The organism is Vibrio sp. 2033, from assembly GCF_033339735.1.
Genome location: NZ_JAWOVC010000002.1, coordinates 203,081 through 260,751, shown reverse-complemented (window position 1 = coordinate 260,751; position 57,671 = coordinate 203,081). Strand labels below are relative to the sequence as shown.

The 57,671-nt window shown below is 44.8% G+C and carries 49 protein-coding genes and 1 pseudogene (1 of these 50 cut by a window edge); 36 read left to right on the top strand and 14 right to left on the bottom strand.

From position 1 onward, the window contains the following. Positions 1 to 695 carry the 3' end of a DEAD/DEAH box helicase gene (locus R7P74_RS04460; protein ID WP_005375680.1) on the top strand. Its footprint begins 1,237 nt before the window's first position, so only the last 695 of its 1,932 coding nucleotides appear in the window; its start codon lies off the left edge, out of view; the stop codon is at positions 693 to 695. 72 nt (positions 696 to 767) lie between these two features. On the opposite strand, the gene R7P74_RS04455 is transcribed toward R7P74_RS04460, so the two are convergent. Beyond that, a complete protein-coding gene (locus R7P74_RS04455) occupies positions 768 to 2,306 on the bottom strand; it encodes a putative bifunctional diguanylate cyclase/phosphodiesterase (RefSeq protein WP_031781023.1) in 1,539 nt (512 codons plus the stop codon). A gap of 363 nt (positions 2,307 to 2,669) precedes the next feature. Here R7P74_RS04455 and R7P74_RS04450 point away from each other — a divergent pair, with 363 nt between their 5' ends. Further along, positions 2,670 to 3,863: an acetate/propionate family kinase gene (locus R7P74_RS04450; protein WP_005386205.1), complete on the top strand. Its 1,194-nt coding sequence runs from the start codon at positions 2,670 to 2,672 to the stop codon at positions 3,861 to 3,863. A gap of 68 nt (positions 3,864 to 3,931) precedes the next feature. Here R7P74_RS04450 and R7P74_RS04445 read toward each other — a convergent pair whose 3' ends face one another. Beyond that, on the bottom strand, positions 3,932 to 4,861 hold the full coding sequence (locus R7P74_RS04445; protein ID WP_213968325.1) for a LysR family transcriptional regulator: 930 nt from the start codon (positions 4,859 to 4,861) through the stop codon (positions 3,932 to 3,934). A gap of 128 nt (positions 4,862 to 4,989) precedes the next feature. Between R7P74_RS04445 and R7P74_RS04440 the strand changes: the two genes are divergently transcribed. From R7P74_RS04440 to R7P74_RS04420, 5 genes are all read left to right on the top strand, one after another. Beyond that, complete coding sequence (locus R7P74_RS04440) at positions 4,990 to 5,904, top strand: alpha/beta hydrolase (RefSeq protein ID WP_017821078.1); 915 nt, start codon at positions 4,990 to 4,992, stop codon at positions 5,902 to 5,904. A 72-nt stretch (positions 5,905 to 5,976) separates the two neighbouring features. Then, the gene (locus tag R7P74_RS04435) at positions 5,977 to 6,915 is read left to right on the top strand and encodes an alpha/beta hydrolase (protein WP_318122708.1); all 939 of its coding nucleotides are present in this window, start codon (positions 5,977 to 5,979) and stop codon (positions 6,913 to 6,915) included. 205 nt (positions 6,916 to 7,120) lie between these two features. After that, entirely contained in the window at positions 7,121 to 7,423 is a 303-nt protein-coding gene (locus R7P74_RS04430; RefSeq protein WP_031781024.1) for a hypothetical protein, read from the top strand. A 355-nt stretch (positions 7,424 to 7,778) separates the two neighbouring features. Continuing rightward, the gene (locus R7P74_RS04425) at positions 7,779 to 10,067 is read left to right on the top strand and encodes a LysM peptidoglycan-binding domain-containing protein (RefSeq protein ID WP_262635722.1); all 2,289 of its coding nucleotides are present in this window, start codon (positions 7,779 to 7,781) and stop codon (positions 10,065 to 10,067) included. Then, on the top strand, positions 10,064 to 10,453 hold the full coding sequence (locus R7P74_RS04420; RefSeq protein WP_225473287.1) for a hypothetical protein: 390 nt from the start codon (positions 10,064 to 10,066) through the stop codon (positions 10,451 to 10,453). Before R7P74_RS04425 ends, R7P74_RS04420 begins: the two co-directional genes overlap by 4 nt. 961 nt (positions 10,454 to 11,414) lie before the next feature. Here R7P74_RS04420 and R7P74_RS04415 read toward each other — a convergent pair. Beyond that, positions 11,415 to 12,266, bottom strand: coding sequence for a hypothetical protein (locus R7P74_RS04415; protein ID WP_025541420.1), 852 nt, complete (start codon positions 12,264 to 12,266; stop codon positions 11,415 to 11,417). A 798-nt stretch (positions 12,267 to 13,064) separates the two neighbouring features. Here R7P74_RS04415 and R7P74_RS29915 point away from each other — a divergent pair. From R7P74_RS29915 to R7P74_RS04405, 3 genes and pseudogenes are all read left to right on the top strand, one after another. Continuing rightward, positions 13,065 to 13,844 (top strand): annotated as a pseudogene (locus R7P74_RS29915) (PAS domain-containing protein); the annotation flags it as partial. Beyond that, entirely contained in the window at positions 13,842 to 14,378 is a 537-nt protein-coding gene (locus tag R7P74_RS29910) for a methyl-accepting chemotaxis protein (RefSeq protein ID WP_411977634.1), read from the top strand. The pseudogene R7P74_RS29915 and the gene R7P74_RS29910, both read left to right, overlap by 3 nt. Positions 14,379 to 14,769: 391 nt before the next feature. Further along, on the top strand, positions 14,770 to 15,648 hold the full coding sequence (locus R7P74_RS04405; RefSeq protein ID WP_318122707.1) for a DMT family transporter: 879 nt from the start codon (positions 14,770 to 14,772) through the stop codon (positions 15,646 to 15,648). Between the two features lie 46 nt (positions 15,649 to 15,694). Here the strand turns inward: R7P74_RS04405 and R7P74_RS04400 are convergent, their stop codons facing one another. The 5 genes from R7P74_RS04400 to R7P74_RS04380 all read right to left on the bottom strand — a co-directional run bounded on the left by R7P74_RS04400 (position 15,695) and on the right by R7P74_RS04380 (position 20,712). Beyond that, positions 15,695 to 16,603, bottom strand: coding sequence for a hydroxymethylglutaryl-CoA lyase (locus R7P74_RS04400; protein ID WP_047100920.1), 909 nt, complete (start codon positions 16,601 to 16,603; stop codon positions 15,695 to 15,697). After that, a complete protein-coding gene (locus R7P74_RS04395; protein WP_318122706.1) occupies positions 16,603 to 17,442 on the bottom strand; it encodes an enoyl-CoA hydratase-related protein in 840 nt (279 codons plus the stop codon). The genes R7P74_RS04400 and R7P74_RS04395 overlap by 1 nt, the downstream gene beginning before the upstream one ends. A 29-nt stretch (positions 17,443 to 17,471) precedes the next feature. Further along, positions 17,472 to 19,076, bottom strand: coding sequence for a carboxyl transferase domain-containing protein (locus tag R7P74_RS04390; protein WP_213873970.1), 1,605 nt, complete (start codon positions 19,074 to 19,076; stop codon positions 17,472 to 17,474). A gap of 25 nt (positions 19,077 to 19,101) precedes the next feature. Beyond that, on the bottom strand, positions 19,102 to 20,271 hold the full coding sequence (locus tag R7P74_RS04385) for an isovaleryl-CoA dehydrogenase (protein ID WP_318122705.1): 1,170 nt from the start codon (positions 20,269 to 20,271) through the stop codon (positions 19,102 to 19,104). A gap of 66 nt (positions 20,272 to 20,337) precedes the next feature. Further along, complete coding sequence (locus R7P74_RS04380) at positions 20,338 to 20,712, bottom strand: MerR family transcriptional regulator (protein WP_017821195.1); 375 nt, start codon at positions 20,710 to 20,712, stop codon at positions 20,338 to 20,340. 275 nt (positions 20,713 to 20,987) lie between these two features. On the opposite strand from R7P74_RS04380, the gene R7P74_RS04375 reads away from it, so the two are divergent. The 13 genes from R7P74_RS04375 (at position 20,988) to R7P74_RS04315 (ending at position 35,926) form a co-directional block, all read left to right on the top strand. Continuing rightward, the gene (locus tag R7P74_RS04375) at positions 20,988 to 22,199 is read left to right on the top strand and encodes an acetyl-CoA C-acyltransferase (protein ID WP_213873974.1); all 1,212 of its coding nucleotides are present in this window, start codon (positions 20,988 to 20,990) and stop codon (positions 22,197 to 22,199) included. 23 nt (positions 22,200 to 22,222) lie between these two features. Then, the gene (locus R7P74_RS04370; RefSeq protein WP_318122735.1) at positions 22,223 to 23,716 is read left to right on the top strand and encodes a CoA-acylating methylmalonate-semialdehyde dehydrogenase; all 1,494 of its coding nucleotides are present in this window, start codon (positions 22,223 to 22,225) and stop codon (positions 23,714 to 23,716) included. A 19-nt stretch (positions 23,717 to 23,735) separates the two neighbouring features. After that, positions 23,736 to 24,890, top strand: a complete 1,155-nt coding sequence (locus R7P74_RS04365) for an acyl-CoA dehydrogenase family protein (RefSeq protein WP_171344093.1) — start codon at positions 23,736 to 23,738, stop codon at positions 24,888 to 24,890. Positions 24,891 to 24,928: 38 nt separating this feature from the next. Continuing rightward, the gene (locus R7P74_RS04360) at positions 24,929 to 25,714 is read left to right on the top strand and encodes an enoyl-CoA hydratase (protein ID WP_161444588.1); all 786 of its coding nucleotides are present in this window, start codon (positions 24,929 to 24,931) and stop codon (positions 25,712 to 25,714) included. A gap of 8 nt (positions 25,715 to 25,722) precedes the next feature. Beyond that, positions 25,723 to 26,862: an enoyl-CoA hydratase/isomerase family protein gene (locus tag R7P74_RS04355; protein ID WP_017821198.1), complete on the top strand. Its 1,140-nt coding sequence runs from the start codon at positions 25,723 to 25,725 to the stop codon at positions 26,860 to 26,862. Positions 26,863 to 26,873: 11 nt separating this feature from the next. Further along, complete coding sequence (mmsB, locus tag R7P74_RS04350; protein WP_005375775.1) at positions 26,874 to 27,779, top strand: 3-hydroxyisobutyrate dehydrogenase; 906 nt, start codon at positions 26,874 to 26,876, stop codon at positions 27,777 to 27,779. A 110-nt stretch (positions 27,780 to 27,889) separates the two neighbouring features. After that, entirely contained in the window at positions 27,890 to 28,648 is a 759-nt protein-coding gene (locus tag R7P74_RS04345; RefSeq protein WP_005375778.1) for an SDR family oxidoreductase, read from the top strand. 798 nt (positions 28,649 to 29,446) lie between these two features. After that, on the top strand, positions 29,447 to 30,328 hold the full coding sequence (cyoA, locus tag R7P74_RS04340; protein ID WP_318122704.1) for a ubiquinol oxidase subunit II: 882 nt from the start codon (positions 29,447 to 29,449) through the stop codon (positions 30,326 to 30,328). 5 nt (positions 30,329 to 30,333) lie between these two features. Next, a complete protein-coding gene (gene cyoB / locus R7P74_RS04335) occupies positions 30,334 to 32,370 on the top strand; it encodes a cytochrome o ubiquinol oxidase subunit I (RefSeq protein WP_005375781.1) in 2,037 nt (678 codons plus the stop codon). Beyond that, the gene (gene cyoC, locus R7P74_RS04330; protein WP_005375782.1) at positions 32,360 to 32,962 is read left to right on the top strand and encodes a cytochrome o ubiquinol oxidase subunit III; all 603 of its coding nucleotides are present in this window, start codon (positions 32,360 to 32,362) and stop codon (positions 32,960 to 32,962) included. Before cyoB ends, cyoC begins: the two co-directional genes overlap by 11 nt. Beyond that, positions 32,962 to 33,273, top strand: a complete 312-nt coding sequence (cyoD, locus tag R7P74_RS04325; RefSeq protein WP_005375783.1) for a cytochrome o ubiquinol oxidase subunit IV — start codon at positions 32,962 to 32,964, stop codon at positions 33,271 to 33,273. The genes cyoC and cyoD overlap by 1 nt, the downstream gene beginning before the upstream one ends. An 8-nt stretch (positions 33,274 to 33,281) precedes the next feature. Continuing rightward, positions 33,282 to 34,148, top strand: a complete 867-nt coding sequence (cyoE, locus tag R7P74_RS04320) for a heme o synthase (protein ID WP_005375784.1) — start codon at positions 33,282 to 33,284, stop codon at positions 34,146 to 34,148. 671 nt (positions 34,149 to 34,819) lie between these two features. After that, positions 34,820 to 35,926, top strand: coding sequence for an NADH:flavin oxidoreductase (locus R7P74_RS04315; RefSeq protein WP_318122703.1), 1,107 nt, complete (start codon positions 34,820 to 34,822; stop codon positions 35,924 to 35,926). Positions 35,927 to 36,006: 80 nt separating this feature from the next. Here R7P74_RS04315 and R7P74_RS04310 read toward each other — a convergent pair whose 3' ends face one another. Continuing rightward, entirely contained in the window at positions 36,007 to 36,897 is an 891-nt protein-coding gene (locus R7P74_RS04310) for a LysR family transcriptional regulator (protein ID WP_005375788.1), read from the bottom strand. 155 nt (positions 36,898 to 37,052) lie between these two features. Here R7P74_RS04310 and R7P74_RS04305 point away from each other — a divergent pair, with 155 nt between their 5' ends. The 7 genes from R7P74_RS04305 (at position 37,053) to R7P74_RS04275 (ending at position 44,841) form a co-directional block, all read left to right on the top strand. After that, positions 37,053 to 37,451, top strand: coding sequence for a RidA family protein (locus tag R7P74_RS04305; RefSeq protein WP_005375789.1), 399 nt, complete (start codon positions 37,053 to 37,055; stop codon positions 37,449 to 37,451). 73 nt (positions 37,452 to 37,524) lie between these two features. Beyond that, entirely contained in the window at positions 37,525 to 38,985 is a 1,461-nt protein-coding gene (locus R7P74_RS04300; RefSeq protein ID WP_005375790.1) for an aldehyde dehydrogenase family protein, read from the top strand. Positions 38,986 to 39,054: 69 nt separating this feature from the next. Continuing rightward, positions 39,055 to 40,044 carry a membrane dipeptidase gene (locus R7P74_RS04295; RefSeq protein ID WP_053303711.1) on the top strand — a complete coding sequence of 330 codons (990 nt, stop codon included), beginning with the start codon at positions 39,055 to 39,057 and terminating at the stop codon, positions 40,042 to 40,044. 109 nt (positions 40,045 to 40,153) lie between these two features. Then, positions 40,154 to 41,755 carry a BCCT family transporter gene (locus R7P74_RS04290; protein ID WP_172563867.1) on the top strand — a complete coding sequence of 534 codons (1,602 nt, stop codon included), beginning with the start codon at positions 40,154 to 40,156 and terminating at the stop codon, positions 41,753 to 41,755. Between the two features lie 101 nt (positions 41,756 to 41,856). Beyond that, complete coding sequence (locus R7P74_RS04285; protein ID WP_213873980.1) at positions 41,857 to 43,593, top strand: hypothetical protein; 1,737 nt, start codon at positions 41,857 to 41,859, stop codon at positions 43,591 to 43,593. Further along, on the top strand, positions 43,590 to 44,321 hold the full coding sequence (locus R7P74_RS04280) for a DUF3726 domain-containing protein (protein WP_158173123.1): 732 nt from the start codon (positions 43,590 to 43,592) through the stop codon (positions 44,319 to 44,321). Before R7P74_RS04285 ends, R7P74_RS04280 begins: the two co-directional genes overlap by 4 nt. A gap of 142 nt (positions 44,322 to 44,463) precedes the next feature. Continuing rightward, the gene (locus R7P74_RS04275) at positions 44,464 to 44,841 is read left to right on the top strand and encodes a nuclear transport factor 2 family protein (protein ID WP_005390944.1); all 378 of its coding nucleotides are present in this window, start codon (positions 44,464 to 44,466) and stop codon (positions 44,839 to 44,841) included. 82 nt (positions 44,842 to 44,923) lie between these two features. Here the strand turns inward: R7P74_RS04275 and R7P74_RS04270 are convergent, their stop codons facing one another. Together R7P74_RS04270 and R7P74_RS04265 are read right to left on the bottom strand one after the other, a co-directional pair. Continuing rightward, positions 44,924 to 45,919, bottom strand: coding sequence for an ABC transporter substrate-binding protein (locus tag R7P74_RS04270; RefSeq protein WP_005375798.1), 996 nt, complete (start codon positions 45,917 to 45,919; stop codon positions 44,924 to 44,926). A 141-nt stretch (positions 45,920 to 46,060) separates the two neighbouring features. Further along, complete coding sequence (locus tag R7P74_RS04265; RefSeq protein ID WP_318122702.1) at positions 46,061 to 48,295, bottom strand: hypothetical protein; 2,235 nt, start codon at positions 48,293 to 48,295, stop codon at positions 46,061 to 46,063. A gap of 425 nt (positions 48,296 to 48,720) precedes the next feature. On the opposite strand from R7P74_RS04265, the gene artP reads away from it, so the two are divergent. The 5 genes from artP to R7P74_RS04240 all read left to right on the top strand — a co-directional run bounded on the left by artP (position 48,721) and on the right by R7P74_RS04240 (position 52,348). Beyond that, the gene (gene artP, locus R7P74_RS04260) at positions 48,721 to 49,449 is read left to right on the top strand and encodes an arginine ABC transporter ATP-binding protein ArtP (RefSeq protein ID WP_281419938.1); all 729 of its coding nucleotides are present in this window, start codon (positions 48,721 to 48,723) and stop codon (positions 49,447 to 49,449) included. Positions 49,450 to 49,537: 88 nt separating this feature from the next. Continuing rightward, positions 49,538 to 50,281 (top strand): arginine ABC transporter substrate-binding protein, encoded by a 744-nt coding sequence (locus tag R7P74_RS04255; protein WP_213966286.1) that lies wholly within the window; start codon positions 49,538 to 49,540, stop codon positions 50,279 to 50,281. Position 50,282: 1 nt separating this feature from the next. Further along, complete coding sequence (gene artQ / locus R7P74_RS04250; RefSeq protein WP_005388570.1) at positions 50,283 to 50,972, top strand: arginine ABC transporter permease ArtQ; 690 nt, start codon at positions 50,283 to 50,285, stop codon at positions 50,970 to 50,972. Further along, positions 50,969 to 51,637 (top strand): arginine ABC transporter permease ArtM, encoded by a 669-nt coding sequence (artM, locus tag R7P74_RS04245; protein WP_005388569.1) that lies wholly within the window; start codon positions 50,969 to 50,971, stop codon positions 51,635 to 51,637. Before artQ ends, artM begins: the two co-directional genes overlap by 4 nt. Before the next feature lie 138 nt (positions 51,638 to 51,775). Further along, complete coding sequence (locus R7P74_RS04240; protein WP_225473306.1) at positions 51,776 to 52,348, top strand: protocatechuate 3,4-dioxygenase; 573 nt, start codon at positions 51,776 to 51,778, stop codon at positions 52,346 to 52,348. Positions 52,349 to 52,422: 74 nt separating this feature from the next. Here the strand turns inward: R7P74_RS04240 and R7P74_RS04235 are convergent, their stop codons facing one another. The 3 genes from R7P74_RS04235 to R7P74_RS04225 form a co-directional block, all read right to left on the bottom strand. After that, positions 52,423 to 54,078, bottom strand: coding sequence for an ABC transporter substrate-binding protein (locus R7P74_RS04235; protein WP_213869713.1), 1,656 nt, complete (start codon positions 54,076 to 54,078; stop codon positions 52,423 to 52,425). Between the two features lie 330 nt (positions 54,079 to 54,408). Continuing rightward, positions 54,409 to 55,026 carry an OmpA family protein gene (locus R7P74_RS04230; protein WP_213869714.1) on the bottom strand — a complete coding sequence of 206 codons (618 nt, stop codon included), beginning with the start codon at positions 55,024 to 55,026 and terminating at the stop codon, positions 54,409 to 54,411. A 5-nt stretch (positions 55,027 to 55,031) separates the two neighbouring features. Continuing rightward, complete coding sequence (locus R7P74_RS04225; protein WP_225473307.1) at positions 55,032 to 56,345, bottom strand: TolC family outer membrane protein; 1,314 nt, start codon at positions 56,343 to 56,345, stop codon at positions 55,032 to 55,034. A 373-nt stretch (positions 56,346 to 56,718) separates the two neighbouring features. Between R7P74_RS04225 and R7P74_RS04220 the strand changes: the two genes are divergently transcribed. Continuing rightward, positions 56,719 to 57,671, top strand: a 953-nt coding sequence (locus R7P74_RS04220) for a VCBS domain-containing protein (protein WP_318122701.1), incomplete at its 3' end; no start/stop codon positions are given.

Below are 57,671 nucleotides of genomic sequence, written 5' to 3'. Positions count from 1 at the left end.
CTCTAGACATCGACCCAGCAACACTTGCTGCTATGCTTCTTAAGCGTCAGCAAGGCAAACGTCCTCTGTTCTACATTGGCGAAGACCCAATGGTTGAAGCAATTGAGCGTGACAAGCAACGTCGTAAAGAGCGCCGTGAAGGTGGTCGCGACGGCGGTCGTAACTTCAACAACCAAGACTGGGATACTTACCAGCTTCAAGTTGGTCGTGAGCAAGGCGTTCAAGTTAAAGACATCGTTGGCGCTCTAGCAAACGAACTAGGTCTAGGTAAAGGTTCTATCGGTGCGATCAAGCTAGCTCAAGGTCACACATTCGTACAGCTACCTAAAGCAATGACTTCAGACGCGGCGAACAAGCTAAGCAAACTACGTATCCGTCAACAAGATGTTGGTGCTGTAGTATGTGACTTCGATGATTTCCGCGAGTCTCGTGGTGGTCGCCGTGACGGTGGTCGTCGCGATGGTGGTCGTCGTGATGGCGGTGGTTACCGTGGCAACCGCGAAGGCGGCAACCGTGGTGGTGATCGTCGTGAAGGCGGCCGTCGCGAAGGTGGCTTCCGTGGTAACCGTGACGGCAACCGCGATGGCAATCGCGAAGGTGGCGAACGTCGTTTCGATCGCAACCGTGGTGGTGATCACCGTGGTGCACATCGTGGTGAACGTGGTCACGGTCGTGGCCGTCGTACAGACGCATAATCACGAGTGATTAAAGCGACGGTTTAAGTTGCTACAAAAAGAATTGAAAGCCGAGCAAAGCGCTCGGCTTTTTTATGCGCGTCTAATACGGTTTTGCTTTTCATCGTGTTTGTTTACCCAACTTATTACTTCGTCTAAGGGCAGGGCAGGACAGAACAAGTAACCCTGAATGATGTCACAGCCTCGACTTCTCAAAAAATGCAGTGTGTCCATGTCTTGAACGCCTTCTGCTACGACCGAATACCCTAATCCATGTGCTAGCGCAATCGTGTTCTCAACAATAGAGCGGGAGCCTTCTGTGCGGCTTGCTGTGGAAAGAAATGAGCGGTCGATTTTAATTTGATCAACCGGAAGATCTCTTAACAGTGACAAAGATGAATACCCAGTGCCAAAATCATCCAAGCTGATCTTTATACCTAATCCTTTTATTTGATGAATTAAGGGGTTGAGCTCAACGACCCTATCGATCGCCATTGTTTCAGTGATCTCTAAACTTATTAGGTCAGCGAATTGAGGGTTTACTTTGAGCAAAGTTTCTAAGCGATTAAACAGCAAGTTAGATGAGAGATCTTTCGCTGATAAGTTTACGTGGACAGGAAGCTTAATGCCTTTCTCTATAAATGTTTGCAGATCCCTTTCTACTTGGTTAAGAACCCACATGGTAATGTTGTGCACCTGATTGCTACGCTCTGCGATAGGAATGAAGTCGTTGGGTGAGATCGTTTTACCATTTTCGTCATGCCAACGAATCACTGCTTCAAAACCGACAGCTAAGTTAGTGTGTGCATCAATCAACGGTTGGTAATACAACTGAAACTCTTCTTTTTCAAGCGCACATTGAATACGAGAAGATATTTCAAGTTGGTACTTAGCCCCGACGTTCATATCCTCATTATAAAACGCAAAAAGATTGCCATTACGCTTGGCGTGATACATAGCGATATCTGCGTGCTTGATCAAAAGATCATTGGTTAGGGCGTCATATGGGTAGGTGCTTATACCGAAAACAACGCGGCAGGAAACTTGAAACTCATCTAAATGAAAGCGTTCAGACATTGCAGAATCTAGTTCTTCTATGAGTTTTTTACCCGTTTCCTCGCATGCAGAAGATGTCAGGATGACAAATTCATCACCACCAACGCGGAATATCTGGTCATTGCCTTTCAGTTTCCCCTGAAGGCGTTGACCAATTTGAATAAGTAACTGGTCTCCACAAAAGTGACCCATTGCATCGTTGACTTGCTTAAAATTAACCACGTCAAAAAGGATCACCGAGAATGGGTCTCTAGATTGTATTCTGCCTTCGATAGACTCAAAGCAGTATTTACGATTAGGGAGCCCAGTAAGAGCGTCATGGACAGCATTGCGCTTCTCTCTTTCAGCAACGGTATGAAGCTCTAATATCGAATCGTTGCTCCACTTAATCACCAGCACGACAAAGATACTGCCGCCAAAAAGTATAAGAGAAACCCCAGTTTCTAAGAGAGAAGCAATAGGTTTTTGCATGATGGCGTGCAAAAAAACGGCATAAGCAAAAATGAAACAGCTGATTAACAATAATAGGAAAGTCCACCCGGTTACGTCAGTTTTCGAGCAGATGTTTTTTGTCATCTGCCATCCCCAGCAGAGCAAAATCAAACCTAAGATCACTAATAGAAATGCAATAGTGGGCACATTATTACCCCGATTTATTGATTGGTTTGTTATTTTTGTTCACCCAATAAACAACGTAGCTTATATATCTGACTTTGTACAAATTGACCTATTCATAAATTATGTTTAACAAGTGATATTTTTTAGTCTTCAAATAAAATCAAAACTTGCTACAGATCAACAAAATTTGTTCAATCAAATCGCTTTTACTAAAAGATTGTTGAAAGATTAAAAAATTATTGAATAATAGAGGGGCAAACAAGAAGTACGCAGCGCACAAGCGCTATTACAACCTCTGCTCTACAACAGGATAACTATTTCATGTCTAATTCGTTTGTACTGGTGATCAACTCTGGTAGCTCTTCATTAAAATTTGCTGTTATTGATTCTGAAACCGGTGAAGCTTTGGTATCAGGTATTGGTGAGTGTTTTGGCCTACCTGAAGCTGAAATCAGTTGGAAATATCAGGGAGAAAAAACCGTTGAAGCAATTCCAGCTGGCGGTAACCATCATCAGTACGCTGTTGAGCGAGTGGTAAAACTACTCGAAACTCTAGGTTTGAGCTCAAAATTTGTCGCTGTAGGTCATCGCATTGTCGCAGGCGGTGAAACCTTTAAAGGAACTGTGAAAGTTGATGAAACAGTTATTCAAGAAGTAGAGCGCCTTGCTGAACTTGCACCACTTCATAACAAAGCGAACGCTGAAGGCATGAGAGCGGCAATGGCGGCGTTCCCTTCACTGCCTCAATTTGCTGTATTTGACACTGCTTTCCACCAAACAATGCCAGCCAAAGCCTTTATGTACGCACTTCCTTACGAGCTTTACGAAGAGCATAAAGTGCGTCGTTACGGTGCTCACGGCACAAGCCACTATTACGTAAGCCGTGAAGCAGCGAAAATGCTAGATAAGCCGGTTGAAGAAAGCAGCTTTATCACTGTGCACTTAGGTAACGGTGCATCAGTGAGTGCGGTTAAAAATGGCGAATGTGTTGATACAAGTATGGGTTTGACGCCGTTAGCTGGCCTAATGATGGGCACTCGCTGTGGTGACCTAGACCCAAGTGTTATCGAGTTCCTTTTCCGTAAAGGCTGGGAAAAAGACGAAGTGTTCGAGATGATGAACAAGAAGTCAGGTTTCTTAGGTGTATCTGGTGTGACAAGTGATGCTCGTGGTGTACTAGAAGCAATGGAAGCGGGGAATTCACGTGCGAAGTTGGCATTTGAGATCTTCACTTACCGCGTTGCGAAATACATTACTTCCTACCTAGCGGCTCTGGATTCATTAGACGGCATCATCTTCACTGGTGGTATTGGTGAAAACTCACTACCAATTCGTCGTGAAATCTTGAAAAACCTAAAACTGTTAGGTTTTGTTGAAGATGAGAAAGGTAACGAAGATGCAAGATTTGGTAACGCAGGTGTTATTGCAACATCTGAGTTGTTAGGTGCCAAAGCTCTTGTTATTCCTACTAACGAGGAATTTGTGATAGCTAAACAATCGGTTGAGCTATTGTAATATATAACGAAAACAGAAAGTTAAAAGCGAGCCTCGTGCTCGCTTTTTTATTTAAAGCAATTTGGTAATTACTCTTTGAGTTTCAGAGCTTCGCGCTTTTCGATTAAAAAATCCATCAAGACGCGGATTTTTTTCGGCATATGCTCTCGTGAAGGCATATATAAATAAAACCCTGGAAACTCTTTGCACCAAGGTGTCAGAACTCGGGTCAATCTTCCCTCATCTATGTGCTTTTCCACCCATAAATCAATATGCTTCACTAAACCCACACCCTGTATTGCAGCTTGTAACATACTATAGTCATCATTAAAAATAGCATTGCCTTTAGGCTCGAAAACGAGGGTGCGCTTTGCAACATCTGGAGAGGTTAGCGACCAATGATCAATTGTTCCGCTAGAGGTAAAACGATAAGCAAGGCAATTGTGACCTTCTAAATCCTCAGGAGTTTGAGGTAGTCCATTTTGCCTAAAGTATTCAGGAGAGCCCACTATTGCCGTTGTTAACGGCGGAGTAATAGGGATCGCAACCATATGTTCATCTAAGCTTAATCCTAAGCGAATGCCAGCGTCAACGCCTTCTGCGACGATGTTAGAAAACCCATCATCCATGATTAGCTCTAGGCGTATTTTAGGATAACGAGAGAGGAACTCACCTAGATAGGGCTCAATAAGCAGCCGAGCAGCGGTTCTTGATACACTGATACGGATTAATCCCGAAGGCTCAAGATGAGAGTCGTTCAATTCGTTAACGACCTGCTCAATGTTCACCAATGAAGGTTGCAAAATATCAAGCAGACGTTGGCCTTCTTCCGTCAGCGACATACTTCTGGTGGTTCGATTAATTAACCGAACTTGTAGCTGTTGTTCTAACGCTTTTAGGTGTTGTGATAAGGCAGCACGGGTTACCCCCATTTCTAAGGCTGCTTTAGTGAAACTGCGATGGCGAGCAATATGTGAAAACCACGTCAGTGATGAAATTAAAGAAGGTTCTATTCTCATTTGTTAAGTATAACTAAACAGTCATGTAGATAAAACGATATTTATCCGAAACAGTGTGTTGACTAATATTACATCGAAGCTTAGGTCAGCCTGAGATGAACAGTTAACCTCTAATGGAGAATGTCGCTATGTCTAAAGTCACTTTCAAAAATCTCAATGGTCAAGGTATTGAGATTTCAGCGGTTATCAACTTCCCTACAGATTTTGATGCAAGTAAACAATATGCGGCGGTTGTTGTTTCACACCCAGGTGGTGGCGTAAAAGAGCAAACCGCAGGCCTATATGCGAGTAAACTTGCAAAAAGCGGCATAATTGCCATTGCGTTTGACCGTTCGTATCAAGGTGAAAGTACAGGTGAGCCTCGCCAAATGGAAAACCCTTACACGAGTACTGAAGACGTGAGCGCAGTCGTCGACTATCTGACAACGTTAGAGTACGTCGATAACGATAAAATTGGCGCAATGGGGATTTGTGCTGGTGCGGGCTATAGTGCAAATGCAGCGATCAATGATCGTCGAATCAAAGCACTGGGTATGGTTAGTGCCGTAAACATTGGCCAAATGTTCCGTAATGGTTGGGATAATTCGGTTAACGATGCTGACGCTGTTGGTTACTTAGAATTTGGTTCGAATGCTCGCACAACCGACACGAATGGTACAGAATTCGCGACTATTCCTCTAGCTCCGATGCGTGAAGAAGATGCCTCAAATGCAGAGCTACGCGAAGCTTGGGAGTATTACCACACACCACGTTGTGAACATCCAAATGCGCCGGGTTTTGCTCTAACTCGTAACTTAAACCAGATCATTACTTACGATGCGTACCACAAAGCGGAAGCATTCCTAACTCAGCCAATTCTTGCTGTCGTTGGTAGTGACGCAGGCAGCAAATGGATGAGTGATGACCTGATAGAACGTGCAGCGAGTTCAGATAAAACCTTGTATGCCATTGATGGTGCAAACCATATGTCGCTTTATGATGTTGCCGAATACGTCGATGACGCAGTATCCCAACTCGCATCTTTCTTCCAACGCACTCTTTAATATTCCCGATGAAAGGCTCAATTGCTTCGAGCCTTTCTGCTCTCAAGGCTTTTTACTCTTAAGGTATTGATTATGAATATGCAAAAAATCACTTTTAGAAATGCTGATATGGCTTGGGATATGTCTGCATTAATTTTATTTCCAGAAGGCTTCAATGAATCGAAACGCTACCCAACAATGATAAGCGTTCATCCTTTTGGTAGTTGTAAAGAACAAACATCCAGCGCTGTCTATGGTAAAGCCCTTGCTGAGTTAGGTTACGTCGTGATCGCATTTGACGCGAGCTTCCAAGGAGAATCGGGAGGATTGTCTCGCTACGTAGAAGACCCAAGTCAACGTGTTGAAGATATCAGTCGCGTTATCGACTATGCAGTAACTTTACCATATGTCGATGAGAATAGAATTGGTGGACTCGGTATCTGCGGCGGTGGTGGTTACATGATCAATTCAGCCCTAACCGAAAAGCGCTTGAAAGCTGTCGTAGGTATTACGCCTGTTAACTTAGGCCGCTTGTTCCGTGAAGGCTTTAGTATGTACGACCCTATCGCCAATCTTGAAGCTATGGCTGCACAGAGAACAGCCGAAGCTCGCGGCTCAGAGCTGAAAATCGATGAACTTCTTCCTCCAAATATTGAATTTGCAAAAGAAAATGGATTAACAGAACGAGACGTGTTCGAAGCTACTGAATACTACAAAACATCACGTGGACAAACCGAAGGTGGTGCAACTCGTATGCTGTTTTCACATGCACAGAAAACACTGAGCTGGGATGCCTTTGCATTTGCCGAAACGTTATTGACTCAGCCTGTTATGGCCGTGGTAGGGCAAAAAGTCGGGGCGTTTGGTGCTTATCGTGATGGGCAGGAAATTTATGGCCGCTCGATTCAATCAAAAGACCGACAGCTGGTTAATTTGGAAAATTGGTCTCACTATGAACTGTATGACCATCCAGAAGCAGTCGGCATTGCAATGGACAAGGTTTCTGCATTCCTTGAAACACACTTAAAATAATCTAATAAGTTAGAAGCGTTTTGTAGAGTTGCAAAGCGCTTATTTTTAACAGCGTAAGATGTAGTTCGAAGCGAGTAGGTCGGTAAATCTTCGTGCGAATAACCTCATCTACAGGCTATTGACTAAATACCACTGCCAAATACTGTTTAAGACAATGTAGACTGAGACCTAATTAAAGGCGTTAGATAGGAAGGCAGTTTAATTCATGCGCAAATCAGATAAGAAGGTCGAGAATCTAATTAGAGAAGTGTTGACCGAAGTTTGTGAAGATACGCTAAAAGGCTACGATGGCTTTCTTTGGGTGACTCATACCGTCAAATTCTCTTCTTTTCCACAAAGTTTAGAAATAGTCTGTGTATTCGAAACGAAGCAAGATCGAGCTAACTTTTTTGAAGGAGAGGGCCGCCAGCATGTTTCCACAACTATTCAAAAGGCATTTAATAAGGTAGGAGTGCAACTAAAGAACGTCAGTAAGCAAATCAGTTACGATACAAAACAAAAGTGTTAGTGCGGGCAGCAATTGAAGTGAGTTAGGGTTGTTTTAGGCATCCAAAGCTTCATTTTATGAGTTTTGATATAAAGCCTGAAGACTAAGCTTGGGCTTTCTTTGCCAAACTTATCTTTGCCCCATTGTAAGGTAGGCCTTTTACTCATTCACATCCTGTTAATGTACATTTGCCCTACAAAAGGTTATCCGAACTTAGATGGAGAGAGCATACGCCTCAAATCAAATTGATTTTAGTTATCTTGCATAGGTAAACCAACACAAACACGGTCACTATTTAGCTATCATTGACCGATATTTACCTGTACTGGTCGAGTTGATGAGATATCAAAGTAAACCCGTAGATTCAATGTCACTTATGGCACCTGAAGATACATATAAAAAGAAAACACAAACCAATACTAATCACAACCATACGTCAACGGATACACCTCAAGACGTTACCTTGGAATACAATGTGGCGTTAGCGTGTTCACTCGATGAGGTAAAAGCATTCAGTATTGATTCGTTTGTCGTAGCTGAAACTGACAAAGAAAAGACTCCCCTCAACGCTTGGGTTAAATCAAAAGATTCAGATAACATCAGTACTATTTTGAGTACTCCGATATTGGTTAATGAGCCTAAAACTCTGCTCTATCAGTTTGCTGGCTCTAAGAAAACAGCGTTGAGCTATGGAAATGTTCTTCCAGTCAAAAAAGGCAGTGCCATTTATCGTGATATTTTTATCCCAGTTAAGCCTTCTGTTCAGGTTGGGGAGCGCTTAGGTTGGCCTACAGAAGGTTACTTCTACCACTTTATTGATGATGAGTTTATCCACGAGTATAAAATCGCGGGCAATAACAAATGGGGCTTCAATGTCACTGAGTCCACTAAATGGCGGCTCAGCGAGGAGATCATCGTATCCAAACCACAATCTACGATTTTGCTGCCTTATAAAATCGACAATCAAGTGATTGCAAGGCAACACCTTTTGTATAGAAAAGAAAAACTCTCACAAGATTTACTTTTGGATGATATTACGGCTGAGTGGCTCGATGAACACGCTTGTCTTCTTGATATGGGTGCAGTGTTTTCCACTCGAACGGCATCGATTTTAGAAAAAGAGAAAGAGCAGGATGGCAAAATCGTTTACATCATTAAGAGTGGGGATAGTCTGTCTAAAATCGCGCATAGACAAGGAATAACACTCGAAGAATTACTGACTTTAAACCCTAAATACAAGGACTCTCCAGATATGGTGAATGTCGGTGATGAAATCACCATTGAAGTGACTGAAACTTATGATGTTGAATCTGAGTTTCACACCTGTCAACTTGACTCTAAGACGAACCAACCTGAAACGTGGAGTAGTATTGCTGCATTATATAACCTTTCGGCTAAGTCCCTATTAGGAATGAATCCGAATTATGATGCGGATCCTTCGGTGTTATCACTTGGTGATAAGCTTCAAGTGACATTACCTAAAAAGACGAGTGGTCAATCTTCCGTTCGTTCTCCTTTGCCTGCTGAAGACGTAACAACATCAAAAACAGCCTTTGCTCATTCCAATATTCAGTGTGAAGTCAGCAGTAAATCCCACTGTCATGTGCATCCTATTGTTGGTAATGTGGGGGCAGATAAGAACACACCTGTAATTAAAGTTAAGCAACTCGTTCTGCGTTCAGAGCCGTTGTCAACATCTGATAAATTGGAGTTATTGGCTTCTGGTGGTGGGGAAGCCCTTAGTAAGGGAAGTAAAGGAGGTGAGGTCAAAGCCATTCAAGAGGCATTGATCTACTTAGGTTTCGATTTAGAGGCTGACGGTGATTTTGGCCGTGTGATAGAAGGTGCAGTTAAACAGTTTCAAACCCACTATAAGCCAACACATACCATACATAAAAGCTACCAATTTGGTGATGTGGATGGGATTGTCGGTAAAAATACCATTCTTGCTTTAGATGAGGCTGTTAAAGAAGGTTGGAAGTTTGTTGATGATGAGATGGACGAAAAGTGGCTAACAGTACCCAAGGGACAATTTACCTTTGACAGCGAAGGCGTTGACAACCCATCATCTCCCTATTTTTCGAGACAAGCCCATGTTCCTAATAATAGTGGCGTGGTGGTCGGTCGATCTGGTGTTACAATTGGCCGAGGTTTAGATATGGGTAATCCACCAACGGGTGCAACAGGACAATCACCTTCTGCATTGAACTTAAGAGAGTTATTCCAAAAATCTGGATTGATGCCAGAGCTTTCAAACTGGTTACTAAGCGTCGAGGGTATACAAAAAGAAGCAGCCCTTGAATCGTTGAATAATTCAGGATTGGACAACAAAACACTCACCCTAACCCGCAAACAACAACACCTAATGTTTAAACAAGTCTACGCGTATATGGAAGATAAGACCCGAATTTTGTTAACAAAACCTGATGTGAGAGAAAAATTTGGGGTAGTTGATTGGGATAACTTATCTCTCAATGTAAGGAATGTTTTAGTCGATTTAACTTATCGAGGAGACAATAGCCCTAGTACTAGAGAAGTGTTTGTTCCTGCATTAGTTAATTACAATGCCCAAACGTTTAAAGCAGTTATGTCGAATGTTAAAGCGTGGAGGAGATTTGATATTCCAAGTGGTAGGTTTATTGCAAGAAAGGAGCATTTAGAATGAAACTTAAACGTATTTTAACGGTATGTTTGGTGTTGGTATCAGCTTACACAAGTGCGTCTGAATATAGATTATATGCTTCGGATTATTCAGTTAGAACGAAGAAAGAAAATTTTGCTGCCTATGTTTTGAAAGATAATCCATGTATCACTGTGTATGAATTTAAAACAGGGAAGTCAGTCCAATATTGTGAATTGGGAAATAAAGAGAAAAAGGCAGGCTCTGTGCATGGTGATATATCATTAACCCACTTACAGCGAGACTATCCTACTGTTTATGTCATGGATTTAAGTATGTGGAGTGGTGACGTAACATTTACAGTAGCTACTCCTTGGTGTGATCTATCATGCACTATCGATGTTCAAACACAGGCAGTGAGTTGTGAGTAGCCAGAGTTAGCTATTTTACTCAAATTAGCTAACTCGCTTTTATCCTAGACCTTTTGGTAGATTTCACATCTAACCATAATCACGTTTTTTATGGTCCTAAAATAAAAGTGGTTTTTCATCTAAGCAGCCAGAAATGGGCTGCTTTAGTCAATTCATTTAGATCTAGAAGTGAGCAATGATAAACCCCTTGCATGCTGTTATCGGTTGCAATAAAGAAAGTCCTGTGCGAGTTAGTGAAAATGTTCGGGGTCAGGTCTTTCATTTTGCCCTAGCTAAATTTATCCGAACGTCCGATATTCATCAGAAATCGTAACGTGGAAATGAATGATATCTGAATAGAAGTTGACGAAAATCGTCGCGTTTTGGACAGAGGGGGTACATCATCGGTATGAGAAGAGGCACTTACCTGTTTATTTGCTAATAATTTTTTTGTTTACGGTGAGTACTTATAGCTAAGAAATGCCCCTAAACGTGTTTAGTGGATAAACTATCAATAGATTGATTTGTGCGTAAGCTTGTTTCACCAGTTTTTAGTTCCAGATACGACAAAGCTACAGGCAATGCCTATGGCTTTGTAGACAGCTACAGGAGGTTGTCATTCAAATCGAAGAGGGAACACATTCTGTGTGCAGCGTCGGGTGTTTATCACCAAAGTATATAGGAGGAAAAGCACCTAGACTTATCGTATGTCCTCGGTGGTCTGCTTTGAAACTAAGCCAAGTTCAATCCGATACAATTACTTCTGGCCAGACAGTAAATAGTAACTCCAAGAAAAAGCAGGGATACCCGAGGCTCACAAAGTTAGTTTAAAGTTAAGAACCGTATGTGGAAAGCTTACTTCTCCCCCAAAGTGTGCAAGGGCAAGTTGATACTTGAATTTAAACTCCATAATTTGGCCTACTTTTTCTTCATGTCTAGAGCTTTATCTTTATAATGCTGCCAAATTTGCTATCCCACTCTATTAACAACGTTTATTTTCAGGGTCGCAGTTATAGCCATTCTTTTTTAGGTATGTGCTCGCATGAACAGCAGCAATGTACATTTTCGCTAGGTCATCGACAAGACATAGCCCAGCACGTCTCCACCGCATTTGCTTTTCTTCGCTTTCAGACCCAATGAGATCATATAATGGACCGTCATAAAGATTTTGAATACTTAGCTGGGCTTGTTTTTGGTTAATTAGAAAAGCAGAAATGAGTCTCACTTCCTGTTCATTGAGTGACCAGACGATCATGTCATGCTCTAAGCTTTTTGGCGTGATTCCCGCGCTTTGAACGATAGGATAGCTTCCAGGACTTGCACTGACAAAGCCCTCATGCATACCTAGTAAAAGCTGAGGTATAGCTACATCTGCACGATGTAGCCTCTTTGCCCAGTCTTGAGTATCCAGATCTGCTGTGCCCTTTTTGGCTTCCGACCAATCAACTTGATCACCATACGTTGCTAAAGCGTCTCGGATAACAGCTTCAAAGTAGAGGAGAAATGACTTCCTCTTTCTCCGTTCGGTATAAATGTGTTTGATTATAGGTGTTATAACCGCCGTTCCCAAAACGACTATTACGGCTGCTATTATTCGCCCATCTAGAACTATTCCTAGTGAAGAGGGTGCAGTACCCGAAAGCTCTTCTGCTAATAAAAGAGGGGAGAAGACAAAGCTTCCCCCTATATTTAATAGTAGTTTCATGTTCGTCAGAACATTCTTGGTCCTTCCATATACAACTTCCTTCTCTTTGGTATGTAATTCCTTTCTTTTTGCCGACTTACACTTTAGTGCGAACACGCCTACAAGCTCTTTTCTATCATTGTAGTTCATCCAGTGTTACCTGTATTTTATACGTATATTAAATTCACAAGTGCTCATTTATTAACCTACAAGATAATCCGCTTGTTTGACAGAAATATGCGTCACTCAAAAAGAATTTTGTTAAAAACTGAGAAGTGAGCCAATCTTGAGTTTATTGCAGAGAGCAAAGGTGGATTGGTAGTGTTCTATCATAGGAGCCAATAAATGGAGTGCTCTGAACTAGCAGTTTGCATACTGCGTTAAGCGGTCAACATCAATAATACTGGACAATCATCTAAATTTGACTGCCATACTTGAGCTAATTTAAGCCTTTCTAATTTAGCAAAACCGTAACTTATTTATGTCCAAAAGCTTGTTGGTCGGTGTGCTGTTATTGGTTGCTCCATGCGCTATTAATAGAACTGCAAGCGAATAATGAGTGGGTAATCGCTCAAAAGTCGGGTGGAACAGCGATAAAACGGCAAAAATTATTGGAACTAAGTCAAAGCCCTTTTTTGATGGAAAGGCTTATTGATCTGAACACAACACTTCTCCATATAAGTATATCCACAAATACAAACCTCAAACTGGCGATAAAGAGCTTTAATATTGATAAATATATAAACAGCTTGGGCGCTGAAGAAATTTCAGTATACTGCGCTAGGTTACACTGGAGAAAAAATCGCCGTATTCCCAGCGGGGTCCTTTGATGAGAAATAGAAATCGCGTTTGAATATGCAACCAAATGATTTTGCCGCTTGCAGTTTATTCGGTATACAAATAATAAACCTTTGACTAGTCCGAAGGTCGGTCAAATGAGAGAAAGTCATGTTTTTTAATAAGTCGCTTCAACAAGAAAATCAACGATTAAAGCAGGAGTTGCAAATCCTGCAGCAAATCCAAACCAGTTTAGATGAAGAGATGATCCGCTTAACATTGGATAGTAAAGGCATCATTACTTCTGCAAATACTAAACTACAGCAAGAACTTTTCTTAAATGATGATGAGATCTTAACGAAATCAATTACTGAATTGGTACCGTCAAATTCGCGCAATACAGATCACTTTCATCGAATGAAGAAAGCCGTTCAAGATAAAGTATTCTGGAATGGGGCATTGCAAGTACAGAAAGGTAATGGTGAGGAAGCTTGGTTAAGAACGATTATCCAGCCTGTTTTAAATGAGCGCAGAGAAGTAGAAAGCTTTTTTGTTTTTGCTTCTGAACTTACGCGAACGATCAAATCATCCCGTGAGCAAGAGGACATGCTAAATGCATTAAGTCGTTCTATGGCGGTGATTGAGTTCACATTAGATGGCCATGTTTTAAAAGCCAACGATAATTTCCTAAACACAATGGGTTATACGCTTGATCAGATTCTAGGGAAGCATCATCGCATGTTTTGTGATCAGGAAGAGTCGAGCTCTCAAGCTTACCGTGAGTTTTGGCAACGTTTAGCAAAAGGGCAATTTTCATCAGAGCGATTCAAACGAGTTAACCGTTATGGTGAAGAGGTGTGGTTAGAGGCTTCATATAACCCAATCCATAACGACAGAGGAGAGCTCTACAAGGTCGTTAAGTTCGCGACAGATATTACCCAGCAGGTAATGCAGGAACAGAAAATGGCCCAGGCTGCGCAATTGGCGAATGAAATCTCCCAAGAAACTGGAACACAAACCCTGCAAGGGCAAGAGGTTATAGGCTCAACGTTAGAAAAGATGCAGATACTTTCCGATCAAATGCAGCAAGCGAACACCGCGATTGATGAGCTTAAAGCGCACTCATCGCGTATTAGCGAGTTGGTAAATAGCATCAGTGGTATCGCTGACCAAACTAACTTATTGGCGTTAAATGCGGCGATAGAAGCGGCTCGTGCGGGTGAGCATGGTAGAGGTTTTGCCGTTGTTGCTGATGAAGTCAGACAGCTTGCTACAAGAACCAATGCAACCACCGATGAAATTGTCACAATGGTAAGTGAAAACCTACAGCGAACAGATAACGCAGTTAAGCTGATCGCTAAATGCCAAAAAGAAGCACTAGATACGCTAGAGCTCTCTGAAAAAGCAGGTAATGTGATGAATGAAATACAAGATGGCGCTAGCCGTGTTGTAGAGGCCGTGGAGCAATTTAACCGCTCGTTGTAGTTAATCAATAAGTTTTCATTGCAGAGGCGATTGGTAAAAAGCAATTCGCCTTATTCAACCTGTATTGAGGTGCGCTGAAGTCGCAATACTACTCCTGCCGCAGTCAAGTTAAGCGTTTTGAAGGGTAGGTAGTTCGACACCCGGTACTGGTTTTAGCCAGTTTGCTTGCTGTATAGAATGCTAAAGTAATTTAGTATGCGAAAAGGCTTGCCTTAAGACTTTGCCTGCATTTAATGTATCTAGAAGCAGAACTTCAATCTGCGTGACAACAATACAGGAGAGGATCGGGCTTTCACTTTTTCGCTCGACACAAACCCCTTTCAAATTTACACAGTAGCGCAGTAAAACTCTCTTGCTGCGCTATTGTGTGTTCCATATTTTGTGAGTACTTATGTTTAACTCAGAACGCAAAGCGACGGTTATTCTGGTTGCGACAACGATGATCGCGGCACTTGGTTGGCTCTTTTCTAAGGAAACAATACAGGGTTTACCACCTTTCGGCTTTATCGGGGCGCGATTTACTATTGCATCGCTCTGTCTGCTGCCGTTGTGCTATCGACCTTTGTTGAAAGCGAATCTGAGAGATGTGCTTTCTGCTGGTGGTGTCGGGCTACTGTTAGGTAGTGCCGTTATGACATGGATTTACGCCATCTCCATCAGCGACACGCTCGGGGAAGGCGCATTTATTATGAGTCTCTCCATGCTATTTGTGCCTATTGTTGCGTGGGTTATGTTTCGTCAACGACCACAACGAATTTTCTGGCTTTCTTTGCCTATCGCTGTATTAGGTCTTGCTTGTCTTTCTTTAGTTGGTGGCTGGAAACAATCGGCCAGTCAATTGTGGTTTCTTGGTGCAGCACTGGTTTTGGCGCTTCATTTTAATGTGAACAGCAAATACTCTCAAAAACTACCTGTGCTGCTGCTTACTTGCGTGCAACTTTTTTCAGCAGGTTGCTTAGGTTTGTTGGTTTCATTTTTTATGGAATCTTTCCCGGCAGAGGTTGACTCCTCTATTTGGTGGTGGTTTGCGTTGAGTACCTTATTAGCGACGAGCTTGCGTTACGTAATGCAAACCATGGGGCAAAAATTTGTTCAGGCAGGTAACGCTGCTCTAATTATGATATTAGAACCAGTTTGGACGGTTATTCTGAGCGTGCTGTGGTATGGCGAGGTGCTAACGGCAAATAAACTAGTAGGTTGTGTGCTTATCTTATTTTCTCTAATTATTTATCGTACTGGCGGGCGGTTTCGCTTCCCTACTCGAAAGTAGAGCAAGTTAACTTGGGTTGGGAGAATTTGAGGTGCCGGATGGCCTTCTACGAAAGTGATAATACGCGGTTACGCAATGCTAATGACACTTTTGATGTAGGCTGCCGACCCAGCTCTTCGCTGATCATCCAGCCAGCTTTAGCCAGTAGCTCTAAGTCGATCCCCGTTTCTATTCCTAACCCTTGGCATAAATATAGTACATCCTCCGTTGCGACATTTCCTGATGCGCCATGAGCGTATGGGCATCCACCCAGCCCAGCTACACTGCTGTCGATGGTATTGATGCCCATACTCAATGCTTGATGAATATTGGCGAGTGCTTGTCCCCATGTATCGTGGAAATGGACAGCAAGCTGGGGAAGAGGTGCAACCAACATGACGGCTTCTAGCATAGCAGCGATACGGTTTGGCGTGCCTGTACCGATTGTGTCGCCTAGAGACACCTCATAACACCCTAAATCGATGAGTGATTTGACCACGCTCGCCACTTGTTTTGGGGCTGTCGGGCCATCGTAAGGGCAGTCGGCAACGCAGGATAGATAGCCACGAACAGGGATACCGTATTTGGTGGCTAATCGCATTACAGGTTCGAAGCGAGTTAGGCTTTCTGCAATCGAGCAATTGATATTGTGTTGGCAGAATCCTTCTGAGGATGAAGTGAAAATTGCGACCTGATTGGCGTCAGCCTCCAACGCTTGTTCTAAGCCTTTTAGGTTTGGTGTCAGGGCAGAGTAGGTAACATGATTTCGCCGTGTTATTGCTTTCATGACCTCTATTGAGTCCGCCATTTGTGGCACCCATTTGGGTGAGACAAAAGAGCCCGCCTCAATATGCGTTAACCCAGTATCAGAGAGTAAGTTGATCAGCCGGATTTTAGTCTGGGTCGCAACAGGAGATTCATTTTGCAACCCATCTCTAGGACCTACTTCGACAATCTTTACTTTGGAAGGTAGCATTACTTGTTCTGTGACTTGGTGACCCAACTTGGGCTACGTTTTTCAAGAAACGCTTGCAGCCCATCTTGACCTTGGGGTGATACTCTAATGTCCGCAATGAGCTTGCTAGTATAGTGAATCAGTTGTTGATCGATGGGGTTTTGATGACATTGATGGCAGAGCGTTTTCGCTTTACGCATCGCATCTGGGCTATTAAGTAGCAACGTCTTGATTACGCTATCGACCGCATTTTCAAGCTGTTTGGCTTCTTTCACTTCGTGCACAATACCAAACCGTTCGGCATCTTCGGCTGAAATGACTTCACCACTTAAGATATAGCGTCTAGCTTGTCTATTCCCCATCGCGCGCATGACGTAAGGCGCAATGGTCGCTGGAACTAAACCAAGCTTAACTTCACTTAAGCAAAAGTTGGCACTCTGGCTTGCGATGGCGATATCACTACAACAAATCAACCCCAAAGCGCCACCATAAGCGGGACCTTGAACAACTGCGATGGTGGGTTGAGGGAACGAATCTAATGTTTCCATGAGTCTTGCCAAGTTTTGGGCATCAACGAAGTTATCTTGCCTCGTGCTGTCGGCCATCGACTGCATCCAATTCAAATCGGCCCCGGATGAAAAATGCTTACCGTTACTTCTTAATACCAAGCACCGCACATCCGTTCGTAAAGCGAGATAATCTAGGCGATGGATCAGCAAGTCGATCGTACAAGCGTCAAAAGCATTGTGTTTAGCTGTTCTGTTTAGGGTAATGGTCGCTACGCCATTATCATCGACATGCCAAAGAACATCATCTTGCCTTTGGGCGTTGGGAATAATGCTTGGTTGCATTTCCTGCATACTTACTTCCTTAATTCATCTTTGGATATTTACATTCTGAAGACGCCAAACTCGCTATCAGGAATGGGGGCGTTTAATGCTGCCATTAACGCTTGACTCAACACCTGACGCGTTTTTTTAGGGTCAATAATTCCGTCATCCCATAGCCGAGCACTCGCAAAATAGGGATGTCCTTGTGTTTCATACAAGTCTATGATTGATTCTCTAAAAATGTGCTCTTCTTGCTCTGACCACGCTTCCCCCTGACGTCCCTTCGCGTCTTTTCGAACTTGTGTTAAAACGCCTGCTGCTTGTTCTCCGCCCATCACAGAAATACGCGCGTTCGGCCACATCCACATCATGGTTGGATCATACGCTCGGCCGCACATGCCGTAATTACCAGCGCCGTACGATCCACCGATGATCACGGTAAACTTCGGCACGTCAGCACAAGCGACGGCCATCACTAGCTTGGCGCCATGTTTTGCGATGCCTTCTTCTTCCACCTTTTTTCCGACCATAAAGCCGGTAATGTTTTGGAGAAAAAGAAGCGGTGTTTTCCGTTTGGCGCACAGCTCAATAAAGTGCGCGCCTTTTTGTGCCGATTCAGAAAACAAGATACCGTTGTTTGCCACAATACCAATCAAGTGTCCTTGAATACGAGCGAAGCCACACACTAGCGTTCTGCCGTACAAGGATTTGAATTCGTCGAAATCAGAATCATCGACGATGCGGGCAATAATTTCTCGAACGTCGAATGACAGTCGTAAGTTGGCATTCACGATTCCGTAGATTTCTTCTGCGTCGTAGCGGGGAGGAAGTACGGTGCTTTCTGGCTTAACAGGTCTTGTTCTATTGGCATTGGCAATGGCTTCTCTCGCAAGCATTAGAGCATGTTCATCATTTTCAGCGTAATAATCTGCGACACCAGATTTCCGACAATGCACGTCTGCACCGCCGAGCTCTTCACCCGTCACGACTTCGCCAGTGGCTGCTTTCACCAAAGGTGGTCCCGCCAAAAAAATGGTGCCTTGCTCTTTAACCATAATGGAGACATCCGCCATGGCAGGAACGTACGCGCCCCCAGCAGTGCAAAGCCCCATCACAACAGCAACTTGGGGGATGCCTTTCGCTGACATTCTCGCTTGGTTAAAGAAAATGCGACCAAAGTGTTCTTTGTCGGGGAAGACGTCGGACTGATGAGGGAGATTTGCGCCACCGGAGTCCACCAAATACACGCAGGGGAGTTGGCAACGTTGGGCAATCTCTTGCGCTCTAAGGTGTTTTTTTACCGTGAGTGGGTAGTAGGTTCCGCCTTTTACCGAAGCATCGTTGGTGATGACCATGCATTGAATCCCCTCTATGATACCAATGCCGGCGATAACACCAGCGCAGGGGATCGCTTCGTCATACACTTGCCAGGCGGCAAACTGGCTGATTTCAAGAAAGTCAGTGTTGTCATCAAGCAAGCGCGCGATGCGTTCTCGTGCGGGGAGTTTTCCTTTTTGCCTCTGGTGCTGAATGGCTTTTTCACCGCCGCCCTGTTTGATGGTCTCGATGTGTTGATTAAGTTGAGTGACCAACGTTTCCATCACGGCTTTATTGGAAAGAAATAACTCGTCAGTTGGCTTAGTTTTACTTTTGATAATGGCCATAATGACTTCCTTGTCGTATGTTCCGTTAGCGAGATTCTTCGAACAGCTCTCGGCCTATTAACATGCGGCGAATCTCTGAGGTACCCGCGCCGATTTCATAAAGCTTTGCATCACGTAGCAAACGACCAGCAGGGTATTCATTGATGTAGCCATTCCCACCGAGCAGTTGTATTGCATCGAGTGCCATTTGTGTGGCGAGTTCTGCACTGTACAAAATCGCGCCAGCGGCGTCTTTGCGTGTTGCGTTACCTCGATCACAAGCCGCTGCGACGGTATATACATACGCTTTTGCTGCACTCATTCGAGAGTACATATCGGCGAGCTTGCCCTGAACTAACTGAAACTCGCCAATGGATTTTCCAAACTGCTCTCGTTCATGTACGTACGGGACCACAATGTCCATGCAAGCTTGCATTATCCCGAGTGGTCCGGCAGCGAGGACGACGCGCTCGTAATCCAGCCCACTCATTAACACCTCGACGCCTTTATTCAACTCGCCAAGAATATTCTCTTTTGGCACTACGCAATGGTTAAATACAAGTTCGCAAGTATTCGAGCCTCTCATGCCTAGCTTGTCCAGCTTTTGAGCATGAGTGAAACCTGCGAAGTTACGTTCAATAATGAATGCGGTAATGCCACGTGAACCTGCGCTGACATCCGTTTTAGCGTAAAGCACCACTACGTCAGCATCGGGCCCGTTTGTTATCCACATTTTGTTGCCATTCAGTACAAAATGGTCGCCCTTGTTCTCCGCTTTCAGTTGCATGCTTATCACGTCTGAACCGGCATTGGGCTCACTCATCGCTAGGGCGCCAACGTGCGTACCATCAATGAGTTTTGGAAGGTATTTTTCGCGTTGAGAAGGCGTGCCGTTACGAAAGATTTGGTTGACGCACAGGTTAGAATGAGCGCCGTAGCTTAGAGCGACAGACGCAGAGGCACGGCTGATTTCTTCCATGGCAACAACATGAGCGAGGTATCCCATGCCTGCACCACCAAGCTCTTCATCGACGGTCACACCAAGCAACCCCATTTCTCCCAACAAAGGCCATAAATGATTCGGGAACTGGTTATCGCGGTCTATCTCAGCGGCGATGGGCGCAATATGTTCCGTAGCAAAGGCATTAACGTGTTCTCGGAGCATATCGATGGTATCACCAAGTCCGAAATTGAGTGGGGTATAGGTGCTTTTCATAACGTCTCCCGGTATCAGAGGTAAGGTGGAAAAGCCGATAGCGGTGTTGCTAATTGAGTATAGCGTTTATGTCTGCTTGCTTTTGAGTGTTTGAATACAACGCTCCTTAGCGGCATTCAACTCAGCCATAACGACGCTGATGTCGTTGAGTTGTTGTTGTAGGACAGCTTGTTTCTCTTCAATGATATTGAGCATTTTCAACAACTGTCCTTCGGTTTGTTGCATGTCGTAGAGCTCGAAAAGTTCACGAATTTCTGCCAACGAAAAACCGAGTCGTTTCCCTCTTAAAATCAGTTTGAGGCGAATTCTATCCCTGCGTTGATAAACGCGCATATTGCCTTTTCGCTCTGGTTCAATCAGACCCACGTCTTCATAAAACCGGATACTGCGAGTAGTAATATCAAACTCCTTGGCGAGGTCACTGATCTTGTATTTTTCCATAACATACTTACCTCGAATAAAAATCCAGTTTCTGGAAATCGAACCTTTAATGGGAAGGTCGAACATCAACTTTGAAATATAAACGCCTGCTTGGTGTGTTTTTTCATCTCATTGTAAAGGCTAGTGCTATGCTTACGTAAACGTCAAGAAATCGCGGAATGAAAGTTTGTTAGTGAAAAAGGCGATAAAGGCTGGTGTGGCGCTTGGTGAGTAATTCTATGTAGGGTGTCATCATTCTGCCAAGTGTTCACATATACCTTAAGGGAATGCGAATCATGGGAAAAGACATCTGGATTGTCAGCGCGAAAAGAACGCCAATTGGGCGCTTTCAAGGCAAGTTGCAAACTTACTCTGCTCCTCAATTAGGCGCACTGGCGATCAAGGCGGCAATGCACGAAGTGAATGTGACTTCGGTGGATGAAGTGTTCATGGGATGTGTGCTTCCAGCAGGGTGTGGACAAGCTCCTGCGAGGCAAGCATCTATGGGGGCCGATCTTCCTTTGGGTGTAGGGTGCACCACCATTAACAAAGTGTGTGGCTCTGGCATGAAGAGCGTCATGTTAGCGCACGATCTCATTAAAGCTGGAACGATTCGCTCAGCCATTGCTGGTGGTATGGAAAGTATGACCAATGCGCCGTATTTGCTGAGGGAGGCGAGAAAGGGAATGCGCATGGGGCACCAGTCTACGTATGACCACATGTTTCTCGATGGGCTACAAGATGCTTACGAAGGGCACTTAATGGGTGTTTATGCTCAGCAAGTCGCTGACAGGCTTAAGTTCACCAGAGAGCAAATGGATGAATGGGCCGTGATGTCGGCAAAACGTGCGTTGGAAGCTCAAGAGCGAGGCTTGTTTGCCGATGAACTTTCGCCGGTTTCACTCAATACCAAGTCAGAACAAGCGGTGCTGAACTACGATGAGCCCCCTCGCTCGATTGACCTTGGTAAAATTCCTCAACTCAAACCTGCATTCGATGAAAAAGGTACGGTGACCGCTGCTAATTCGAGTGCCATTTCAGATGGCGCAGCGGCTCTTGTGCTTATGGATGAAGACACTGCGCGTCATCAGGGGCTTAAACCACTTGCGATCATCAAGGCGCACTCTACACATGCCAGAAAACCTGCAGAATTTACTTTGGCACCCGTCTACGCAATTGAGCAACTGCTGTTCCAGCTAGATTGGTCAATTTATGAAGTGGACCTGTGGGAAATCAATGAAGCCTTTGCCGTCGTGACACAAATAGCGGTGGCGGAACTTGGACTAGATACGAGCAAAGTAAATATTAAAGGTGGAGCCTGTGCGCTTGGGCATCCGATAGGGGCTAGTGGCGCACGAATTCTGGTGACATTGATTCACAGTTTGCGTCAGCTACAAGCGTTAGGCACCAATGGTGATCTCGAAGCCAAAAAAGTGATGCGGGGTGTTGCGTCACTTTGTATCGGTGGTGGAGAAGCCACGGCGATAGGCATTGAAATACCGCTTTAATTGAAATCAGAAAGGAGTAAATGATGACTCGTTTGGTTCCCTTGTTTATTGGTGGCGAGTTTCGTGAATCTCAAACATCGGATTGGGTTGAGGTAACCAATCCCGCCACTAATGATGTCATTGCGTACGTTCCATGTTCCACAGAGCACGAGATGGAAGCCGCCATTGATAATGCGAAAGAGACATTCCAATCTTGGAAAGAAGTGGCGATACCCGAGCGTGCCCGAGTTATGCTGCGTTATCAGCACTTGCTCAAAGAGCATCATGATGAGCTTGCCACACTGCTTTCTCATGAAACGGGTAAGATTTTAGCGGATGCTAAAGGCGATGTGTGGCGAGGCATAGAGGTTGTTGAGCAGGCGGCAAACATTGCCAGCAACATGATGGGCGAAACCGTCGAAAACGTTGCCACGGATATTGATAGTTACTCAATGATTCAGCCCCTAGGTGTGTGTTGCGGCATTACGCCATTTAACTTTCCTGCCATGATTCCGTTGTGGATGTTCCCAATCGCTATCGCTGCGGGCAATACATTTGTGCTTAAACCCTCCGAACAAGTGCCGTTGACCTCTATTCGTTTAGCTGAACTATTTGAGCAAGCTGGCGCGCCGAAAGGAGTGTTGCAGATCGTTCATGGCCGCAAAGAGCAAGTCGACTTTCTTCTGGCTCATCCTGATATTCGAGCGGTGTCATTTGTTGGCTCGGTTCCTGTTGCCCGTTATATCTACACTACGGGTACGAAACACTTTAAACGCGTTCAAGCTTTTGCTGGTGCTAAAAATCACATGGTGATCATGCCTGATGCGAACAAGGAACAAGTGGTGAATAACTTAGTGGGGTCCTCCGTTGGGGCGGCGGGGCAGCGTTGTATGGCAATTTCTGTTGCGGTATTTGTCGGCGATTCAAAACAATGGATTACAGACCTTAAACAGGCAATGGCGAAAGTACACCCAGGGCCTTGGGACGATGAGCAAGCTGCTTATGGCCCACTGATCAGTGAGCAAGCCAAACAACGCGTATTGGACCTAATCGAAGATGGCAAACAACAAGGCGCAGTGTGTGAACTGGATGGCAGTCAGTGTGAAGTGGAAGGCTTTCCCGATGGAAACTGGATTGGCCCAACCTTGTTTAGCGGTGTAACAGCGAATATGTCGATTTACACGCAAGAGATATTTGGCCCTGTTTTAGTTTGTATGGAAGTCGAAACGTTGCAAGAGGCCATTGAGTTGGTGAATCGCAACCCATACGGGAACGGCACTTCCATTTTTACGGCTAATGGCGCTGCTGCGAGAAAATATCAGCATGACATTCAAGTCGGTCAGGTTGGGATCAATGTGCCTATTCCAGTCCCTTTACCATTTTTCTCCTTTACTGGTTGGAGAGGCAGTTTCTATGGTGATTTACATGCGTATGGTAAACAAGCGGTACGTTTTTATACCGAGACTAAAACGGTGACGGCACGTTGGTTTGATGACGATATTCCAACGGGGCCTAATTTGACCATCCAACTGCGCTGAGTGAATAGAAGGAGCTTTTATGGACTTTGAACTTAATGAAGATCAACGTGCATTTGCCGATACCGCTCAGCAATTTGCCGATGAGTGTTTAGCACCGATGGCGGCGGAGTGGGATGAAAAGCAGATCTTCCCCAAAGACGTATTGAGAGAGGCGGGGGAACTGGGGTTTCTCAGTCTCTACACTCCAGAAGCGCAAGGTGGCCTAGGGCTGAGTCGCTTGGATGCTTCAATTATCTTTGAACAACTGGCCATGGGATGTACGTCCACTACGGCGTTTATGACGATTCACAACATGGTCAGTTGGATGATAGCCAGTTTTGCTACCGATGAAGCCAAAACGCAGTTCTGTCCGAAATTAGTTACGGGGGAGTGGTTAGGCTCCTATTGCTTAACCGAGCCTAATGCGGGGTCGGATGCCGCTTCGTTGGCCACAACCGCGAGCAAAAAAGGTGATACTTACGTGCTGAATGGTGGCAAAACCTTTATCTCTGGCGCAGGAGAGACAGATGTTTTGGTCGTGATGGCGCGAACCGGAGATGAGGGTGCCAAAGGCGTGTCCGCATTTGTTGTTCCTGCTCACGCTGATGGTATCGGCTATGGGCGCAAAGAACCCAAAATGGGTTGGAACAGCCAACCAACACGAGCGGTTACTTTTGAAAATGTCGTTATTCCAGCTAGCCATTTACTGGGCGAAGAAGGGCAAGGTTTTGTCTTTGCGATGAAAGGGCTTGATGGAGGGCGTATAAATATTGCGACCTGTTCCGTCGGTACGGCTCAACAGGCCCTTAATCAGGCGGCACGGTACATTCAAGAGCGTAAGCAGTTCGGCAAGCCGCTTGCGCAGTTTCAAGCCTTACAATTCAAATTGGCAGACATGGCGACAGAGCTAGTGGCTGCGCGGCAGTTGGTGCGCTATGCCGCCAGTAAACTCGACCGAAATGACCCTGATGCTACGGCTTATTGCGCGATGGCAAAACGGTTCGCAACCGATGTAGGTTTTCAGGTTTGCGACCACGCGCTGCAGCTTTATGGTGGCTATGGTTACATCAAAGAGTATCCAATGGAGCGTCATTTCAGAGATGTGCGTGTGCATCAAATTCTGGAGGGAACGAACGAAATTATGCGTTTGATCATCGCACGTCGTTTGCTCTCTGAGGAGTCGGCTTTGCTTTAGCGAAGTATTGGATTTGCTCATTGAGAAAGGATTCAGATATGCCATTAACCCAAGAAGCCATTCAACATACGATCACTAATCACGTTGCGGTGGTGACGATGAACAACCCGCCAGCCAATACGTGGACAGCAGAGAGCCTCAAGGTACTGAAGTCGCTGATACTCACACTTAACAATGATAAGCAGGTCTACGCACTGGTTTTAACCGGCAGTGGAGAAAAATTTTTCTCTGCTGGTGCAGATCTCAAGCTATTTTCTGACGGTGACAAAGCGGTTGCGTTAGACATGGCGCGATGCTTTGGTGAAGCCTTTGAAACGCTCTCGGAATTCCGTGGTGTTTCCATTGCCGCCATTAATGGTTACGCCATGGGTGGAGGTTTAGAAGTGGCATTAGCTTGTGATATTCGAGTAGTTGAAGAGCAAGCGGTACTTGCTTTACCTGAAGCCAAAGTCGGACTTTTGCCCTGCGCTGGCGGTACCCAAAACCTCACAGCGTTAGTAGGGGAAGGCTGGGCAAAGCGTATCATTTTATGTGGAGAGCAAGTCAGCGCTTACAAAGCAAAAGAACTAGGCCTAGTTGAGGAGCTGGTTCCCAAAGGTGAAGCTTTAAGTAAAGCGCTGGAACTTGCTGAATCTGTTGCGAACCAGTCACCATCTTCTGTCGCCGCATGTAAGGCGCTCATTCAAAATATGCGCTCTGCGCCACTTAAGCACGGCTTCATGAAAGAGCGAGAGTTGTTTCTGAATCTCTTTGATACGGAAGATCAAGTTGAGGGTGTTCGCGCCTTTTTAGAAAAACGCCCACCGCAATGGAAAAACCGATAGGAGGCCACATGGCAGGGATGGTAACCATTAGTGAAATAGAGTGCTTAGATGGCGTGCACCGCATTGGTATCGCAACGTTAGAAAACACCGCTTCATTGAATGCATTGACGTATGACATGTTGGTCCAACTCAACGATCAGCTTATCAAGTGGCAAGATGATCCACATATGGCTTGTGTGGTACTGACTGGCGCTGGAGAAAAAGCATTCTGTGCTGGTGGTGATGTTCGAGCTATGTATCACGTCATGCATAACGAGAGTAAAGAAAAAATCGTAGAGTTCTGTACGAACTATTTCTCGTTGGAGTATGAGTGTGACTATCTCATCCACACTTACAACAAACCCATTATCGGTTGGGGAGAAGGTATTGTCATGGGCGGTGGGATGGGGCTTTTTATGGGAACCAGCCATAAAGTTGTGACAACAACATCACGCCTTGCTATGCCAGAAATCAATATCGGACTGTATCCTGATGTGGGAGGTACGTGGTTTTTAAGCCAGATAGATCCGCAAGTGGGCTTATTCCTCGGATTGACAGGTTCAATGGTAAATTCAAGTGACGCTGTCACTATTGGTTTGGCCGATTGGTTACTGTTGGAAGAGCAGTATCCCACCTTACTGGATGAGCTAAAGCGGCTCCAGTGGGGCAAAGAAGATGCGAAAGAGTTGGTAACTGCGCTACTACAATTAATGGAAGAACAGGTTATTGATAGCAAACCAACCACGCAAATTTGTCCATACTTAGATCAGATAGAGGAAGCGTGCAAAGGCTTTGATCTTAATGCGATAGCACAGCGAATCATGGCTATCGACGGGAACAGTCAGTGGATAGAAAACGCGAAACAAACGTTCGCATCGGGCAGTCCGATCACCGCGCATATTTGCTTTAGACAAGTGAAAGAGTACCACAGCTTACCGCTTGCAGATTGCTTCCGTTTAGAGTTGAGTTTGTCGGTTCGCAGTGCCTTATTAGGTGAGTTTAAAGAGGGCGTCCGTTCTCGGCTCATTGACCGGGATGGCGAGCCGAGCTGGATATTTAACAGTGTCAGTGAAGTCGATGAAGATGTTATCGATACTTTGTTTACCTCGCTTTGGTCAGATAACGAGCATCCGCTTGCTAATTTGGGTGAACAAACACTAGGTCAATAAGGAGAATGATCATGAGTACCATCGCATTTATCGGTTTAGGAAGGATGGGGCATCCTATGGCGCAAAACTTACTCGCGTCTGGATTTAACGTGCAAGTATTCGATGTCGATAGCGAAGCCGCAAAGCAACTAGTACCTTTTGGTGCGGTGGTGGCGAGCTCTATCGAAGAGGTAGTAGATGGTGCTAGCACAGTCATCACGATGCTACCAGCAGGGTCTCACGTTCGTTCCGTGTATCTTGGTGACTTACACGGTGGCGTAGGTGTCCTCAATCTTGTCTCGCCAAGTACCTTGATGATTGATTGTTCAACCATTGATCCGGACTCTGCGCGATTAGTCGCCAATGAAGCGGCAAATAAACGCGTGTTGTTTGTCGACGCGCCCGTTTCGGGGGGCGTTGCTGGCGCTAAAGCGGCGACATTAACCTTTATTGTTGGTGGTTCGGATCAAGCGTTTTCTAAAGCCAATGCGATTTTGCAGTATATGGGAAAAAATGTTTTCCATGCTGGCAAAGCAGGCGATGGTCAAATGGCAAAAATCTGTAACAACCTTATGCTCGGCATTTTAATGTCTGGTACGTGCGAGGCATTAAACCTAGGTATCGATCATGGACTCGATCCAAAAGTGCTATCAAACATCATGCTGCAAAGCTCTGGCCGAAATTGGGCATTGGAGCTTTACAATCCTTGCCCAGGCGTGATGGACAGTGCGCCAGCCAGTCACGATTACCAACCGGGCTTTATGAGCAAACTCATGCTAAAAGATCTCGGCTTGGGGTTAGATGCGGCGTTACAAACACATTCTTCGGTTCCGATGGGGTCGTTAGCGCGCAACTTATATTCTTTCCACAACGCGAGCGGCCACGGCGAGCTCGATTTCTCAAGCTTATTTGAGTTATACAAGAGTAAGAAAGGCTAGACCGAGTTTTGTGACAAACCAGCCCGAGATGGTGACGTAAAATGCGCATCATTTCGGCCAACTTAGACTGGTTGAGGTATAGAACATTACGAGCTATGGAGTGCACCAATATGGACATAAAAAGTAGTGTTATTGCCATTACAGGAGCAGGGCAGGGGCTTGGGCAAATGATGGCCATTACCCTTGCTCAAGCTGGCGCTGATTTAGCGTTATTGGATGTAAACGCCAGTGGCTTAATGGAAACACAAGAGCAGTGTCGAATGCTGAGTGCGAAAGCGTTGACATATCAAGTGGATGTCACCAACGAAATCGATGTTGAAACCACGTTTGAAGCGATTATCCAAGATTTTGGTCAACTCAATGGGTTAGTCAATAACGCTGGCGTGTTAAGAGATGGGTTACTTGTAAAAGCAAAAGATGGCGTGATCAGTAAGATGTCTTTGGATCAATTCAACTTGGTCATGAACGTTAACGTGACAGGAACATTTTTGTGTGGGCGTGAAGCTGCCGTCAAGATGATTGAGAGTGGCTCCCAAGGCGTTATCATCAATATTTCTAGTGTTGCGAGAGCTGGGAATATCGGACAAACCAATTATTCTGCGTCAAAAGCGGCGGTCGCGACCATGGCGACAACATGGGCTCGTGAGCTCGCAAGATACGGTATTCGCGCGGCGGCGGTTGCACCAGGTGTAGTTCATACCGCGATGGCAGAGCAAATGAAACCAGAAGCCATAGAGCGATTAGAAAAGATGATCCCAGTTGGCAGGATGGGCGAAACAAGCGAAATCGCGCATGCAGTAAAATACATTATTGAGAGTGATTACTTTACTGGCAGGGTTTTAGAAGTGGATGGCGGCATTCGTATGTAAGTGACCACTGAAATAAGGCTCTGATAGACCTGAATAATAAGTCTCTTTCCATTTCAACATTTTCTATGTTGTGGAGTGCTAATTCTGCACAACCCAAATGTATTTACAACTTATGTTTGGATTTACCTTGAGAATGATTTCTCACAATCCAATAAAGAGATGTAAATACCACTCAAATATTAAGTGAAATCATTAATTTGATGTTGATCACACTTTTGTTTTTTTAGTTTCCGCTTCTCATTAAGGCTATCTGCGTAAATGAAGTTGATAGTCAGTCTCATCAATTTTAAGTTTCAACTATTTGTTTTTAAATAATTAATTGTTGAAGCACGAGAAATTCGTGTTGAGGTTAATATTCGATTTAAAGTGTGTAACTTCCATTAATGGAAGGTTAGTTTCCAGTTGTGGCTAATGAGCTTTAACTTTTTACTCCTCATAATGCGCCAAATGTAACATAGTGTTTCAAAGTGTAACAATAAACTCACACTAAGAGTGTGGTTTTGATCTCCACTCAATTCCGTTTTGTTTCGCTCTGAACCCGACGTTACTCATGCTCAACACATAAACATTCTAATGACTATAACAACTGGTTCTTGGCTTGATACCAATCGTATCGTAGCAAATAACGGTTCATTCTAGCTGGTTAAATGCTTGATGACGAAGTTGAAAAATTGTAAGTAGAATAACTACTTATCGAGGTTTTTTCTTGTTCTCATACATTACCTCTGCGCTATTTGTGAGCTCTTATTTACTTTGATTGGCATCTGTTTTGAAACCAGACAACCATCGAGAAAGTTAATGGAAGCCTCAAGATATAAACGCATCTTGTCGAGGGGAAGTTTGGCGTCCGTCATACTTATGCTCTCAGGATGTAATTCAGCTTTACTTGACCCCAAAGGTGCCATTGGTGTGCAAGAAAAAGAGTTAATTATTACTGCTCTTTTGCTGATGTTGATCGTTGTAATCCCTGTGATTTTAATGACGATTTACTTCGCTTACCGATACCGCGCCTCTAACACTGAAGAAGAGTACGCACCCGAGTGGTCACACTCGACCAAAATCGAAGTGGTGGTATGGACAATTCCAATCATCATCATTGCGATTCTTGCGACGATCACATGGCGTTCGACTCATGAACTAGAGCCATCCAAACCTTTGGAAAGTGATGTTAAACCAATGACCATCGAAGTGGTGTCACTCGATTGGAAATGGTTGTTCATCTATCCAGAAGAAAACATTGCGACGGTGAACTATGTGGCGTTCCCGAAAGATGTGCCAGTGCAGTTCAAACTGACTTCGGACAACATCATGAACGCGTTTTTCATCCCTCGCTTAGGTACACAGATCTACGCGATGCCAGGCATGGTTACCAAGCTTAACCTGATAGCGAACCACAAAGGTGACTACAAGGGTTTTGCATCGAACTACAGCGGCGAAGGCTTTTCGCAAATGAAGTTCACAGCTTCAGCAATGTCTGATCGTGCTGCGTTCCTAAATTGGGTGCAGAAAGTGAAGGCGAGCCCTGATCGTATTGAAGATTGGGAGCAATACAGCTCACTGGCAGCGCCAAGTATCGCAGAGCCAGTCACTTTGTTCTCTAGCGTTCCTCCGTTCTTGTTCACCGACGTTGTGACTCAGCATCCTGGTTCAATGAACTGTTTGCCTGAAAACCAAGGATAATCGTAATGTTTGGAAGATTAACTCTTGATTCAGTTCCATTCCACGAACCTATTATTGTCATCACCCTAGCGGTTGTGGCGCTGGTTGGTTTAGCCGTAGTTTACGCGGTGACCAAAGCTGGAAAGTGGCAATATTTGTGGAATGAATGGTTTACTTCAGTAGACCATAAAAAACTTGGCTTCATGTACATCGCAGTAGCGATGGTGATGCTTGTTCGTGGTTTTGCTGACGCAGTCATGATGCGTAGTCAGCAACTCCTTTCTTCTGCGGGTGAAGCAGGTTACTTACCACCGCATCACTACGATCAAATTTTTACTGCCCATGGCGTGATCATGATCTTCTTCGTAGCGATGCCATTGGTCATTGGTCTGATGAACATCATCGTGCCATTGCAGATTGGTGCGCGTGACGTAGCTTTCCCGTATCTGAATAACTTGAGCTTCTGGCTGTTTGTTGTAGGTGTCATCCTAACAAACATGTCTCTCGGCTTAGGTGAATTTGGTCGTACCGGCTGGTTGGCGTATCCGCCGCTTTCAGGTATTGAGGCTAGCCCAGGAGTCGGGGTCGACTATTGGATTTGGGCGCTGCAGATATCAGGTGTTGGTACGACGTTAACAGGCGTGAACTTCTTCGCGACCATTTTGCGTATGCGTACACCGTCTATGCCAATGATGAAGATGCCAGTTTTCACTTGGGCATCTCTATGTGCAAACATTTTGATCATCATTTCATTCCCAATCCTAACGGTGACTATCGCTCTGCTTACGCTGGATAGATACCTAGGCATGCACTTCTTTACCAATGATCTTGGCGGCAACGTAATGATGTACGTCAACCTGATTTGGGCTTGGGGCCACCCAGAAGTGTACATTTTGATCTTGCCAATTTTTGGTGTGTTCTCAGAAGTCACCGCAACCTTCTCACGTAAAAAGTTGTTCGGTTACACATCGCTAGTTTGGGCTACCGTAGTTATCACGATTCTTGCCTTTGTCGTTTGGCTACACCACTTCTTTACGATGGGGTCTGGCGCGAACGTAAATGCCTTCTTCGGTATTGCCACGATGATCATTTCTATCCCAACAGGGGTGAAGATCTTCAACTGGCTATTCACGATGTACAAAGGCCGCATCCGCTTTACGACGCCAATGATGTGGACGGTGGGTTTCCTGATCACCTTTACTGTTGGTGGTATGACGGGCGTACTAATGGCTGTTCCGGGTGCAGATTTCGTTCTGCATAACTCAGTATTCCTAATTGCTCACTTCCACAACGTTATCATCGGTGGTGTGGTGTTTGGATGTTTCGCTGCGATCACTTACTGGTTCCCGAAAGCGACCGGTTTCACCATGAATGAAACTTGGGGCAAACGCGCGTTCTATCTTTGGATTATTGGTTTCTTAATGGCGTTCTTACCGCTTTACGCGCTGGGCTTCATGGGGATGACTCGTCGTTTAAGCCAAGACATCAACCCAGAATACTTCCCACTGTTGTCGATTGCCGCAGCAGGTACGGTTGTGATTGCGCTGGGCGTATTGTCTCAGTTCATCCAAATTTACGTGAGTATCCGTGACCGCGAGCAAAACCGTGACCTAACTGGTGACCCGTGGGGTGGTCGTACTCTTGAGTGGGCAACATCGTCTCCACCGCCGTTCTACAACTTTGCGCACCTGCCAAAAGGTGATGTGCTGGATGCGTTCTGGTACCAGAAACAAAGTGGCGAGTTCGATCCAACTAAAGAAGTGGAATACGAACGTATTCATATGCCAAAAAACACGGCAACAGGCATCTACGTGTCGGCTTGGTCGCTCCTATTTGGCTTCGGCATGATTTGGTACATCTGGTGGCTAGCGGCGGCAAGTTTGGTCGGTATTATCGTGACGTGTATTCAGCATAGCTATAACGATGATGTGGATTACTACGTGGAAGTTGAAGAGATCAAAGCAATTGAGGCCGAACGTCGAGCTCAGCTTGAAGAAGCGAAGAAAAACTCAGTGAAAGACAGCGAAAGTAAAGATGATCTGGAGGTGACGTATGCAAACTAATATCGCAGCACATCACGACCATGATCACCACCATGACACGAATGGCAACAAGCTATTTGGCTTCTGGGTTTACCTGATGAGTGACTGTGTATTGTTTGCGACCTTGTTCGCGACGTACGCTGTGCTGTCGAGCAATTCAATTGCAGGCCCAACAGGTAAAGACATTTTCGAACTCCCATTCGTGTTTGTCGAAACCATGCTGCTGCTGTTTAGCAGTATCACATTTGGTTTTGGCATTATCGCGATGAAGCGCAACAACGTTGCTGGTCTCAAACGCTGGATGTTAGTCACGTTCGCGCTTGGTCTTGGCTTTATCTGTATGGAGGTCTATGAGTTCCATCACCTGATTGAAGAAGGCTATGGGCCCCAAACAAGTGCATTCCTGTCGGCATTCTTTACGTTGGTTGGTACGCACGGCCTGCACGTAACCTTTGGTCTGATTTGGTTAGCGGTAGCGTATCATCAACTGTCGACGAAAGGTCTGAACGACAATATGGCAATGCGCTTTAACTGCTTAAGCCTATTCTGGCACTTTCTAGATATCGTTTGGATTTGTGTCTTTACCATCGTTTACTTACTGGGGGTAATGTAATGGATCAACATGTAGAAACCAGTTCGTCAGATTACGTGAAAGGCTTTATTGCCTCACTGATTCTGACGGTAATTCCGTTCTACTTTGTTTGGACGAAATCATTACCAGATACAACGACCTATGCGATTCTATTTGGATGTGCATTAGTGCAGATATTTGTTCACTTTAAATACTTCTTGCACATGGAAACAAAAACATCCGACGGACGTTGGAATCTTGTATCACTGATGTTTACCGCCATTGTTGTACTTATCCTTATCGCTGGCTCGGTATGGATCATCTATAACATGAACGTCAACATGAAGTTGTAGGTCAAGGTATGCTGAAAAGTTATTTGTCTATCACTAAACCGGGCATTATTTTCGGCAACCTGATTTCTGTTGCGGCGGGGTTCTTCCTCGCCGCAAAAACAGAACCAGCCAGTCTAATGTTGTTCGTTACGACGTTAGTTGGTGTTGGGTTAGTCATCGCTTCAGGTTGTGTGGTGAATAATATTTTCGATCGTGATATCGACCAAAAGATGGCACGTACACGAAATCGTGAAACAGTGAAAGGCAACATCAATATCGATATTGCGTTTGTTTATGCACTTGCTTTATTGCTGGTAGGAACCGCACTGTTATTTATCCGAGTGAACCCACTATCCGCTGTCGTCGTGTTGCTTGGCTACGTGTATTACGTGTTCTTTTACACGATGTGGTACAAACGTAACTCGGTGTATGGAACCTTAGTGGGAAGTATCTCAGGCGCAGTTCCGCCATTGGTGGGTTACTTAGCGGTAACAAACTTCATTAGCTTGGAAGCGATTTTACTCTTTACCATGTTCTGTCTCTGGCAAATGCCGCACTCGTATGCCATTGCCATGTTCCGCATGCAAGACTACCGAGAAGCCGGGATTCCCGTATTGCCAGTTAAAGAAGGTATTCATAAAGCGCATCGACACATGAAAGCGTATGTCGTGGCTTTTGGGGCAGCATCATTGGGGTTATTTTTACTAGGTGAAGCCGGGTATGAATACTTAGCGGTTGCAGCGGTTGTTTGCTTTATGTGGACGAAAGTAACCTTTCGCAGCATTGATGACAACAACTACATCGCTTGGTCAAAGTCGGTGTTTAAAGTCTCACTGCTAGTGGTGATGGGGATTAGTGGTGTGCTTGGCGTCGAGTTGATTCCTCTAGCTCTGTAACAACCAAACCTAAGCGTTTGCTAAACGCCAATATCTTTTGCTGCTGAATGCATGAATGACCTTACCTAGAAGTAAGGTCATTTAACTCTCTATTGTCCTTTATTTTCCCTGTTTTTCCTGTTCCTCCTCTAGCTTCACTATCACGTATTCATATCTAAAAGCAAAAACAACCAGTGTGTAAAACATAGTAGATCGCGCGTTTCCGCTGACGCGTAATAATGCCAAGAGATAGCGACGATTAAGCTAAAAGTATAAACAGCGCAATAACTCTACTTACCATATGAGAATTCAATATCGATAGTTTGTAATGTAAGCATTGGGGGGGAGTGCTAGTTCCCATGGCAGCATACAAACTAACAATGTGAATGTTTGAGTTGAATCACCAGCTAGCGAAATACACAAGTTTTACGACTGAAAGTGGGTGAGGAAGCATCTTAACTCCAGTGAAATGAACACGATTAAGAATCATCCTTTTACATAATCTAAAAACTCACCAAACATTAACCCAGATTAAAGTTTTGTCGTCTCCGAGGCATTAAGGTGCGCCTGTAGTTTGCAGGTCTCAAGGATTCAGAGAAGGAACAGCCATACATCGTGTATCGCTGTTCCTTTTTCGTTCTTGTTTACTTGCGAAAAGATAAAACATAAAGACAACTTTAAGAGGACTGGTTTTGAGCATTTTGTTTTCCGAAGCCCGCATTGGCAACATGACCCTAAAGAACCGTTTTGTGCGAAGCGCAACGTGGGAGAACATGGCGACCGAAGATGGTCACATGACGGCAAAGCTTTACGATATTTACGAAACGCTTGCGAAAGGGGAAGTTGGGCTTATTGTTACGGGTTATGCTAATATCGTTGAAGAAGAGAAACCCAACGCAGGTATGATGGGGATCTACAACGACTCTTTTATTGAAGAATACAAAAAGCTAACAGAGCTAGTACATCAACAAGATTCTAAAATCGTGATGCAAATTGCTTACGGTGGCACCAAAACCACCCATAACGTCGGTGAGCGTGTCATCTTCGCTCCGAGTGACGTGCCTGAGCGTGGTACAAATACGCAAGGCAAAGCGATGACAAAGGACGAAATAGACTACATCGTAAAGGCATTCGCATTGGCGAGTAAACGTGCTCAAGACGCTGGTTTTGACGGTGTAGAGATTCATGCGGCGCACACTTATTTAATTAACCAGTTTTTAAGCCCGTACTATAATCGTCGCGAAGACGAATATGGTGGTGACTTAGAAAATCGCATGCGCTTTCTTTTAGAAATTTATTCTGAAACTAGAAAGCTGGTTGGAAGCGAATTTCCCATCCTCGTTAAACTGACGGCAACAGAGTTCTTTGACGGCGGTTTAACGTTCGATGAAACTCGCGTCGTCTGTAAGAAACTTGAAGAAGTAGGCGTTGATGCGATCATCGTATCTGGCAATGTTCACGGCAAAGCAAACGAACTTGTTGGTCAAACGTTCGATGGTTACACACTACAAGAAGAAGGTTACTTTCACGAATATGGTCACGTGATCAGCCAGGACGTTAGCATACCGGTGATTACTGTCGGCGGGCTGAGCGACATTGATGCGATTGAGAAAATTGCAGAAAACACAGATATCCAATTTTTTGCTGTGTCACGCCCTTTATTGGCTGAGTCACAGTTGATCAAACGTTGGAAAGAAGGCAATCGCGCACCAGTAGATTGTGAACGTTGCTCAAAGTGTCGTACCAAGCGTGGTAACTTTTGCGTGGTGTATAAGAACCGAAATCGTCGCAAAAAATAGAACGAAGCGAATACACAAATACAAATTAGCCTCCACTCTGAATATGGAGGCTTTTAATTATCCGCATGTTAATCGAACCATTATTTATCTTCTTTTTGATAGTTTAAATAATGCACACAAAGATCGTGAAATGCTTTAGCTTGAGGCGAGATCGTGCGATCGGTTAACGTAAATATACCAATTTGCCTTTCAAGTGGTGGATCGATAAGCGGAATCCAAACCAAGCGTGTTTCATTGGTTGGGAAAGCAAGCTTAGGTAGGGTCGTGACACCAATCCCAAGTTCTAAGACAGAAAACAGCGAAGTAATATTTTCGACCGAATAGAGCGCTTGCTGACTCAGAGCTCTTGCTGGGGTTGGATCGAGAAGTGTACAAGTGCCGTTACGGATAAAGGGTTGTTCCAACAAAGTTTGCCACTCGATTCCTTCTGGATGACTCGCAATAGGGTTGTCCTTTAAACACACCACGCCTATTGGATCGGCTAACAGCGGTGTAAAGTCAATGCCGCCCTCATCGAGGTGAGAGGGGTTACCGAGCGCTAAGTCGACCTCACCGGAGAGTAGGCGAGCCTCGACGCCAGCGGCATTATCGTCTATCAAGCTTACTTCTACATTTGGATACTGTTCGCAAAAGGCGCCCAACACGCTAGGAATGAGCTTCGCTGCAACAGAAGGAACGCTCGCAATTCGCACTCTCCCTTGCTGTCCGGCAGCGGCTGCTTTGAGATCGTTGTCTAGTGCACTGTAGATATTGAGAAACTGAACCACTTTGGGAAGACAAATTTCACCAAACGGGGTCAATTTGGTTTTGTTTCCGGGTTCAAACAGCGTTTGCCCTAGAATTTTTTCAAGCTCTTTTATCGATGTTGACAGTGCCGCCTGAGAACGATTTGCACGATGTGAAGCGGCTCGAAAGCCTCCTTCCTCGACTACCATCACAAAATGCATTAATTGTTGAAGCTTAATACTCATCCCTAATGCCTCTTAATCCCTTTATTTACGTTATTTTAAATAGAGTGATAAGTTTAATTTATCAAATGTCAAAAATTTACCGTTAGATTTATCGCCTGTCAATGTGCATCATTTAACCATATTGAAACAAAGCTGTTACAAAGGTTGAAAGGCACGTGAATACTCCTACTAAAAAACACCCAGTTAAAACCAGTCTATTTGCTTCTAAAGCGCCGCTTGAATGGGCGATAGTCAACAACGGAACCCTGTATACGGCTCAAATTCCTATTGATGACACAGGCGCGGTTGTGGAAGGCGGTATCGAAGCACAAACACGCCAAACCTTTAACAATCTCATTCACACCCTGGAGTGTGCAGGGGAGTCTTTGGACTCGGTATTACAGGTCCTGATTTACGTGACCGACAGAGAATACTTAAAAACCGTTAACCAAGTGTACGCGGAATATTTTGAAGCGCCGTACCCAAATCGCGCCGCCATGGTGGTTGCAGGGTTAGCGCGAGAAGAGATGTTGGTGGAGTTTGTTGTCTACGCGTCGGCAAGCCAACCAGAATAAATCCAATAAGAATAATTAGAGATCAGTGAGTGGGTGGCTTGCCATCACAAATCGGAAGAACAAGGAAAGAACCATGACTTTTATTAACAATGTTCAAGCAGAAAAATCCCTCTATATAGCGGGTGAGTGGCAATCGGGCATGGACACCATCGCCAATATTAACCCTTCTGATATCAGCGAAAACATTGGTGATTTTGCACAAGCGAGCGTGTCGCAAGTAGAGCAAGCGATTCAAGCGGCTAAATCAGCGCAGCCAGAGTGGGAAAAAACACCAATCGAGCGCAAACAAGCAGTGTTACAAGCGATTGGTGATGAGCTCATTGCACGATGTGACGAATTGGGCACCTTGCTTTCGCGTGAAGAAGGTAAGCCATTTGCTGAAGGTCGAGGTGAGATTTACCGTGCTGGCCAATTCTTCCAATACTTTGCTGCTGAGGTACTGCGTCAAATTGGCGATAACGCTGCTTCCGTCCGTCCAGGTGTCTCCGTTGAAGTTACTCGTGAAGCCGTCGGCGTTATCGCCATTATCTCTCCTTGGAACTTTCCAACAGCAACAGCGGCTTGGAAAATCGCGCCAGCACTTGCGTTTGGCAACAGCGTCGTCTGGAAGCCTGCCAACCTAACCCCAGCAAGTGCCGTTGCGCTGACAGAGATTATCCATCGCCAAGGTTTACCTGCTGGCACGTTTAACCTCGTTTTGGGCAGCGGTTCGCAAGTCGGTAATACCCTTATCAATTCGAAGGATGTGAACGGCGTGAGCTTCACTGGTTCTGTGGACACAGGCCGTAAAGTTGCAGCGGCAACGGCACCAAATTTTGTGCGTTGTCAGCTAGAGATGGGTAGCAAAAATGCGCTCGTAGTGGCAGATGATGCAGACATTCAAATTGCCGTTGAAGCGACAATCGCAGGCTCATTCTCGGGTGCAGGTCAAAAGTGCACCGCGTCTTCTCGTCTTGTGGTTATGGACGGAATTCACGACGCGTATGTTGAAGCGCTAATCCAACGCATGAGCGAACTTAAAGTGGGTCACGCACTGGAAGAGGGCGTGTTCATGGGCCCTGTGGTTGATGGTAACCAGCTGAATGCGAACTTTGAGTGGATCGAAAACGCACGCCAAGCAGGCGCGGAGCTGGCTTTCGGTGGTGAGCGTCTGAGCCTAGAGCATGACGGTTACTACATGTCACCAACTCTGTTTTTAAATACACAGAATGGCTGGGAAGTGAACCAAGAAGAAGTCTTTGCACCAATGGCGAGCGTGATTCGCGTTTCTGATCTGGATGAGGCAATTGCAGTCGCAAACGATACGCGCTTTGGCCTGACAGGCGGCATTATCACGCAAAGCTTGCGCAATAGCGCGATCTTCAAACAGCAAGTCCAAACGGGCTGCGTCATGGTTAACTTGCCAACTGCGGGTACAGATTATCACGTTCCATTTGGTGGTCGTAAAGAATCTAGCTTTGGTCCTCGTGAGCAAGGTCAGTACGCCAAAGAGTTCTACACCGTAGTGAAAACCGCTTATCAGCGTCCTTACTAAGATCGGCAGGGTAACTGATGGTGTCAGTTGCCCGCACGAAAAGGCTAAGAAATTGTTTAAGGAGTGGTTATGTACCAACAACGGATTGTGATTGACGGATTGCAGTACTGCAATTGGGATCGAGAGTATTTCCAAACGCTTAAGGCGAGTGGCATTACCGCCGTTCATGCCACCATCGTCTACCACGAAACTGCGCGCGAAACCTTAACGCGTTTTGCTGAATGGAACTTGCGCTTCGAGCAAAATGCGGACCTCATCATGCCTATTTATTCAATGGCAGATGTAGAAAAAGCCAAAGCAGAAGGCAAAGTCGGCATCTTCTTCGGCGCGCAAAATTGCTCACCAATCGATGATGAAATTGGTCTGATTGAAGTGATGCGCCGTCAAGGTCTGCTGATCATGCAACTGACCTACAACAACCAAAGCTTACTGGCGACAGGTTGTTACGAACAAAATGATTCCGGCGTAACTCGCTTTGGTAAGCAAGCGATTGAAGAGATGAACCGAGTCGGGATGATCATTGATATGTCCCACAGCGCGGAGCGTTCGACGTTGGAAGCTATCGAGCTCTCTTCGCGTCCAATTTGTATCAGCCATGCTAACCCGACGTTTGCGCATGACGCACTGCGCAACAAATCCAACACCGTGATCAAAGCACTGACGGAGCGCGGTGGTTTGATTGGATTCAGTTTATATCCATTCCATTTGCCAAATGGCAGCCAGTGCACGCTGGATGATTTCTGCCAGATGGTAGCGAAAACCGCAGACATGTTTGGCGTCGACCATTTAGGCATCGGTAGTGATCTGTGCTTAAACCAACCGCAACAAGTATTGGAATGGATGCGCAACGGGCGTTGGTCAAAAGCGATGGATTACGGCGAAGGTTCAGCAAGTAACTCGGGATGGCCAGATGCGCTGCCATGGTTCTGCGGCAGCGCAGGGATGGAGAACATCTACAACGGATTAATGGGTCACGGATTCAGTGAATCTGAGGCTGGAAAAATATTGGGTGAAAACTGGTTCAACTTCCTTAAAGAAGGATTAGAGCCTATTTCATAGCATTCCCCAAAGTAGGAACCGCCTGCCCACATAATAACAATACGGCAGGCGTAAAACTCACATTTGTAGCCAGTCTTTGGCTGCTGCAAAGAACCTCTGGAGCCAGAGTATGTCTGATTTAACCAATAGCATGAAAGCTTCCACGATGAGCGTGTCATCGGGCAAGTCGAAAGCAAAACACAACACATCAACAACAGAAAACACGACGGACAAATTAGGACTGAGTAACCCGGCCTTTTGGTATAGCGGTGGTTTCATCGCGTTGTTCGTTGCTATTGCACTTTATGACGGCGAGCTGTTATCTACGATCGTTAACGCTGGCTTTGGCTGGGCAGTTCAGGTATTTGGTCCATACTGGCAGTTACTGCTGCTTCTCACCTTTCTTATTGGTCTTGGCTTGGCTGCAGGGCGAACAGGCAAGGTGATGTTGGGCGGGATTGCGAAACCAGAAATGGATTCTTTCCGCTGGATGGCGATTATTTTCTGTACCTTATTGGCTGGTGGTGGTGTTTTCTGGGCCGCGGCTGAGCCTATCGCGCATTACGTTAGCCCACCCCCTTTGTACGGCGCGCAAGATAACCCGCAGCAAGGTGCGGTGAATGCGTTGTCGCAATCCTTTATGCACTGGGGCTTTCTAGCTTGGGCGATTGTAGGTAGCTTAACTTCCATCGTGGTGATGCACCTACATTACGACAAAGGTTTACCACTAAAACCCCGTATTTTGCTTTACCCAGTCTTGGGCGAACGAGCACTTAAAGGCCAACTCGGTGCATTGATTGACGCGTGCTGCATTATCGCGGTAGCCGCGGGCACCATCGGGCCCATTGGGTTTCTAGGCTTGCAGGTTAGCTACGCGTTAAATGCGTTGTTTGATATCCCTGATGGCTTTACCACTCAGCTTATCATCATCTTGTTTGCGATTGCGCTTTACACCTTGTCAGCACTCAGTGGATTAAGCCGAGGCATGCAACTGCTTAGTCGTTACAACGTGATTCTGGCAATGGCATTGATGGTTTACATCCTGTTTTTTGGCCCTACGAATTTTATCTTTAACGGATACATTCAAGGTGTAGGAAGCATGTTGGATAACTTTATCCCAATGGCGACTTATCGCGGTGACGAAGGTTGGCTAAGTTGGTGGACAGTATTTTTCTGGGGCTGGTTCCTGGGTTATGGTCCGATGATGGCAATCTTTATTGCGCGTATTTCCCGTGGTCGCACTATTCGCCAAGTTATTTCAACCATCAGTATAGTGGCTCCGTTAACCACTTGTTTTTGGTTCACGATTGTGGGCGGCTCAGGCCTTGCGTTTGAAATTGCTGAACCGGGTAGTGTGAGTGCGGCGTTTGAAGGCTTTAACTTGCCAGGTGCTTTGCTTGCGGTGACTCAGCAACTACCAATGCCAATGCTGACTTCAATTCTATTTCTGATTTTAACCACGATCTTCATTGTCACGACGGGCGACTCAATGACCTACACAATCAGTGTCGTGATCAGTGGTGAAACGGAGCCGAATGCGATCATCCGTACCTTCTGGGGAGTAATGATGGGTGTGACGGCACTAATCCTGATTTCTCTTGGCTCTGGTGGCATCTCTGCTCTGCAATCTTTCATTGTGATTACCGCGGTTCCGGTTTCGTTGATTCTGTTGCCGTCACTTTGGAATGCGCCACAAATTGCAATCAAAATGGCGAAAGAGCAAGGGCTATAACAATTATCCAATTCAAACAACGTGGAGCTTGTGCGGGTGTTTTCCTCCTGCATCCGCACAAACCCTAGTATTCTTACAATAACAAATAGGTGGTGAGCAAAATGGATGCACATCGTTCTACTTATACGGAAGCAACTATGCGCGATGCAGCGATTGTCATGGCAGCCGAAAGGCTTGGCGCAATGCACCAAAACCGAATCAGCTTTGTTCGCAGTCTGATTCGTAATATGGCAAGCCAAAACTGGCAAGTAACCAAGCATGAGTGGCAGCTTTGTCCTCGTGGTTATGGTCATGTGATTTACAAATTGACCACGCCAGAGCACGTTTATCATTTGGTGGTATTCTGTGATGAAATTGCCGACGACGAGCGTAATGATCGCGTAATTGCTGAAAAGTGGGACGTCACATTTGCACTGGTTCAAGGCGATGTTGATGTTACTTTGTTGGAAAGATTGCGAGAAAATGTACCGCTGCAAGAAGCGGGACGTAATCCAAACAACGTACTTGTTCTGGCTCGCGCAAACAAAAGCGTGCGCGTGTTTGAGCACATTGTTAGCGCACTTTCTCAAGGCAAGCAGCCCGAGCCAAAAGAGCTGGCGGAAGTGGGTTATATCCTGCGTACCACAGCTGTGTATGGGAACGGCAAGTTTGGCATCGCCGATTTCAAACTGCTAGAGAACAACTCAGATTTCAGCCAGTCTTTTAGTGCGCAAATGTGCGCGGTATATATGTTGCGTGAATTCAGCTTGGATTGGGTGCACTACCTAGCACTTCAGCAAGGTGGCGATAACGCGGTGGCTTTGCATCGTGGCTTGCAGCGCTACCTTGGTGTCGGCAATGCGACTGGCTTAGGCATGGCTCCATACTTGATTAATCACCCGTGCATCGTTGACCAATGGATGACCTCTCGCGAACGTGCGGTAGCGCGAGTCTTTGCGATGCCATGTGAAGCGTCGTTCCATGCTCCTTTGCAAGGATTGCTGCAAAAAGCACAGCGTCATTTAGAGCAAGTCATCACCATCAATGAACATCAAGACAGGCTCAATCATCAAGCGATATCAGACATCAAACAACTGCTATCGGAGCTAACAACGTTAATGGCATTACATCCGAACTGGGCGAGTTTGGTCGAGCATAAGAAAACAATGAGTGTGGAAGCCCAAGAAATCCTCACCTCTTGCTTGATCGAACTCTACCCATCTTTAGTGGATGAATTTGCTAGCCAAATGAATACGGATGAAATGTTATCTATTCCGGGCGGGAAAAAGATCCAAGATTTACTGGAAGTGTTGCAAAGCAAGTACCGCTGGGCGATTGATGCGGATTACTCACTAGCCGAGAACAACTACTGGTTCTGGTATCGCTCACAAGATAAAGAAGAGCCAAGGCTTGGTGTTCGCGGGGAAGAGGCTGGAGAAGAAAAAGAACTGCCGCTTGATATCGGCAGACAAGTGAATCGCTTGTACCAGGCCTTGCTTGACTGTGATGTAGAAATGTCCGTAGCAGAGTTTCTATTGCAAAAACCGGCTTATCGTTCGATCACACGTCGCGTATGGACGCTAGGCAACCGTGCGATGGGGGATATTCAAATGAATGTGCTGCGTAAAGATGCGTTACCAATGCACTTACTGCGCTGTAAATTGGCGATCTTTGGCGCGACTAAGTTTGATCCGCGCTCGGATCGTTGGGTTCGAGTAACTTTCTTCCAAGGTGCGCCGTTGTTAGATGAAATTCACGACCCTAAACTGGCAGACACATGGATTTTCCCTAGCATGCCGCCACGTGACGAAATTGCGCAAAGTGATAATCAAAAAATCAGTGGAGGATTTGCATTATGATCGTCTCTCACAACGAATTGGTGGCCGCGGTTAATAAGGCATTTCTTGGCATGCGCCGTCACTGTGGTGAGGCGGATGTCATTGCGAACATGGTGGCGGACTTGCAAATGGTTGGCTTACATGGAGTTCGTCATTTTAATAACGCCAGTCTGTTTCTTGGGTTAGATTCAGACTGCGCCGTATCGGTGACCAACAGTACGCCGTCAAGCATAGAGGTAGAACTGCACAACGGGAGTGTAGCGTGTCATTTACCCGCTGTGTTGGATTTCGCACTTGAGAAAATGATTAACCGTAAGTCGATTACTATCACGTTGACGCAGTGCCATAACCGTTGGCTAGGTTTTAGTGAGTTGTTGAAGCTCTCTGCAAAAGGCATTGCGTGCCGTGCACAATGGGTCAATGGCTCTAGTCCCAAGCGAACGCTTTATGTGTTAAACCGTGGACGAATCGCGCCAGAAGTCTTTTTCTCGGATCAGTTTGATGGGCATGATACGGATTTGCATAGTATGGTTATCGAGCTCTCCGTGAACGATTTCGATATCGAGAAAAGTGCACAAGGGTATACCACCCACATTGAAGGAGATGAGTTAAGCCGCACGCAACAAGCTTCTTGGCAAAATGGTATCTTTGTCGAAGACCAAGAATGGGAAACACTGAAACAAACCGCAACCGCGTTGCTGGTGGAGAACAGTGAGCGTTCTATGCTCGGTGCTGGTGGTGTGGTTTAAGCGATGAAAGGCGATGATTCCAAGTAGAAGTGATGAAGGCTGCTGTTTAGCGGCCTTTTTTGTGCGCGATGTTCAGTCACTTCTGAAGTTCAAAGACTATGATTACCGTTATCCGCAAGATGGAGCAACACAGGTAAGAAAAATGGATCTGCAAGAGAATAAAAGAAATGCCATTGCGTTTTACGAAACCGCCTATAGAGGTAACCCAAGAAAGGCAGTTGAAGACTACGTAGGTGATGAGTACATCCAGCACAATCCATTAGTTGGAAATGGCCCCGAGGCTTTTATCGAGTATTTTGAGCGGATGCAAAATGAGTATCCCAATAAAGACATTACGTTTGTGCGAGCCATTGCTGAAGGGAACTTGGTGGCACTACACACTCACCAAACATGGCCTAATGATATTGAATACGTGACGATGGATTTCTTTCGTTTTGATCATAATGGGAAGATTGTTGAACATTGGGACGCTCTGCAAGAGATTCCTAAAGAAACATTGAATGGTCACACCATGTATTAACGAGTCGTTGACGAGTCTCCCATGCCGTTTATTCAAACGGTATGGGAGGTTAAATGATTTGTGGCACTTTAAGTATTAATCATCAAAGCGCTTTTTCGATTCTCACCGCGACGTCTTCAGATACCCAGCCTTTCCACAAGTCAGGGTAGGTATTAAAGAAGTAAAACATCGCTTCTTCACCGTCCGCGTAGTTATCTTCCATCCAGGCCAGCATTTCACTCATTTGCTCGTTGGTAAATCCGCGTTTCTGCAAGTACGCGAATGCTTGGGGTTCTTTGCTCGCAAACGCCTCAGTTGTTACTGTGCGAACTGGAGAAGGTGGGTACATTGTTACTTTTGGTGAAGCGCAATCAGGCTGAGTGGTACAGTTGCGATACTCTTCTAAATCTGTTCCGCTACCAAAATCCACTTTGACCATATCATACTTGCCCAATACGGGGGTCGGTGACCAGTAGTAACCAAACCAAGGCATTTTGCGATCATAGGCTTTGGCGATGGTGCCAGCTAATGCTGCGCCAGATCCTGGGTCAACCATCTCAAAGCCGTGCTCACTTAACCCTAATGCATTAAACAAGTGACCGGAGGTGATTTGGCATGTCCAACCAGCAGGGCAGCTATAGAACGCGAACTTGTCATCATCTTCTGGGTGTTCAAATAGTTTGGCGTGCTTGATGACGCCTTCTATCGTCGCGAGTTCTGGATACTGTTTTACCAGATAGGCGGGAACCCAAAACCCTTCTTCACCACCATTGACAAGCGATTCACTAGCGATGCGCAAGCGTTTATCCGCAATCCCTTTATCAAGTGCTTCTTTAATACCGTTTGTCCATAACTCTGGCGCAACGTCAGGCTGTCCCTTTTCAATCATAGAGGTGCCTGTAGGAACGCTATCACCAGGGATCAATTCCGCATCGCACTGGTAGCCTTCATTTAAGACAAATTGGTCGATGTGCGCCATTAAGCTGGCCGAATTCCAATTCATGTCTGCGATGGTTATTTTTCCGCATTCGTCCGCATTTGCATGAGTAGATAATGCTGATAGCAGCAGAACAGAGAGCATTGAAGGTGTCGTCTTCATGTGACTGAATTTCCTTGTCGTTGTCATTTACTTCAGTATATACATCGGTTTATAAAGATTCAGTGAACAAGTTTTTTTCAGTGACGTTAAGCATAAAAACGGCGATTTATGAAGCGTTTAGTCAGAGTGGTTGAAAGGGAGTTAATACAGCAAGAACACCCCTTCGTAGCCGCCGATCTCAATGTGAGAAACATAGTCGCCGATGTTACCGTCTTGATCTACAGGTCGCATAGGTTCTGGAAGTGCGATAGTTATCTTCGGTGAGGAGAAATAATCGATATTCTTGCCAAAGAAATCAGTTCGATACAGAACTCGGCCTTTGGTGAATTCGCGGGCTAACACCATCTCTGTAGGGCCATGCATCACTACCGTATCGTCTGAGTGATACGCAAAGTACGTATGGGTTGGTAACAAATCGATAGCGCCATTGGGCAAGTCAGGATGAGCCACTTTGCTCATAGAAGCATCTCCAATCACCGTGTAATCGGCAGGATAGGGCGTGCTGGTGGACATCATTACCGGAGTCGCCTGATACCCCTCTGGTATTTGATTGGCAGGCTCTCCCAAATCAACGGCAAGCAAGGTGCTAGGTTGATAAGCAATATTCATTGGTACGCCTGCCTTCCAGAAGTTGTCACTTGTTGTGTTATTACTTCCATATAAGTAGCCATTGTTCCACTGATTAAAGTAAATGCGCTCAGGGTGATAGTTTAAGTAGAACACCGCTAGTGCAGAGTATTGGTCCTGTTTCCAATTGTCTTCTGTGTTCCCAAAGTATTGAACGCGACCATAACGCGTTGTCGCTTGATAAATCACTTTCTGGCCAGCTTTGGCGAGTGCAGAGTTATCCCAAAACTTAGCTAACCCAGCATAGCCACTAAAGCCGGTAGAAGGGAAAAGGTAGTGCTCGCGCAAGTACAAGGAGCCAGCGTTAACCAAGTGGTTTTGCCTATTACGACCGAATAAGTTTGCCGTACCTATGTTGAGGCCAATTAACGCATCTTCATCCAGCGTTGCCAGTTTATTCAAGAACGCCGAGAATTGCGCTTTGTACGCATCGTCAGCAGCTTGGCTACCCGCCACCAAACCAAGCTCATCCACCGTACCACCGGAATAAACGTAGAACTGATTTTCTCCGAGTAACTTATTCGTGTCGTCGTTGTACGCACCATTTAAACCTTCTTTCGCCCATTCAGCTTGGTAATAGTGGCGCATTGTATTGGTAAAAACGGGATTACCGAGATTGGTCAATGCCCATGAAGAGGTTTGATTCCACATACGACCAAATGGAATAACCCGTGACTCCCAACGAAATCGTGCGGTTGCATTCTTATTTGAACGGTTTTTGTATTCATTCCAAGAAAGATAATTGTCTTGGTTTCGATCTGCAGATTTGTCGAAGCCACGAATTTTACGCCAGCGTTGAATGGTTTGACCTTCAGGTGTCTCCGTTGGTGCTCCTGAGATATTGACGGCAGGGAAGCTATTTTTGAGTTGAATGTTTTCGAGACGTGGGCGGTTTTCTATGTTGCCGTCATGCCAAGTAATTTTCGCAAAGTAAAGGCGGCCACCGTCGCGTAAAAAGGTGGAGCCAAAGTACTGACCGCCACCATAAGTTTTTCCGCTACCATCATGCGTTGTAGCGCGAACCCAATCCGAAGGAACAGACCAGTTTACTGTTTGGTTTTTAGTCATGTTCTCAGTTTTGTCTTTTTTAATCGCGAAGCGTTTCCATTCTGTTACCCGACCAAACGAGTCGATAGCAGAAGGGTATTCAATCGTGAAGCTGCCGCCTTGAGCAAACTGAGAGAACGTAAAGGCTAAGCGGTCGAACTTCTCTGAGTGATAGACATAGAGGGCTCCACCATCATTCGCCTGGCCAAATACATCAGCATCCCATGGCGGTGGTTGATATAGCCAAAAGCCGGCGTGGTCAGCGCTGGCGGTATAGCCAACGATCATCGGTTTTCGATTGAGTAAGGTATTTTCACCATGGCTTGAGTCGACTTCAGCTAGGATAGTGTCTTCAGAAAAGTGGAGAAAGAAATCTTCGTAGTCAATTCCATTCAGTTCTGCTTGGTTACGTATATCGTTTTCCAGCCAACCTGAGTTAAGTTCCAGCTTTTGGTTGTACATGTAACCAAGCGCTTTTACACGCTCGTTATCACTCTTATCTTTGTAAGCTCCAAACACGATATCGGCATTATCCAACTCCCATTCAAGTGCAGCGGCAGCAGATATAGGCTTATCTTGAAGATCAATACCCTGTTCATGCAATCCAGGTAACACGATTGCTGTTCTACTCCAAACGCTGGGTATAGAAAGTAAGCTCAGAGAAGCAAGTGCAATGAGAGAAAAACAATGCGACTTCAACATGGGGTTATCTCACTCATACTTAGATGACTCGAATTAAGGGCCAGAATACAAAGAGAAATTATAGTCCATTCACAAAGTCCTAATCAGGAACCCGCTGATAGAAGGCTTTACCGGAAATCGAGGGGGGAAGCCCGGCAAAAATGAGAAGGTCTGCGTCGGGTGTAGTACGTTCAAAGACTCAAAACTCCGTCTACACAAGCACAAAAGTAACCAGAATTTTAACCTTGTTTCGATTGCCATCATATTGTTTGATTTTCATCAACAATTTCAGTTAAAACCAACTGATTAAACCAGTCATATTCTCTGTTGTATTGATTTCTTATCATACAAAAATTTAACAAAATTAATTTTTATACATTTTTATTGCATAAAAAATCCTTTTGAGTAATATAAATGTCAAGTGACAATTAATGCGGTATGTCAGCATGACTATTCAGGTAAGCGGAATCAATAAATCCTACGGTGAGACACAAGTGCTTCACGATGTCAGCTTTAAGTGTGAAAGCGGCGAAACACTGGTGTTACTTGGTCCAAGTGGTGCAGGGAAGAGCTCTCTACTACGTGTTCTTAACCTTCTTGAAGGTGCGGATAACGGCAAGCTAAACATCGCAAATGATGTTTTTGATTTCTCTACTGAAATCAAAGAGAAACAAGGTTTAGAACTTCGTCGTAAAGTAGGCATGGTGTTCCAGCAGTACAACCTATGGCCACACATGACAGTGATGGAGAACCTGATTGAGGCTCCGGTAAAAGTCGCTGGCATGGATAAAGAAGAAGCGAAGAAGCAGGCAATGCAAATTCTTGCGACGCTGCATTTGGCAGACAAAGCGGATGCATGGCCGATGCAACTTTCTGGTGGTCAGCAACAACGTGTGGCGATTGCTCGTGCATTGATGATGAAACCGGAAGTCTTGCTTTTTGATGAACCGACCGCTGCGCTTGATCCGGAAATTACTAACCAAGTCGTTAAGATTATTAAAAATTTAAGCGAAACCGGAATTACACAAGTAGTTGTGACGCACGAAGTGGATTTCGCCAAGAAAATCGCTAGTCACGTACTGTATTTAGAAAAAGGACACATCGTTGAGCACGGCACAAATGATTCGTTTTCTAACCCGCAAACCGCCCAGTTTGCTGACTACCTAAATCACTAAATTACGTTTTTAAAGTTCAGTCTATTTAACAGATAAGCTCGGCTGTCATTGCGAGTGTCAGCCCACTAAGTACACACGGAGTATTGCAATGAAAAAGATTCTACTAGCTTCACTAATCGGCCTTTCTTCTGCAACTGTGGCAGCAAACGCAGCAGCACAAGAAGAGATCAAATTCGCGATGGAAGCGACGTACGCACCATTCGAATACATGGATGAAAACAACCAAATCCAAGGTTTTGACGTGGATCTGGCGAACGCACTATGTAAAGAAATGGAAGCCAAATGTACCTTCCATAACCAATCTTTTGACAGCCTGATCCCTGCATTAAAATTCAAACGTTACGATGCGGCTATCTCTGCAATGGACATTACCGAGGCGCGTTTGGAGCAAGTGAATTTCACGAATGCATACTATGACAACTCAGCTGCGTTTGTTTCTATCAAAGAAAAAGTGGCTGATCAAAAAGCACTAGAAGGTAAGCGTGTTGGTGTTCAAAACGGTTCAACACACCAAAGTTACCTGATTGAGCAAATGCCAGGTGTAACTGCGGTTCCTTACTCAAGCTACCAAGACGCATTCATCGATATGAAGAACGGTCGTATTGATTCTGTATTCGGCGATACAGCTGTTGTAGCTGAATGGTTCAAGAAAGAAGACAATCTAGCATACGTGGGCGAGCACGTAACCAACCCTAAATACTTCGGTAACGGTTTCGGTATCGCAGTAAATAAAGGTAACGACGAGCTAGTGAACAAGCTGAACACAGCACTGAAAACAGTGAAAGCAAACGGCGAATACGACGTAATCTACAACAAATACTTCGGTAAGTAATATGGCACTAACGGGTTACTCTTTATCGCTTGTTCAAGCTAGTTGGATGACTGTCCAGCTGGCCTTCACAAGCCTTTTAGTCGGTTTGATTCTGGCAGTGGTATTCGCCAGTGGTGAAATGTCTCGCCGCGTTTTCGTTAAATGGCCAATGACGGCGTTTGTGACGATTGTACGTGGTTTGCCAGAAATCCTTGTCGTGTTGTTCATCTATTTTGGTTCGACGCAGGTTCTGTTTTTAATCACCGGCGATTTTATTGAAGTTAGCCCGTTCTTGTCTGGCGTGGTGGCGTTGTCATTGATCTTCGCTTCCTACGCTTCTCAAACTCTACGTGGCGCATTAAAAGCCGTTGGAAGAGGGCAGAGAGAAGCAGCAAGTGCACTCGGCATCAGTCAAGCACACGCTTTCGTTCGCATTGTTTTACCACAAGCAGTAAGACACGCACTACCAGGTTTAACTAACCAATGGTTGGTTCTGCTGAAAGACACCGCGCTTGTATCACTGATTGGCGTAACGGATTTGTTGAAACAAGCGCAGCTAACATCTGCAGCGACGCATGAAGCGTTTACATGGTACGCAACAGCTGCGGCGATTTACTTAGGCATTACTTTGATTACGCAACGTGCCGTAAAACTGATTGATAAGAAGTTCTCAATTCAAGGCATGAGCATGGGACAGGAGGCAACTGCATGAACGAACAACACGTTTGGCAAATGCTGGATGGCTTAGGCACTAGCCTTCAATTGACCGCCGCTTCCTTGGTTGTGGGCTGTCTTTTAGCTTTGATGATGACGCTGACTCTGATCCTACGTACTCCGGGTTTGCATTGGGTAAGTCGTGGCATCATCACCTTGTTCACTGGTACACCTTTGTTGGTGCAGATCTTCTTGGTGTACTACGGTCCGGGTCAGTTTGATGCCGTAAGAGAAAGTGTATTCTGGACATGGTTAAGCCAACCTTGGTTCTGTGCGATGTTGGCGTTAGCGTTGAATACCGCTGCATACAGCACTCAGTTGTTCAAAGGAGCGTTTAACGCGATTCCTTCCGGTCAATGGCAAGCGTGTCGTGCTCTGGGTATGAACAAAACCGCAACGCTAAAAGTGCTGCTACCATACGCTATTCGTCGTGCTGTTCCTGCTTACTCGAACGAAGTGATTTTGGTCTTCAAAGGCACGTCACTAGCAAGCACGATTACGATCATGGATCTGATGGGTTATGCGCAGCGCATTAACGCACAAACCTACGATACGTTGACGGTATTTGGTATTGCAGGCGCATTTTATTTAACGGTAAATGGTGTGCTAACTCTCATTTTCCGTCAGGTAGAGAAGAAAGCATTGGCGTTCGAAGCCGCATAATCCTTCAATCAACACTCATCATTTAGTTCCACAGTGCCTCTGCGAATGGCTCTCTTGCAGGGGCATTTTTTATATTCGTCATGGCAAATTCCTTAAGTTCCCCCAAACTTAATTCAACGCAATTGTATTGGTGGCACCATGGAAAGAAGACACTTTTTAGCGCTGTGGACATTGTTGTTCGCCCCCTCTTTAAAAGCGAAAACACCAATGCGGCCAACGCCAGCACAAACTGAAGGGCCATTTTATCCAGTAGTGAACATTCCTCTTCGTCAAAACTTGATTCTGCAATCAGAAGGTTTGGTCGGTGAAGCTATCGTGTTGCAAGGTAAAGTCGTAGATACATCGGGAAACCCAGTTTCAGGCATCAAAGTAGAAATCTGGCAATGCGATGGGCAGGGGATTTACGATCACCCTAAGCAGCCAAATAATGATAAGTTTGATACTCACTTTGCAGGTTTTGGTGCAGTTTTAACTGACGAAGATGGGAATTACCTTTTTCAAACGTTATTTCCGGTTCCATACAGCTCTCGACCTCCCCACATCCACGTCAAACTATGGCGTGGAGGGAAAGAGTTATTAACGACTCAGCTTTATTTGAAAGGGCGAACTGGTAACGAGTGGTGGGGCGGAAAAGCCCGTGATTATTTGCAGTTTGAGCCTGTCAACATTGATGGTCGAGTCGTCGGTAAGTTCAATTTTGTGCTCGCTTAGTGTGATTAAGCATTATTTTGAAAATTCACATCGTAGATTACAAAAGTAATTAGCAAACAGAAGCTTCTAACAGATTAGTCTTGTCCGCCTCTGACTCTTAGTTTGTAGAAATCGCTGTACCCAGATTTGCGGAGTTGAACACCGCTTACACCTTTCGCTCTGGTGATTTTTTCTTGCCCCCAGAACAATGGTAAGATTGTGGTATCAGCTCTGAGCTCTGAGAGTATCCCCTCCAAACGTTTTTCAGGCTTGGTATCTGAGACTGCATCGTGTACGTGGTTAATGTGCTGTTCAAATTCATCAGAGTGAAGAGAAAATCGAATACCTGTACCTGTTAATAGCCACTCATAAATTCCATAGGTTAAAGGTGGCTCAATAACATCTTCGACAAAGAGCAAGTCGGCTTGTTCTTTTACAAGTTGAGGATTACTAGCGTCAGTTAGCTCCACAAATTCTACATGCAACCCAGTTTGACGGATTAAATCTACGATCCATTGGTTCGCTTTACTTAAATAATCAATCGTCCACTTTGGATGGGTTATGACCAACGTTCCTTCAAGCTGAGGAACATTCTCGTTATGAGAGTTATCATCGAGAATGTGCATTGTTTCCAAGCCATTCGCTTTGGCAAATTCAAATCTACGATTCTCGATAAAAGAAAATAGGCGCTGCCAAGTTTGCTCGCTTAGTGAGCACTCGGCGCGACGATTACGTGCTAGAAAAGAAAATGCCTGAATCATATAACATTCGGTATCGTCAGTTTCCTGGTTATAACTGATGTATTGATCCAGCTCAGTCCCTTGATGAGAGAGCGTTATTTGCTCCAATAATGCCTTTTTTGCGAAATAGTTATGATGTTTCTTCAGTACTATTTTGTCGGTATCCCAATGTCTAAGTACAAACGGGCCAGTACCTATTGTGATACTGCGACCTTTAAAGCTCTTCTGACGTCGAGTAGTGATAGACGCATTTGCGGTTGCTAAGCAGTAAATAAATAAGTTATTAGGCTGCTTTAAGTCAATACGGATAGCTTGTTTGGCATTATCGAAGCTGATACGAGTGACTTGCTGAAGTAATTTTTGGACGGGGCCATCGGTTGTAATGAGCTTATTTAAAGAGTGTACGACATCTTCTGCTTGTAATGTTAGACCATCGTGACAGTAGATATCAGGGCGGAGCCAAATATATATACAACTGCCTTCATTTTTGTACTCACAAGCGAGGTGATTTTTTAATTGACCGTAGTGATCAACGGTAAAAAGAGTGTCATACAAGCTGCGTATTACCTGCAGTTCCGAAAAGCGATAGGTCAGTGAAGGGTTTAGCTCATCTACCCAAGGATACTGGCTGACGATGAGTGTGTTTGAATCTTTGTTTTCTTCTGAAACTTCTGCGAGTGCCTGGCTAAGTGCGTTTACGGCGGTGCTACGATAATGTTCAAGTAATCGTGAGATAACATCAAAGCTACCATTGTTGATTTCATGACGGATCGTAAAGTAGAGCGCTTGATGTATCGTTGCCGTAACTTTTAGTGTACTGGCTTTCCCACGGCCACGACCTGGTTCCCAATGAATCCAATTGTAGCTATCCAGTATTCTCAGTATGTTAGATATATTTCGTCTAGAGGTTGAAAAAACCAGTTCTAAATCGTCGAGATTTACCTGATACGTTTGAGAGTGTTTGTAATGTTTTAATAGCTGGCTCAATCTACGAAGACATGTTTCTGTCATGTTTTATTATGTTTCCTCAATAGATGATTGATGTATTAAAGTTATATAATAAATTGGTTTCATATTATGATGAAGGAAAGGTGATAGCTTAAACCCTTCAGTGCTATTGATTGGCTGTTCTTCTTCCCATTTAAAAGTATTGGTGGTTTTTATTTTGACTCTAATATATTACTACTAATAGAGAGTAAAGGCTCACTTTTAATTTTTACTATAATATTAGAGGGTTATGATTAATGTTAGTGTTTGTTTTATTAGTTGTATCTAATTAGCTAGGCGTAATGACATGAAAAGTAACCCCCGCTCATCTATGTAAATAAGCAGGGGGAAAGTTTATTTTACTTCTGGGAAAGTAGTGAATATCGTCCACTCATCTTTAACCATTCCTTGATGACCGACAACAGTGGCAGTAACGCGGCGGTTTAATGCGTGGCTGACACGATCCATGCCCGGCTCTGCTAACTGTGTGTCGCCAAAAGCAATAATTGCAAGGCGGTTACCTTGGATTCCCTTTTTTATCAATAGATTGCGTACATTCTCTGCACGATGGCGAGATAGGTTTAAATTATAGTCTGCGCGTCCGACCTTACTTGCGTATCCTTGTATCTCTATAGAAGTGGTTGGATACTTTTTAAGAAATGCAGCTAACTCATCTATTTTATTTTTAAAAATTTGGTTAATGAGAGCAGAGTCATTATCAAATAAAATCTTAAGTTGGTATTGCTCTTCTTTATGCAAATAGGTTTCACAACCATCATTGTCCACTTCTGCCCCTATTGGAGTGCCTGCGCAAAGATCGCGAGCGTTTATCACACCATCTTGGTCCAAGTCATTTAGGTCAGCAATCTGATTCGCCTTTGGTATAGGAATGTACGTTAGCTCATCTTGTGCGTATGCATTATGATGACTCATTATGATTAAAGCCAGAGTGATTAGAAGATTCTTTTTCATTGTATTTAGTACTCCACCGATTGAGTCCACTCTTCCGGTATGTCGACGCGCAATGCGTCTAAAAGTTGCCCGGTTGAAGTCAGGGTCCGATATTGTGCGTATTGCTGTGCAAATTGTGTTTCTAAGTAGTTTTTGCGTGATTCAAACAACTCGTTTTCAGTGTTCAGCAGATCAAGTAGGGTGCGCTTTCCAATACGATATTGTTTTTGGTATGCAATAACGGTGTTTGACATGGAATCAACGTGTTGTATTAAAAAAGACTTTTGTTGTTTAGTCAGCTCAAGAGCGCTCCAAGAAAGGCGAAGCTCTTGCTCTACACTTCGGTATGCTCGCTCTCTGAGGTCTTTCGCTTTGTTTAGTTGGTAGGCCATGCTGTCGCTATTCGCTGAGTCCTGGCCACCGTTGTAAAGATTATATCGCATACGAAGCATTGCTTGCGTTTCAGTGTTGAGACCGCTTACTCCACCAACGTCGTCATTCCAGCTTTGTTTCGCTTCAAATGAGATGACTGGAAAATAGTTTGCATTCGCTTGTTTGTATTGAAACCTAGCAGAATCTACGTCTGCGAGTGCAGTTTTTATAACAGGATGATTGTCAAAAGCCTGCGATTTGGCCTCGGCGAGAGAGCTTGGGATGAAGTTTTGGTCTGCGTGCGGAAAAATAAGGTTAGTTGGAACTTCGCCAACTAAGCGAAAGAATGCTGTCTTTGCATCTTTATGATTATTTTGCGCGGCTAAGACGTTACTTTGGGCTTTTGCAAGGCGAGCTTTAACTTGATTAAGATCTGCAACTGAGCCAATTCCTGACTCTGTACGTTTTTTAATATCGGTATATATCCGCTTATGTGTGTTGAGATTGCTAGTTGAAAGCGCAGTTAACTTTTGTGTTTTTACAACATCCAAGTAAGTTTTGATGACTTCTAGCGCAACGTTTTGAGCATCTGCAAGTAACTGATAACGTACAGATTCTGCATCTGCAGAAGTACGATCGATATCATATAAAGTTTTTGAACCATCCCATATCAGTTGAGTGAGACTAATTGCCATATCTTTACGAGTCATTTCCGTATCACTCTTACCTGTTGAGTTGGAAGGGTGAATGCTCTCGTAACCGATACCTGCGTCAATATCGAGGCTAGGTTTATATGCTCCACGCGATTTGTCTATAAGATAATGGCTACTCATGTATTCGTTAAACGCACTTTTGATATCAGGGTTAGTTGCAAATGTTGTAGCTATTGCTTGTTCTAAAGTTTGTGCGCTAGAAACCAGTGGTATTAGCAAACCAAAACACGCGACACTAATATTACTTAGCTTCACTTAAATCTCCCCAAATAATTTTGACGCCAGTTATTTTTAAGAATAAACATTAAAGATTACTAATATTCCAGGGCAAACGTTTTCTCCTGACTTTCGCTTGTGGAATATAAGCTGCTATGTGCTATTTCAATAAAAATTTAATGACAAGTTTAAAAAATATTAAAAATAGGTCGCATAACATATGTTTTTACGGTGCAAAATAAAACAAATTTAAAACATGAAAATTATTGATAGGATAATTGCGTGTTTTAGATGGGTTAATTGATGCTAGCTTACGCCCAATTGTGTATATCGCTTCTTGAAAATAAGTCTTATTACTTTCTTGGTTTTATGGACTTTGAGATTTTTGTATTTACTAAATGAGGTATAGCTCTTGGTTGGACCATCAAAATTAACCGCACAAACTTATGTTGTAATCGGCCTAGATGGTCAAACTAAAGCTTTTGCGTCTAAAGAAAACTTGCTACCGGGAGAAGTGGTCGTTGAATTAGTAGAAGGGAAGATCCAACCTCAGCATGTATATATTGCTGGCACAGGAGGTGAAGCTCAAACGGATTCTACCGACAAGCTTGCGAAAATATTAGAGGCCATCGAAAAAGGGCAAGACCCGAGTGAATTAGGTGATGAATATGCTACTGAAGCCGGTGAACTTACGGGTTCAAGTTTGACGGCCTCTGGTACTGTTGAACGAACGGGTGCAGAAGTACTAGCAAGTACTTTTTTTGAAACCGCCGGCGTGACGACAGAGCAAAGTACAACGCTATTTAATATTTCTCGATTCACAGCCTCAGAAGTTGGTGAAACTGAAGCGTTGATTGATGGTGAAGATAGAGGTGCCGTTCAAGAAGACGTGACGTTTGAAGCTTCTGGCAACCTCAGTGTTACTGATCGAAACGCAGGTGAAGCGTTATTCCAATCACAGAGTGAGGTTCAAGATAGTCATTGGGGCGTTTTCTCAATTGATGCTTTCGGTAACTGGAATTATCAGCTGAATAATGAGCACGAAGAAGTGCAGGCTTTGGATCATGACAGTGACCCAATCATCAGAAGTATTACCGTTTTATCTGAAGATGGCACTGAGCATGAAGTAGTGATCTCTATTACAGGCACCGAAGACACGCCTATGGTTGACGGTACGTTCACCGGCAAGGTGACCGAAGGCAATCTCGGTGATGTTGCGACCGCAACAGGCACCATTGCTATTACTGATGTTGATAATGGCGACGATCCGATTTTTGCAAACACTACCGTTACGGGCACCTATGGTGAGCTAGCATTGGTGGATGGTCAGTGGACGTATACGCTGGACCAAAGCCAGGTTCAACA

Excerpts from the sequence above, each read along its gene's own strand:
- R7P74_RS04455 (WP_031781023.1), bottom strand. The coding sequence starts at position 2,306 with ATGACAAAAAACATCTGCTCGAAAACTGACGTAACCGGGTGGACTTTC.
- R7P74_RS04450 (WP_005386205.1), top strand. The coding sequence starts at position 2,670 with ATGTCTAATTCGTTTGTACTGGTGATCAACTCTGGTAGCTCTTCATTA.
- R7P74_RS04445 (WP_213968325.1), bottom strand. The coding sequence starts at position 4,861 with ATGAGAATAGAACCTTCTTTAATTTCATCACTGACGTGGTTTTCACAT.
- R7P74_RS04440 (WP_017821078.1), top strand. The coding sequence starts at position 4,990 with ATGTCTAAAGTCACTTTCAAAAATCTCAATGGTCAAGGTATTGAGATT.
- R7P74_RS04435 (WP_318122708.1), top strand. The coding sequence starts at position 5,977 with ATGAATATGCAAAAAATCACTTTTAGAAATGCTGATATGGCTTGGGAT.
- R7P74_RS04430 (WP_031781024.1), top strand. The coding sequence starts at position 7,121 with ATGCGCAAATCAGATAAGAAGGTCGAGAATCTAATTAGAGAAGTGTTG.
- R7P74_RS04425 (WP_262635722.1), top strand. The coding sequence starts at position 7,779 with ATGGCACCTGAAGATACATATAAAAAGAAAACACAAACCAATACTAAT.
- R7P74_RS04420 (WP_225473287.1), top strand. The coding sequence starts at position 10,064 with ATGAAACTTAAACGTATTTTAACGGTATGTTTGGTGTTGGTATCAGCT.
- R7P74_RS04415 (WP_025541420.1), bottom strand. The coding sequence starts at position 12,266 with ATGAACTACAATGATAGAAAAGAGCTTGTAGGCGTGTTCGCACTAAAG.
- R7P74_RS29910 (WP_411977634.1), top strand. The coding sequence starts at position 13,842 with ATGCAGGAACAGAAAATGGCCCAGGCTGCGCAATTGGCGAATGAAATC.
- R7P74_RS04405 (WP_318122707.1), top strand. The coding sequence starts at position 14,770 with ATGTTTAACTCAGAACGCAAAGCGACGGTTATTCTGGTTGCGACAACG.
- R7P74_RS04400 (WP_047100920.1), bottom strand. The coding sequence starts at position 16,603 with ATGCTACCTTCCAAAGTAAAGATTGTCGAAGTAGGTCCTAGAGATGGG.
- R7P74_RS04395 (WP_318122706.1), bottom strand. The coding sequence starts at position 17,442 with ATGCAGGAAATGCAACCAAGCATTATTCCCAACGCCCAAAGGCAAGAT.
- R7P74_RS04390 (WP_213873970.1), bottom strand. The coding sequence starts at position 19,076 with ATGGCCATTATCAAAAGTAAAACTAAGCCAACTGACGAGTTATTTCTT.
- R7P74_RS04385 (WP_318122705.1), bottom strand. The coding sequence starts at position 20,271 with ATGAAAAGCACCTATACCCCACTCAATTTCGGACTTGGTGATACCATC.
- R7P74_RS04380 (WP_017821195.1), bottom strand. The coding sequence starts at position 20,712 with ATGGAAAAATACAAGATCAGTGACCTCGCCAAGGAGTTTGATATTACT.
- R7P74_RS04375 (WP_213873974.1), top strand. The coding sequence starts at position 20,988 with ATGGGAAAAGACATCTGGATTGTCAGCGCGAAAAGAACGCCAATTGGG.
- R7P74_RS04370 (WP_318122735.1), top strand. The coding sequence starts at position 22,223 with ATGACTCGTTTGGTTCCCTTGTTTATTGGTGGCGAGTTTCGTGAATCT.
- R7P74_RS04365 (WP_171344093.1), top strand. The coding sequence starts at position 23,736 with ATGGACTTTGAACTTAATGAAGATCAACGTGCATTTGCCGATACCGCT.
- R7P74_RS04360 (WP_161444588.1), top strand. The coding sequence starts at position 24,929 with ATGCCATTAACCCAAGAAGCCATTCAACATACGATCACTAATCACGTT.
- R7P74_RS04355 (WP_017821198.1), top strand. The coding sequence starts at position 25,723 with ATGGCAGGGATGGTAACCATTAGTGAAATAGAGTGCTTAGATGGCGTG.
- mmsB (WP_005375775.1), top strand. The coding sequence starts at position 26,874 with ATGAGTACCATCGCATTTATCGGTTTAGGAAGGATGGGGCATCCTATG.
- R7P74_RS04345 (WP_005375778.1), top strand. The coding sequence starts at position 27,890 with ATGGACATAAAAAGTAGTGTTATTGCCATTACAGGAGCAGGGCAGGGG.
- cyoA (WP_318122704.1), top strand. The coding sequence starts at position 29,447 with ATGGAAGCCTCAAGATATAAACGCATCTTGTCGAGGGGAAGTTTGGCG.
- cyoB (WP_005375781.1), top strand. The coding sequence starts at position 30,334 with ATGTTTGGAAGATTAACTCTTGATTCAGTTCCATTCCACGAACCTATT.
- cyoC (WP_005375782.1), top strand. The coding sequence starts at position 32,360 with ATGCAAACTAATATCGCAGCACATCACGACCATGATCACCACCATGAC.
- cyoD (WP_005375783.1), top strand. The coding sequence starts at position 32,962 with ATGGATCAACATGTAGAAACCAGTTCGTCAGATTACGTGAAAGGCTTT.
- cyoE (WP_005375784.1), top strand. The coding sequence starts at position 33,282 with ATGCTGAAAAGTTATTTGTCTATCACTAAACCGGGCATTATTTTCGGC.
- R7P74_RS04310 (WP_005375788.1), bottom strand. The coding sequence starts at position 36,897 with ATGAGTATTAAGCTTCAACAATTAATGCATTTTGTGATGGTAGTCGAG.
- R7P74_RS04300 (WP_005375790.1), top strand. The coding sequence starts at position 37,525 with ATGACTTTTATTAACAATGTTCAAGCAGAAAAATCCCTCTATATAGCG.
- R7P74_RS04295 (WP_053303711.1), top strand. The coding sequence starts at position 39,055 with ATGTACCAACAACGGATTGTGATTGACGGATTGCAGTACTGCAATTGG.
- R7P74_RS04290 (WP_172563867.1), top strand. The coding sequence starts at position 40,154 with ATGTCTGATTTAACCAATAGCATGAAAGCTTCCACGATGAGCGTGTCA.
- R7P74_RS04285 (WP_213873980.1), top strand. The coding sequence starts at position 41,857 with ATGGATGCACATCGTTCTACTTATACGGAAGCAACTATGCGCGATGCA.
- R7P74_RS04280 (WP_158173123.1), top strand. The coding sequence starts at position 43,590 with ATGATCGTCTCTCACAACGAATTGGTGGCCGCGGTTAATAAGGCATTT.
- R7P74_RS04275 (WP_005390944.1), top strand. The coding sequence starts at position 44,464 with ATGGATCTGCAAGAGAATAAAAGAAATGCCATTGCGTTTTACGAAACC.
- R7P74_RS04270 (WP_005375798.1), bottom strand. The coding sequence starts at position 45,919 with ATGAAGACGACACCTTCAATGCTCTCTGTTCTGCTGCTATCAGCATTA.
- R7P74_RS04265 (WP_318122702.1), bottom strand. The coding sequence starts at position 48,295 with ATGTTGAAGTCGCATTGTTTTTCTCTCATTGCACTTGCTTCTCTGAGC.
- artP (WP_281419938.1), top strand. The coding sequence starts at position 48,721 with ATGACTATTCAGGTAAGCGGAATCAATAAATCCTACGGTGAGACACAA.
- R7P74_RS04255 (WP_213966286.1), top strand. The coding sequence starts at position 49,538 with ATGAAAAAGATTCTACTAGCTTCACTAATCGGCCTTTCTTCTGCAACT.
- artQ (WP_005388570.1), top strand. The coding sequence starts at position 50,283 with ATGGCACTAACGGGTTACTCTTTATCGCTTGTTCAAGCTAGTTGGATG.
- artM (WP_005388569.1), top strand. The coding sequence starts at position 50,969 with ATGAACGAACAACACGTTTGGCAAATGCTGGATGGCTTAGGCACTAGC.
- R7P74_RS04240 (WP_225473306.1), top strand. The coding sequence starts at position 51,776 with ATGGAAAGAAGACACTTTTTAGCGCTGTGGACATTGTTGTTCGCCCCC.
- R7P74_RS04235 (WP_213869713.1), bottom strand. The coding sequence starts at position 54,078 with ATGACAGAAACATGTCTTCGTAGATTGAGCCAGCTATTAAAACATTAC.
- R7P74_RS04230 (WP_213869714.1), bottom strand. The coding sequence starts at position 55,026 with ATGAAAAAGAATCTTCTAATCACTCTGGCTTTAATCATAATGAGTCAT.